Below are 56,477 nucleotides of genomic sequence, written 5' to 3'. Positions count from 1 at the left end.
TTCATCAACTCTACAGTACCTGGCGCGTTCTCAGCAGGCGACCACGGGGCGGTATCGTGCTCAGGCACGGGCTGATACGCCCCGTGTTTTACCTCAAAAATGACGCCGCCTTTATCCAGCGACAGCACGGCATGCCAGGTTCCGGCATCCATCTCCAGGACTTTACACTCTTCGCCTAACACCACGCGCCGGGTCACGTTTCCGCTGTCGTCAAAATTCAGCACCAGAAAGCGGCCGCTCAGCGCCGTCAGCAGTTCAAACGTGTGCGGATGGCGATGGGGGCGGACATAGGTACCGGGTTCCATTGCAATGGCCAGGCGCTGCACCGGGTCGCTCAGGTCAGGGTGTAAATTACGGTGTGCGCGTAAGCGAGGAGAATGTGCGGCCTGCTCGCTTTGCTGCTGCAGGTCACTAAAAGTAATTTGTTTCATATAAGCCTTTGAGAATGTGGCGATTAACGGCAAGCCGATTGCTGCACGACGTTATACCATCCTGAAAAGCCGATAAGCTAAGGCATTTGTGAAACAAAACGCTGCCGTGAGAGGATCTGCAATGTTGGAGCCCAGAGCGCCACATTGAGTAAAACTCACATTAATGCCAACTATTTATCGTTTTTCAAACATAACCGCACTGAAATACCATCCATTTACCCCTGGTATACCGCTGTCAAAAACAGATAGCGACGTAAAAACAATAAATAATAATGTGCGGATATGGAGCACCTATGACACTCGATGTTTTATTCCATTTATTGAAAACCCTCTCACCAGAAAAAAGTACCGCTGATGAAAAAATACCTGCGCTAATCACCTTACTTTCCTCAGAAAGTCATCGTTCAGAAGCGCTTTCGCCATTTATACATCGACTGCACCTGCTCTCATTTGCCCAGAACGCTCCTGGCAATGCCGAGGAGCTACTCTCAGCACATATTACAAAAGACGTCGGACTCTTCCCCCAGCCTGACTTCGCGGACTGGCCACGGGTGCGTTACGCCGAGTCCGGTGAAGTACAGACGCCGGAATCAGAAGAGTATTTTCGTAGAATGACCTCGGCTGCCAATGTGCTACGTTCTTCGCTGATCGACGAAGAGCGCGCAAAGGGGACGCCAGCGCTTTATATTCTGGATAAATTACTTAACCTGAATAGCGCACTGCCGGAAAGATATAAAAAGATGGCGAATATACCCTACGCGTAAACTTATTAAACAGGATAGTCCGTAAGGAATATCCTGTTTAATTTAAGACAGCCGCTTTTCATTATACTCAAGACAGACGATATCCAGCGAAGGAACGACCGGCGAATTAAGGTTAAGCCAGGCCAGCAACCGTTCAATACTCTGTCCTCTGAGCGAATTTTTCGGCCAGACAAGATAGTAACCGTCCCCTGTTGCTATCGCCTCCCTGAAGGGCAGCGCGAGCAGGCCGCTTTTCAGCGCGTCGAGCGTGAGCCGGAGATCGGCCATCGCCACGCCGTGTCCGTGCATGGCCGCAAGGCTTCCCTGCTCCAGGGTGTCGAACACGATCCCGCCGCTCATGTCGAGGCCGGGAAATAAGCCCGTCCTTTTCAGCCAGCGCTTCCAGTCCCGTCGGTCCGGTGACGGATGAATAAGATCGCACTCAGGAAGCTGATGCCGGGCAGGCTCCAGCAAAGACGGCGTACAAACCGGAATAAGCCATTCGCTGAACAGCAGCCTGCTCTCCGTTGATTCGCCGAAATAGCCGTTACCGAGGAGGATCGCACAATCGTAGGGCTCGCGGCTGAAGTCAACCGTGTCGAAGTCCATCCAGACGCTGGCGATTTCGATTTTCGGCTTCGCATGATTCTCCCGAAAGGATTTAAGCACATTGAGAAGCCATCGCATCGTCAGGGTGCTGGGGGCTTTGAGGCGCAGAAGATGGTTTTCACTTTTGAATGCGCGACAGGCCCACTCAATATTCGAGAAACTTTCGCTAAGCTGCCCGGCCAGAATACGCCCGGCGTCGCTGACCTCCACTCTCGGTCCCTGCCGTTTAAACAGCTCGCAGTCGAACCACATCTCAAGCGTGCGGACATGCCTGCTGACCGCCCCCGGCGTGATATTCAAGACTTCAGCCGCTTTGCTGAACGAGTTCAGCCGTGCGGCAACTTCGAACGCGCGCAGCGCATACAGTGGCGGTAAAGACATACATTCCCTTTTTGGAAGGTGTAATCATACAGTTTTTGTATTATCGGCACACGATGACGTCAGCCAACATTTTTTATCACCGGGGCTTCCAGCTGAGGTATGCCGATGATCCTGGCCTGGGTGGTGATGAAGATAGCTACTTTGCGATAATCTCTGTTCAGACTGACGGAAAAGAGGATGTTTAAAGTGCTGGCTTATATCACGATTGGGACAAATGACTTTCAGCGCGCCGTGAACTTTTATGACGCTATTTTTAACGTGCTGGGCTATACACGTCTGCCCGCCTGGACTGATAGCTGGGCAATGTGGGGAAACGAAAATCATCTGGATGACGAATTTAGCTTCTGCATTTGTCCTCCTTTTGACCAGCAACCCGCGACGGCGGGAAATGGGACAATGTTCGCTTTCAGAGCAGATAACGCGGACATTGTCAGACGCTTCCATGCAGCGGGCCTCCGTGCGGGTGGGAAAAATGAAGGCGTGCCCGGTACACGAACCGCCTACGGCCCCGACTTTTATGTTGCCTATCTGCGCGATCCTGACGGGCATAAACTGGCGTGCGTTTGCCAGCATTATTCTCCTGATGCAGATAAGCTATCAGGCGAAGAAGAGTCACTTCAATAATAAAATTTTGCTGTAAGGACCGGTAGACACCCAGTCCTGCGGAGATCACTTCAGCTCCAGCGTGCTTATTACATGGGAAATATCCGCGATGTCGCCAGCTGACAATGGTTGCAGAGGTCGAGGCAGGCAATCCATGTCGGTAAGACCAAGCACGCCAGCCGCAGCGGCAATAACGCGAATACTTCCGCCATGTTTACGGAACAGCGACCACAATGGCTCAAAGCGGGTTGTCAGGGCTGTAACGCGTTGACGATCGTTTGCCGCCGCGGCTTCAGTGATTTGTTTCGCCATCTCAGGGAACAGACCGCCACACACGGAATACCACACTTCACAACCGGCGTTTAATCCCAGTCCCGCATAAGCGTCGCCACTGATACCGATTGTTACGCCAGGATGCAGATGTTGACGTAACGCCTTCACCCGCTCAGTTGCTGCAGCGGGGCTATTCGGGACGCCAGGGATCTTGACCGAGCGAACACCCTCAAGTGATGAGAGACGACCGTGGAGTTCATCCGTAAAGGTAAAATGCGTCGTGCCCGGATTATCATAGATACACACCGGTACAGACACGTGCCGGGTAACGGTCTCAAAGAGTGAAAAGACTTCTTCGTCACGGAGTGGCTGGTAGCTGACCGCCGGGAGTAACAGCGCATTCGCACCAGCGGCCTGTGCATCATCTGCCAGATGCAGAATGGCATCGGTACTGACCGCTCCCACACACACCATCACGGGGATGTTCCCTGCATGCTGTTTGGCCAGCGTTGCTACGCGCTTGCGCTGCTCCCGGGTCAGATAGGTGTAGCTTCCGGTTGACCCCAGGATGCCCATAGAATCAACCCGAGCGTCTGTAAGACGGGAAAGGATATGGCTGAAACCCTTTTCATCTACGCCACTGACGGTGACTGGGGTTAATGGAAATGCCGACAAGCCGGTAAACATACATGTTTCTCCTGAAGGATATTACTGCTGTTGTTCTTCGATGAGAGCAACGTCAAACCACAGGCCGGGCATCATTTTTTCCAGGCCGTCGGTCAGCATTTTTCCGGCTTCGTGAAGCGTCTCCAGCGGCATCTGCGGGAGACTCTCCAGAATGAACCACATTTGCTGCGCTTCCACGCCTAAGCGGGTTCTGATCCCCTGTCGCCAGTTCCAGCGACGGCAGGTCACGCCGATATCATCACACCAGATAACCTCCCCTTGTGAAGGATACTCAACGGCGCTCTCTCCCTCTTTGACCGTATCAAAAGGCTCTGTTCCTTTGGCCACAGTCAGACGCGGCGCCCCCTGATAGGCAGAGAGATCCTCTCCACCAACCGGAACGGCATAGCGGAGACTGACGGCATTATAAAGATCAACGACAGGATCGAGCGCTGGCATCGTTCCGTCACGTAAGACGCGCTTGCGTAACGCATCCGCTGAGCAAGGGGTGCGTTTGGGTTTAGCCCCAAATTTTTGAAAAACGTCGGCCCATGCCGCCAGATGAGATTCCGCCCAGGCAGGCTCACCGGCCAGAACCGCCTCACAGGCTTCTCGCAGCGCCGTTTCTCCAGTGCCGGGATTAAGCACTGGCGCAGCTTTTACGCAGATACTGAGCGCCCGAAAACCGGGAGCAATACGATAAATTTCAGGAGAAATTGACGGAGATACTGTTAACACGTGATAATCCTGTAATGACCAATTTATTCCATGATAATGACCAATGACCAAAAAAGTCAATTTAATGACCGATGCAAATTCGATCGCCAGCTCCGTGAATGAAGCCGTATCGCAGCGAATTAAACTGTATCGTAAGCAAAAGAAAATCTCCCTTGATGAACTCTCGCGTCAGGCGGGTGTAAGTAAGGGAGCGTTGGTTGAGATAGAGGGATGCCGGGCGAATCCCAGCATTGCCCTGTTATGTCGCCTGGCTGCCGCGATGGGGGTTTCGGTGGCTGATTTTGTGGATGTCAGTGCCAAACCGACCGTGCATCTCATTGCTGAAGATGAGATCCCAGAATTGTGGCAAGGTGAAACAGGCGGGAGAGCAAGATTGCTCGCAGGTTCGGGTGGCCCTGATATGACCGAGCTCTGGATGTGGGAAATGCAGCCCGGGGAAAAGTTTGCGTCACCCGGCCACGCGGAAGGAACGCTTGAACTGTTTTATGTTCAGTCGGGCACGCTCACACTCGGCGTACAGGATCACGTGTATCAGATAAAAACTGGTTGTTCGGCAACTGCCAGAACGGACGTTCCTCATTTCTATGAAAACCGGGAGAAGAACCCATTGGTATTCATCATGACAGTGCATGAGAAAGCGTCCTGAGTTGTAGCCCGGTATGCCAGCAGGGCTTGTCTCATTAAAGCAATTTACAATTTATTCACATAACTGCCTTTGTCTAATTGATTGGCGCAAAGTAAGGGGGTAACATCCACTCTTTCGGATAAAGAAAATGTCTGTTACTGATTCTCTCCTTGCCTTCTCTCTCGCTGCACTACTGCTCACCCTCACTCCGGGCCTGGATACGGCACTCATTCTACGAACGGCATGTGCTGAAGGTGGAAAGAAGGCTTTTCAGGCAGCTCTTGGAATTGATACTGGCTGTTTTATCTGGGGCGCACTTGTTGCGCTGGGACTGGGAGCGCTGCTGGCGGTGTCAGAGCTCGCTTATACCATGCTGAAAATTTGTGGTGCGACTTACCTTTGCTGGCTGGGTTTACAACTGCTGAGGCGGCCACGTTCATCTTTCAATCACGGCGATGGCGTTAATCCTTCAGCGGGGAACTGGTTTATAAAAGGAATGCTGGGAAATGTACTCAATCCTAAAATGGGTATTTTCTATGTCTCTTTTTTACCTCAATTCATACCTGCCGGGCATTCCCCTTTTGTATGGACTTTTATACTTGTCAGCATTCATGTCGCAATAGGGACAATGTGGTCAGTCACGCTCATTTTATCCACGCACTTTGCATCAGCCATACTGAAGAAAAGCAGTGTTGTCAGGGGAATGGACAGAGCAACAGGAGGATTGTTTTTGTGCTTTGCGGCTAAACTTGCACTCAGCACAAGATAATCTGATTAACGCTAACACAGCTCAGAACGTCCGCTGTGGTCACATAACTGACGTTATGAACGGTGCCCTGTGAAGCTTTTGAAATCAAACCGATAATACGAAGGCGGCTGTCCCGTGACACGGCGGAACATCGTGGCGAAAGATGATGCATTGTCGTATCCGAGAGTGAGTGCCACTTCATTCACCGGTTTACCTGTTATCAGCAACGTCAGCGCACTGACGACACAGGCTCGCTGTCGCCATGCAGAAAATGACATGCCGGTTTGCCGTAAGAAAAGTCGACGAAAGGTACTGGCGCTCATAAACAGCGTACTGGCCCAGCGCTCAGCAGGATCATGGATTGAGGGGTTGAGTAAAAACGCCTGACAAAGAGCCAGCAGAGCCGGATGTTGTGGCAGCGGAATATCGAATTCGCGAACCGGCATTTCCGCCAGTTCCAGTAACAGCAGATTTACCAGCGCACGATCGCGTGCGCTGTCATACATCAGCGGCAAATCCACGGCATCAAGCAACAACTGACGTAACAATGGCGATACGCTGATCACCTTACAGTGTCGATACTTAATCGATCCCGTCACGCATGTTGGTTCAATATATAAGCTACGCGTGGTCACACCTACAAACCGGACAGCGTGAGGGGTTTCGGGTGGGATCCATACTGCATGTTGTGGGGGAACAACCCACTCTCCGTTACAGGTTGAGACGTACATGAGACCCGTTGCGCCATAAAGCAGCTGCGCGCGGCGATGTTGGTGTTGTGGCAGTATAAATCCCTGCGCATAGTCATTGCCTAACGCCACCACTTCACGATCGAGCTTATCGACATCTTCAATTTTTACGTTGCGCACACCGGTCTCCGTCTGAACGATTTACAAAGGTAATTGAGCGCTGCGCAAATGGGAAGCAGGATGCTACCGGTATAAGCTGCTCGCTCATTTTCAGGTCGGGGATAATCTCTTGAACGATATCGCAATTATTGCACTGGCAGGCTTTACTACCGGTATCACCACGGTGCTCTTTGGTTTTGGGGGCGGTTTTGTCGTGGTGCCATTTGTTTATCAACTGATGCTGCGGCAGTCTGAGCTGGCAGGAAACGCCATGCATATCGCGGTTGCTACCTCAACGGCGGTGATGATATTTAACGCGGGCTGGGTCAGCTATCGAAACTGGCGCGCCGGCAAACTTTCAGCGCAGACATTGTTCCCATTATTATGGTTTATCGCCATCGGGGCTGTCGTGGGTTCCTGTCTGGCGGGAGTCTTCAGCGAGAATATTGTTCGCGCACTGTTCATTCTTTATATGCTGGTAACCATTGGCGATTGTTTGTTGCGCAAAGGTTTTTTTAGCTGCAGTTCCCCGCGTCGCTTGTCACTTTCTGTGGTAACGGGCGGCGGAGTGATCATCGGCATGATAGCCGCATTGCTGGGCGTGGGTGGCAGCGTGATGACAGTGCCATTATTACGGCGACACGGCTATGCGATGGGTGAATGTATTAGCGCTTCTAACCCGCTTTCTCTGCCTGTCGCGCTGTGTGGTGCCGTGACGTATGCAGTCATTGGTTGGCAAAATATTCCGGTGAGCGGATTTCTCGGTTTCATCAGCCTGAAAATTTTAGGCCTGTTGGTACTGACGGGCTGGGCTGGAATAGTTTTTAGCCGTCGGGTTATACCTGCTTTACCTGACATATGGCACGCACGAATCTATGTAATACTGCTGTGCCTGGTGCTACTGGCGATGCTGCTCCAGTAAACCCATCCATCGCGGCGACTACTGGGCTACCTGTACCAACGTCCGCTCCTGGCACAGAGCGGACATTATGAATTTCGGCTATACCCGGCAAATGGATGGCTCTGGCGACAAAAACACTCATCTTCCCAGTGCCGCAACAATTGCCCCCTCCATTTTCTCTGGCGTCGTCATCGGTGCAAAACGCTTGAGCGGCTTACCGTCGCGTCCGATCAGAAACTTAGTAAAGTTCCACTTGATCCGCCCACCCAGCACGCCAGGCAATTCGTTTTTCAGATAACGAAAAATCGGATGTGCTGCGGCGCCATTGACCTCAACTTTCCCGAACATGGGAAAACTGACGCCGTAGTTAATGTAACAGGTCTTTGAGATTTCATCGGCGTCGCCGGGTTCCTGTTTACCGAACTGGTTGCAGGGGAAGCCCAGCACCACTAACCCTTGTCCGGCGTATTTCTTGTATAGCGCTTCGAGACCCGCATACTGGGGCGTAAAGCCGCACTGGCTGGCGGTATTGACGACCAAAACCACCTTCCCCGCATAGTCGGCCATTGAGATAAGACTGCCATCCAGGCGGGTGGCGGTAAGCTGATGGAAGCGTGTCATGCTGAAATCCTCAAAGCAGGCCGAAAAGCTGCTATGACCACCCACGCGGCGGCCTCCGTACAGAAAGTTTACATTCAAACAGGCTAAGTGTGATACATTCCCGCCGCGCCAATGACCACCACACTCGCTATCAGGTATGCAGAACATCACAAAAAAAATTCGCTGGCTTCTGCTTGCTATCCCATTCCTCAGCGGTTGTGGCACGCTCTCGCAAATGTCCTCCCCGGAAGGTACCCAGGAACTCCTCACCCATGAATCGCTGGATGGCGACGTTGACAGCGTGGTGCGTCACTACATGGCGCAAAAGTCCGTTCCAGGAATGACGGTCGCGGTAATCCATAATCACGGCTCGCCTCAGTTTTACACCTGGGGCGTTACCGATGCGGTCAACCGCTACCCGGTCAGGCCCGATACCCTGTTTGCGCTCGGCTCGCTCAGCAAAGGGATCACGGCGGAAGTGGTGGCCTGTCTGGTGAGTGAGGGGCAACTGAACTGGAACGACAGCCTGGCGACATTGCTACCGCCGGGAACGCCGCTAAGTAAGGATGCACAAAAAATCACCCTGCTGGAGCTGGTAACCCACACCTCCGGCCTTCCGCGCCAGAATATGGACGTTCCGATGCTCGGAAAATTCATCCGCTACTTAGGCACGGGTGATAATTTCTACGCTGAACTAGACAGCGATAATGTGCTGCGTTATCTGGCGAACTGGCGCGCGCCGAGAAATAAAACGCCGCAATACTCCAATACCGGCTACGCCCTGATTGGCTATATCCTGAAGCACAAAACCGGCGAAGATATACAAAGTTTAGCCTCGCGCTATATTTTCCGTCCGCTGCACATGGTTAACAGCAGCTTTACGCCCAAGAAGCTCAAAGGATACCCACAGCGGGCGCTCGGCCACGCGGGCGATCAGCCAAAATTCATCCCGCGCGGGCAGCTGACGCCAGACTGGCATTTTTCCAACAACATGGTGGCGGCGGCAAGCCTGTACAGTAACGCCGAAGATCTGGCGGCCTATGCCCGCTATCACGTCTCTACGACCCACAATCCCTTGCTGGACAGCGTCTTTGACGAAGTCAGAAATACCGATATTCAACGCCCCGACGGGGTGCAGGGCATTGCCTGGACCACCGACTTTATCGGTCTGGAAAAAATCACCTATCAGGTCGGCTATATCGGCGGCTACTCCAGCTTCATCGGCTATGACAAAGAGAAAGGCAAAGCGGTGGTGGTGCTGCAAAATATCTTTAACTGGAGCAACTATATTGGCATCGCGCTACTGATGGATATGGCGAAAAAAGACGGCCTTACCCCTACATCGCCGACTTCGGCCTTAAGTTCTCGTCAAACGCCAGCCGTTTCCGGTCAGGCTCAGCCTCGCGCAGCGGCTCAACCTGGTGCATAGTTAGCTTGCAGCGCTCCACCAGCACTTGATACTCCCGCGTGCCCTGCCGCTTCCACGCCATCTCCTGCTCGCTCAGCTCGCGAATCGCTTTGGCCGGGCTGCCGATAATCAAGTGGTTGGCAGGCATCTCCGCTTTCGCCTTCACGAACGCCGCCGCGCCGACGATGCTGTTTTCACCGATCACTGCCCCGTCCATCACCACCGCGTTCATACCCACCAGCGCGTTGCGGCGGATGATGCAGCCGTGCAGGATGGCGCTGTGGCCGATATGCCCCTCCTCCTCCACCACCGTGTCCTGCTCCGGGAAACCGTGCATCACGCAATTATCCTGAATGTTCGCGCCATCTTTCACCACGATACGGCCAAAATCACCGCGCAGGCTGGCATTAGGGCCAACATAAACGCCTTTACCCAGAATTACGTCGCCAATCAGCACCGCCGTTGGGTGAACATAGCTCTCGTCAGGTACCACCGGCGTCAGACCGTCAATTTGATAAACTGGCATCTTCACTCCTTATGCGCTTGTAAGACCACCAAAGCGTTGATAGTAGAGCGTGCCGGGCACGGGTAGTTCGCCCACGGAGGTTTCGCCCTTCTCGCTGACAAACGCCAGCGCCCCCGGCGCGACACGCTGATAGATATTAATGCAGAGCTGTCGGGCGCTTTGCCCCGCCCAGTGCGCGGGCAGTAGCTCCTCCGGCAACAGTGGATCTTTCAGCACCACGCGGCGATAAAAGTGAATCAGCAGCAGCTGGATCTGGAAGCAGCGCTCCGGCGTCAGCTCCTCCGGCGCGGCCTCCTTCAGCAGCGGCAGTAGCGGGCGGAACGAGTTGATAAACGACTCGTACATCGCGTTTTGCTCGGTTAACTGCCAGCACTCTTCCACCCGCGAACGCAGCGCGGCGCGGGAGAGCGCCAGCGGCGAGTGGGCTTCGAAGAAAATCACGTTTTCCGCCACGCCGGCATCGTGAAGCAGGGACTGCACGTCCGCCAGATGCTGGGACGGCGAGGCCATCAGGCTCGGTGCCAGCGTGCCAAATCCTTGCCAGATGAGCTGTTTTTTCACATCCGCGAGCGTAGTTTTATCCAGCCCTTCGGAGAGCAGAAGCAGCCATTTGCCGTCCCAGGCGGGCAGCTCTGCGCGATAAATCTTATTCTCCGCGCGACGCGTCAGCCGCAGCCCCTTATCGCTCAGGCGGTAAAAGCTGCGCCGCCCGATGCGGGAGACGTCCAGCCAGCCCTCTTTGTTGAGGCGAAACAGCGCGGTGCGCACGAAGCGCTCGCCAAATCCCATGCCTTCCAGTAAAGCGGCCAGGCTGCCGAGCCAAATCTCGCCGCCGCGGTGGGAAAGCGCGTCACCGTATAACGAGGAGATAAGCGACGTTCCGCTGACGGGAACCGAGCTGACCGCGTGCTGGATAAAGGCGTCGAGTTTATTCATGTGATTCATTCTTTTGTTATTTTTGTCCTGGATGAATCATAGCATAAGCCCCTCACCCTGGCCCTCTCCCTAAAGGGGAGAGGGCCAGGTGTTTTAACCGTTCGCCGCCGCTTTACGCAGATCAAACACCCGGCAGGCTTTCCCCTCCGAGCGCGGGATGCTGCCGCAGTTCACAATCATCACGTCGGTGGAAATCCCGACCATCGACTTTATGCGGTGGCGCAGCTGGTGGCACACCTGGCAACGCTGTTCGTGCGTCAGCGTTAAGCTGCTCTCTTTCAGCTCCACCTTCACGGAAAGTGAATCAAGATGCCCACGACGATTCACCTCCAGCTGATAGTGCGGAGAAAGGTGTTCGAACTTCACGATCTCCTCTTCCAGCTGCGACGGGAAAACGTTGACGCCGCGGATGATCAGCATATCGTCGCTGCGGCCGCTGATCCGGTCCATACGGCGCATGCTGCGAGCGGTTGCCGGCAGCAGACGCGTCAGGTCGCGGGTGCGGTAGCGGATCACCGGCAGCGCCTCTTTGGTCAGCGTGGTGAACAGCAGTTCGCCCTGCTGACCGTCATCCAGCGGCGTGCCGTCGTTCGGGTTGACGATCTCCGGGTAGAAATGATCTTCCCAGATGGTTGGGCCGTCGGCGGTTTCGATACACTCCATCGCCACGCCCGGCCCCATCACCTCGGAGAGGCCATAAATATCCAGCGCCGTAATGCCTAAGCGTTTTTCGATTTCGCGACGCATGGCCTGCGTCCACGGCTCCGCGCCGAAAACGCCCACGCGCAGTGAGCAGGTGCTGGCGTCGCCGCCCATCTGGCGCTCCAGCTCCTCGATCAGGTTGAGGCAGTAGGACGGCGTCACCATAATCATGTCCGGCTGGAAATCACGGATCAGCTGCGCCTGTTTCTCCGTCTGGCCGCCGGACATTGGGATCACCGTCGCCCCCAAACGCTCGGCGCCGTAGTGCGCGCCCAGGCCGCCGGTAAACAGGCCATAGCCATAGGCCACGTGAATTTTGTCCTTCGCGCTGCCGCCCGCCGCGCGCAGGGAGCGGGCCACCAGGTTGGCCCAGTTGTCGATGTCACCCTGCGTGTAGCCGACAACGGTCGGTTTGCCGGTGGTGCCGGATGATGCGTGAATGCGCACCACCTGCTCCATCGGCACGGCAAAGGTATCAAACGGGTAGTTATCCCGCAGGTCCTGCTTGGTGGTGCACGGGAATTTGCGAATATCCGCCAGCTCGTTGAAATCGTCAGGGTGAACGCCCGCAGCGTCAAACTTGCGTTTGTACATCGGCACGTTGTTATAGGCGTGGTGCAGCGTCCATTTCAGACGCGCGGTCTGCAGCGCCTGCAGTTCGTCAAGGGAGGCCGTTTCAATCGGATCAAGCTTTGTTGTATTTGTCATTGTAGGGTACTCACATTGTTTTTATGCTCAAACACGCTCAAGGATCATGGCAATGCCCTGACCCACACCGATGCACATCGTACACAGCGCGTAGCGCCCGCCGCGTCGGTGCAGTTCGTTACTCGCGGCCAGCGCCAGTCTGGCGCCGCTCATCCCCAGCGGGTGACCAATCGCTATCGCGCCACCGTTCGGGTTGACGTGCGCGGCATCATCCGGCAATCCCAGCTGACGCAGCACGCCCAGCGCCTGCGCGGCGAAAGCTTCGTTAAGCTCGATCACATCCATCTCGTTAATGCTGAGTCCGGCGCGCTCCAGCACCTTGCGCGTGGCCGGTACCGGGCCGAGTCCCATCAGACGTGGCTCCACGCCTGCCGTCGCCATCGCCACGATCCGCGTGCGCGGGACCAGCCCCTGCGCCAGCGCCATCTGCTCGCTGGCGACGATCAGCGCCGCTGCGCCGTCGTTGACGCCGGAGGCATTTCCCGCCGTGACCACCCCGTTCCTGCGGAACGGCGTTTTTAGCCCGGCAAGCTGCTCAAGCGTGGTGTCCGCGCGGGGATGTTCATCCTCGCTGAACTCGTTGACCGCCCCTTTTTTCCCCGGCACCTGCACCGACACAATCTCCTGCGCCAGAATGCCGTTCTGCTGCGCCTGAGCGGTACGCTGCTGGCTGCGCAGCGCGAACGCGTCCTGATCGGCACGGCTGATATTTAACAATTCCGCTACATTCTCTGCCGTTTCCGGCATGCTGTCAGTTCCGAATTGCTGATGCATGAGCGGATTCACAAATCGCCAGCCGATGGTGGTATCAAAGATCTCCGCCTGTCGCTGGAACGCGGCGGTGGCTTTGCCCATCACAAACGGCGCGCGGGACATGGACTCCACGCCGCCCGCAATCAGCAGGTCGCCGTCGCCCGCCTTAATGGCGCGTGCGGCAAAACCAATCGCGTCCAGCCCCGATCCGCACAGGCGGTTAATGGTGGTTCCGGACACCATCTGCGGCAGCCCGGCCAGCAGCGACGACATACGCGCCACGTTGCGGTTATCTTCACCCGCCTGGTTCGCGCAGCCGAAGATCACGTCGTCAATCCGCTCCAGATCGAGCTGCGGATAGCGTGCCAGCAGCGCGCGCAGCGGCACGGCGCCGAGATCGTCAGTCCGAACGGCGGAAAGCGCCCCGCCGTAGCGCCCCACCGGGGTTCGAACGCCATCACAAATAAATGCGTCACGCATCAGGCCTCTCCTGTCACATTGCCGCCGATGCGGTGAGATTTTCCGCGAAAAAGGGCGACGGTTTTCTGTTGCTGGTTCTGAATTTCAATGTCGTACACGCCGGTCAGCCTGCCCTGATGCTTCACCCGCGCGGTGGCGGTAAGCGTGTCCCCGGCAAAGCCCGGACGCAGAAAGTCAATCGAACAGCCGGAGGCCACCGCCGCCAGCCCCTGACTGTTGCAGGCGTAGGCAAAGGCGGTGTCTGCCAGCGAAAACAGCTGTCCGCCGTGGCAGGTTTGGTGGCCGTTGAGCATCTGCGGGGTGATGGTCATGGACACCACCGCGTAGCCGTCGTCCATATCGACAATGTCCATCCCCATCGCCTGCGCGCAGGCGTCCCGTTCATACATGGCGCGGGCGTTGTGCCAGGCGTTATGACTCATAGCTACTCTCCAGAAGCGCGCGCTGGCGCAGCAGGGAACAGGGGCGATAGCGTTCTTCGCCATAATGACGCTGCAGGTTCTCCAGCAGCGTCAGCAGGCGCTGCCAGCCCAGACGCTCGCCCCAGGCGATCGGCCCGCTCGGGTAGTTGACGCCCAGGCGCATGGCGGTATCGATGTCCTTCTCGCTGGCGACCCCTTTTTGCAGAGCATCCAGCGCTTCGTTGGCAATCATCGCCACCGTGCGCCAGACCAGCAGGCCGGGATAATCGGCAATCTGTACCACCCGAAGCCCCTGCTGCTGCAGGTAGCGGATGGCCTTTTGCGTCGCCGTATGCGGGTTGCTGGCGGCTGCGGCGATGACCGCGACATCGCGCTCGATGCGGTCCACCACCACCACCGGGCCGTTAAGCCGCAGCGCCAGGGCCTGCGCGGTTTCGCCCTGCGTTTCAATCAGGTACACATCATCAATTTCCGTGATGCCGTCACGTCTTTTTTCCACGCGCATCGGGCTGTAGCTGTCGTTCACGGTATCAGCCCAGCGCACCCCGGGCCTGTCGCCCTGCCAGTCATAAACGCCCTTCCCGCTTTTTTTGCCCAGCCTGCCTGCCAGCACCAGCTCCTGCTGCACCAGCGAGGGCAGAAAACGACGCTCCTGCCAGAAGGCGTTAAATACCGAGCAGGTCACCGCGAAGTTCACGTCCTGACCAATCATGTCGGTCAGCTCCAGCGGGCCCATCGGGAAGCCGCCGCCTTCGCGCAGGGCGGCGTCAATCACCTCCGGCGCGGCCACCTGCTCTTCCAGCGCGCGCCAGGCCTCGGAATAGAACGGACGCGCGACGCGGTTGACGATGAACCCCGGCGTTGACTGGCAGCGCACGGGCTGCTTGCCCCAGTTCAGCGCCAGTTCGCACAGCGCGTCGGCCACTTCCGGGGAGGTCGCCAGCCCGCTGACCACCTCCACCAGCTTCATGACCGGCGCCGGGTTGAAGAAGTGCAGCCCGGCGACGCGCTCCGGATGGTGGATATCCGCAGCAATCGCCGTGACGGAGATCGAAGAGGTATTGCTTGTCAGCACCGTCTGCGGCGGGCAGATTTCCGCCAGCTGCGAAAACAGCGCCTTTTTAACCTCCAGCCGTTCCGAGGCCGCTTCAATCACCAGTTCGGCCGCGGAGAGCGCGTCGATATCCGTGACGGGAAGCAGCCGGGCGAGGATCTGGCTCCCGGCATCGGCGGAAAGTTTTCCGCGCGTCACCCGGGAGGCCAGACGCTGGCGGATCCCCTCGATAGCGCGGGATATCTCATCGCTGGAGATGTCGTAGAGCAGCACCTGATGCCCGTGGCTGGCCGCCACTTCTGCAATCCCCGCGCCCATCGTGCCGCTGCCAATCACGGCGACAGTCCGTATGTTGAGCATCTTATTTCCCCGTAAAGTTAGGCGCGCGCTTCGCGAGGAAAGCGCTGACGCCCTCGCGGTAGTCGTCGCTGCGACCGGCCAGACGCTGATAGTCGCGCTCCAGGTCAAGCTGCGCGTCGAGGGTGTTGGTTTCCGCAGCATTGATCGCCTGCTTGATCAGGCCCAGGCCGAAGGTCGGCTGCGAGGCAAAGTGCAGCGCCATCTGCTGCGCCGTGGCGGAGAGCTGGTCGTCGTCCACCACCTGCCAGATCATCCCCCACGCCTGCGCCTGCTCGGCGCTGAGTTTGTCCCCGAGCAGCGCCAACCCCATGGCGCGGGCGCGTCCGGCCACGCGCGGCAGCAGCCACGTGCCGCCGCAGTCCGGCACCAGGCCGAGCTTGCTGAAGGCCATCACGAAGTTGGCCGACCGGGCGGCAATCACCATGTCACAGCCGAGCGCCAGCGTAGCTCCCGCGCCAGCCGCCACCCCGTTAACCGCGCAGATGACCGGCTTCGGCAGCTTTGCCAGGCGGCGCACCAGCGGGTTGTAGAAGGTTTCGACAGACATCCCCAGATCCGGCGCCGGGCCGTTGGGGTCGACGTTACGGTCATTCAGATCCTGACCGGCGCAGAACCCGCGTCCTGCCCCGGTGATCAGCAGGCAGCGGATGGCGTCATCGCGCTCGGCCTGCTTCAGGCACTCGGCAAGGTGCTGGTGCATCACGTCGTTAAAGCTGTTCAGACGCTCCGGACGGTTCAGCGTAATGGTCATTACGCCCTGTTCTACGTGACTGAGAATAAATTCCACAATTAGCGTCCTTTAAAGTCGGGGGTGCGTTTTTGTAAGAAGGCGTCGATACCTTCCCGGCGGTCTTCGGTGGCGGAAAGCAGCGTAAACAGCTGGCGCTCCTGGGCCAGACCGGCCTGTAGCGGCACCTCCTGCGACTGCCGCAGCGCCTGCTTCGCCGCCTGCAGCGCCAGCGGAGAGTGTCGCGCCATCAGCGCCGCCTGCTTCAGGGCGTACTCCAGTGTCAGAGACGCCGGGAAGAGATCGCTCACCAGCCCGGCGCCCAGCGCCTGCTCTGCGGTAATGCTCTCGCCGGTCAGCACCATTTTGCTGGCCAGGGATTTACCGACGCTGCGGATAAGACGCTGGGTGCCGCCCGCGCCGGGCATGATGCCCAGCGTGATTTCCGGCAGGCCGAAACGGGCGTTATCGCCAGCAATGATCACGTCGCACAGCAGCGCCAGCTCGCAGCCTGCGCCCAGCGCGAAGCCGTTCACGGCAGCAATCAGCGGTTTGTTAAACGCGTTAATGCGCGCCCATAGCTGCGGGCGGATATCGTTCAGGGTGGCGGGCAGGTCCTTCTCCGCCATTTCGTTGAGATCGGCCCCGGCGGCAAAGCAGCGCTCGCTGCCGTAAATCACGCAGACGGCGATGTCGGCATCCACGGCGGCAGCCTCAAGCTGTTCCGCAAGCTGCGCCAGCAGCGCATTGTTAAGGGCATTGCGCGCCTCCGGACGGTTCAGCGTCAGCTGCAGCACGCGGCCATGACGGGTAACAATCAGTTCGCTCATGCCATCCCCTTCGCGTCAAAGTCGACAATCACGTCGGCGGTTAACGGCAGCGACTGACAGCTCAGTACGTACCCGGCGGCCAGCTCGTCCGGCTCCAGGCTGTAGTTGGTTGCCATGTCCACCTTGCCGCGCAGCACTTTGCATTTGCAGGTGGCGCAGACGCCGCCCTTGCAGGCATACGGAAGATCCGCTCCCTGACGCAGGGCAGCATCAAGAATGCTTTCGTCGTCCGCCGTCAGGGTGATTTCACGGTCGCGCCCGTCCTGGCGCACGGTCACTTTTTGACCCTCCGCCTGCACGTGCACCGCGCGCTTAACGGGGATTCCGGAGGTGTTAAAGCGCTCAAGGTGAATGGATTTTTCCGGCATCCCCAGCGCTTTCAGCGTCGCTTCGGCGTCGTCCATCATCGCCGACGGACCGCAGATGAAGGCCTCGTCGTACTGGCAGAAGTTGATCAGGTTTTTCGCCAGCGCCTGCAGCTTTTCCCCGTCGATGCGGCCAAAGAGCAGGTCGCTGTCCAGCCGCTCCTGGCTGAAGATGGAGACCAGCTGCAGCCGCTGCGGGTATTTGTCCTTCAGGTCCGCCAGCGCCTGGCGGAACATCATGCTCTGGCTGCTGCGGTTGCCGTAGATCAGGGTGAAATGGCTGTTGGATTCGATCGAAAGCGTGGCGGAGATAATCGCCAGCATCGGGGTGATCCCGGAGCCTGCGGCAATTGCCAGGTAGTGGCCTTCACGTTCAGGCTGCGGCTGGTAGCCAAACTGCCCTTGAGGAACCATCACCTCCAGCGCCATGCCCGCTTTGATCTCATCCCGGGCATAGCGGGAAAAGCGCCCACCGTCGATGGCTTTGACCGCCACGCTGATCTCACCCGGCGCGGTGCTGCGGCAGATGGAGTAGCAGCGGCGCAGCTCGTCTTCGCCCAGCGTCGTTTTCAGGGTCAGGTGCTGGCCGGGGCGGAAGCGGTAAGCCTCCTGCAACGCCTGCGGCACCGCGAAGGTGATGGTTACCGCGTCGCGGGTTTCGGGTTCCACTTTTGCCACTGTTAATGAATGAAACGTTGTCATGGCAGCCTCAAATACATTTGAAATAGTCGAAGGGCTCGCGGCAGGTATTGCAGCGGTAAAGCGCTTTGCAGGCCGTCGAACCAAATTCACTGATAAGGGAGGTGTCGGTGCTGGCACAGCGCGGGCAGCTCACCTCTGCCGGGGCGTGCGCGTGGCAGCTATGCCCCACCGGTGGGCTGATGCCATACGCCCGCAGGCGCTCGCGCGCGTCGGCGGTCATCCAGTCGGTGGTCCAGGCAGGTTCAAGCTGGAGCACGATGTGCACGGGAGTGAAGCCGTGCGCGGTCATCGCCTCGCGGATCGCCCCCAGCAGGTGTTCCGTTGCCGGGCAGCCCGAGTAGGTTGGCGTGAAGCCAATCACCCAGCCTTCCCCCTGCGCCTTCACGCTGCGCACCATGCCTAAATCGGTGATGGTTAACACCGGCACTTCCGGATCGGGGATATGGCTTAACAGCGACCAGATCTGCGGAATTTGCGCAGGCGCGATGTCGACGAGGCGTTGCATAGCGTTCTCCTTTACCACTGCTGACCGGGATACGCGCGCTGGAGATACTGCATTTCCGCCAGCATCGGACCCAGATGTTCGGTATGAAGCCCCTTCTTGCCCCCGGTGCGGTACGCCACCTCTGCGGGAACCTGCAGACAGGCTTCTTTCAGACCAGCAAACACTTCGCTTTCCCACGGCTGGCGCAGGGTTCGCGGATCCACCGCCACGCCGGCGTCAATCAGCTCAAGCTCGACCTCATCGGCGTCAAACAGCTCCGCCGTAAACCGCCACAGGCTGTCGATGGCCTGCTGCATTTTTTGCGCGGAGGTTTCGGTCCCGTCACCCAGCCGCACCAGCCAACCGCGGCTGAAGCGCAGGTGGTAGCGCGCCTCTTTAATGGCTTTGGCGGCGATGGCAGCAAGCTGGCCGTCGCTGCTCTGAGACAGGCGTTCGTACAGCGCCACGTTCCAGGCGTCCATCAGGTACTGGCGGGCAATCGTGTCGGCGAAGCTGCCGTTCGGCTGCTCCACCAGCAGGACGTTGCGGAACTGGCGCTCGTCGCGGCCAAACGCCAGCGTGTCTTCATCGCCCTGGCCTTCTAATTCCGCGGCATAGGTCAGGAAATTGCGCGCCTGCCCCAGCAGGTCGAGGCCGATATTGGCGAGCGCGAGGTCGATTTCCAGCTCCGGCGCGTGGCCGCACCAGGCGCCGAGACGCTGGGAGAGCACCAGTCCGTTATCGCCCAGACGCAGGGCATAGGCAGTCACTGAGTTCATTCTTTGCCTCACATATGCTCGATGCCGTCGGGGATGGTGTAGAACGTCGGATGGCGGTAAACCTTGCTTTCCGCCGGGTCGAAGAACTCGCCGCTCTCTTCCGGCTGGGAGGCAACAATCTCGCTCGCCTTCACCACCCAGATAGAACACCCTTCGCTGCGGCGGGTGTAGGCATCACGGGCATTTTCCAGCGCCATGCGATCGTCGGCGGCATGCAGGCTGCCCACGTGACGGTGGGATAACCCTTGTTTGCTGCGTACGAATACTTCGTACAGCGGCCAGTAGACATTGCTCATGGTTATTTCCTCTTATGCGGCCTGACGGGTACGTTGTTTTTCGGCGTGCGCCAGCGCGGCTTCCCGCACCCACGCCCCGTCGTCCCAGGCTTTGCGTTTCGCGGCCAGACGTTCGTGGTTACAGATGCCGCGCCCGTTAATGACCTCGTCAAACTCCTGCCAGTCGATCTCGCCGAAGCGGTAGTGACCGCTCTCTTCATCAAAACGCAGGTCCGGATCCGGCACCGTCATGCCGAGCATCTCCACCTGAGGAACCGTGTTGTCGACAAAGCGCTGGCGCAGCTCGTCGTTGCCAAAGCGTTTGATTTTCCAGGCCAGGCTGCGGGCGCTGTTCGGCGAGTTGTCGTCGTTCGGCCCGAACATCATCAGCGCTGGCCACCAGAAGCGGTTGATGGCGTCCTGCAGCATCTGACGCTGAGCCTCACTGCCCTGCGCCAGCGCCATGCAGGCTTCAAAACCCTGACGCTGGTGGAAGCTCTCTTCTTTACAGATTTTCACCATCGCCCGTGCATACGGGCCGTAGGAGGTTCGGCACAGCGCCACCTGGTTGACGATGGCCGCGCCGTCCACCAGCCAGCCGATCACGCCGATATCGGCCCAGCTCAGGGTCGGATAGTTGAAGATGGAGGAATATTTCATCTTGCCGTCGAGCATCTTCTGGTAGATGTCTTCCCGCGCGCAGCCCAGCGTTTCCGCCGCGCTGTAGAGGTAAAGCCCGTGTCCGGCTTCGTCCTGCACTTTCGCCAGCAGGATCGCTTTTCGGCGCAGCGTCGGCGCGCGGGCTATCCAGTTCCCTTCCGGGAGCATGCCGACAATTTCGGAGTGCGCATGCTGACCAATCTGGCGGATCAGCGTTTTACGGTAGGCTTCCGGCATCCAGTCCTGAGGCTCAATCGCCGTCTCCTGCGCTATGCGCTGCTCAAACCGTTGTTCTTGCGTCACGTCATCACCTTTATGATTCGTTAGTTTGCAAATTAAAGCGTAATGTTGAATCACTTTGTTTTTTAAAAGTTACACAAAGGTTAAATATAACCCCAAGAATTGTTTCCCGGTTTTGTGATGCTGCTCGCAAGGCTTTTACGCTAGGCCTTTTGCAAAGCGCCCTTACGCGACGCGATTCGTCCAGCCAGATCACAACGTTAACAATTCATTAAAAACACAGCTTGATTTTTATGATTCACGATCAAACTATTAATAGTGAAATCACGAAACATTTAGAGATAAGCGATGCAGCAGTTAGCCAGCTTCTTGTCCGGTAACTGGCAGTCTGGCCGGAGCCGCGAACGCGCGATTCATCACGCCATCAGCGGCGAAGCACTCTGGGAAGTGACCAGCGAAGGGCTGGACATGGCGGCCGCCCGTCGCTATGCCATTGAGCATGGGGGCGAGGCATTGCGCGCCATGACCTTTATTGAACGTGCCGCCATGCTGAAAGCGGTGGCGAAACACCTGCTCGGCGAAAAAGAGGCGTTTTATGCCCTGTCCGCCCAGACGGGCGCGACGAGGGCGGACAGCTGGGTCGATATTGAAGGCGGCATCGGCACCCTCTTCACTTACGCCAGCCTGGGCAGCCGCGAGCTGCCGGACGACACGCTGTGGCCGGAAGATGAGCTAATCCCCCTGTCGAAAGAAGGCGGCTTTGCGGCGCGCCACGTTCTGACCTCGAAATCCGGCGTGGCGGTACACATCAACGCCTTCAACTTCCCCTGCTGGGGAATGCTGGAAAAACTCGCGCCGACCTGGCTTGCCGGGATGCCCGCCATCATCAAGCCCGCCACCGCTACCGCGCAGGTGACGCAGGCGATGGTCAAATCCATCGTGGACAGCGGGCTGGTGCCGGACGGCGCCATCAGCCTGATTTGCGGCGGCGCGGGCGATCTGCTCGACCAGCTCGACAGCCAGGACGTGGTGACCTTTACCGGCTCCGCCAGCACCGGGCAAAGCCTGCGCGTGCACCCGAATATTGTGGCGAATTCGATCCCGTTCACCATGGAAGCCGACTCCCTGAACTGCTGCGTGTTGGGTGAAGACGTCACGCCGGAGCAGCCGGAGTTTGCCCTGTTCATTCGGGAGGTGGTCCGCGAAATGACCGCCAAGGCCGGGCAGAAATGTACCGCCATTCGCCGGATTATCGTCCCGCAAAGCCAGGTTGATGCCGTCAGCCAGGCGCTGATTGCCCGTCTGGAAAAGGTGGTGATGGGCGACCCGGCGCAGGAAGGGGTGAAGATGGGGGCGCTGGTCAACGCTGAACAGCGCGCGGACGTGCAGGAGAAAGTGGATCGGCTGGTCGCCGCAGGCTGCCAGATCCGTCTGGGCGGCAAAGCGGATTTGCAGGCCGCGGGGGCGTTCTTCCCGCCGACCCTGCTGTTCTGCCCGCAGCCGGATGAAACCCCGGCGGTGCACGATACCGAAGCCTTCGGCCCGGTCGCCACGCTGATGCCGTATCGCAGTGCAGAGCACGCCATGCAGCTTGCCCGCGCGGGCGGCGGCAGCCTGGCGGGGACGCTTGTCACCGCTGACCTGAACATTGCCCGCCAGTTTATTGCCGGCGCGGCGCGCGCCCACGGGCGTATTCAGATCCTTAACGAAGAATCATCAAAAGAGTCTACCGGCCACGGCTCCCCGCTTCCTCAGCTAATGCACGGCGGCCCTGGCCGCGCGGGCGGCGGCGAAGAGCTGGGCGGCCTGCGCGCGGTGAAGCACTACCTGCAGCGCACCGCGATTCAGGGTAGCCCGACGATGCTGGCCGCCATCGGCAAACAGTGGGTGCGTGGCGCAGCGGTGCAGGAAGATCGCGTCCATCCGTTCCGTAAATACTTTGAGGAACTGCAGCCGGGCGACAGCCTGCTGACGCCGCGCCGCACGCTGACGGAGACGGACATCGTCAATTTTGCCTGCCTGAGCGGCGACCACTTTTATGCCCATATGGATAAGATCGGAGCGGCAGAGTCGATCTTTGGCGAGCGCGTGGTGCACGGCTACTTCCTGATCTCCGCCGCGGCGGGACTGTTCGTTGATGCAGGCGTCGGGCCGGTGATTGCCAACTACGGCATGGAAAACCTGCGCTTTATCGAGCCGGTCAAGCCGGGCGACACCATCCAGGTGCGTCTGACCTGCAAGCGCAAAACGCTGAAGAAACAGCGTACCGCCGAGGAAAAACCGACCGGCGTGGTGGAATGGGCGGTAGAGATTTTCAACCAGCACCAGCAGGCCGTGGCGCTCTACTCCATTCTGACGCTGGTGGCGCGCCAGCGGGGTGATTTCAGCTAACGTTCTCCCTCATCCTGACCCTCTCCCCAACGGGGAGAGGAGATTGCTCTGCACGACCTGTGATTTATCTCAGCGCCTTTTTTAACCTGGCAAGACCAACAAATAACCTGGCAGATGCAGGCAAACGCTTTTCTCAGGCGCCTGTCAGGATAAGGCTGTCACAACACAATAAACCCTAAAAACACAACAAGATGAGGTCTACGATGGGAAGCAATTCTTCTTTTTCTGCCCGTAGAACGGCACTGGCCATGGCCGTTGCGCTGTGTTGCTCCTGGCAATCCCCTGCTTTCGCCCACGGCAGCGAGGCGCATATGGTCCCGATGGACAAAACACTGCAGGATTTTGGCGCGGACGTTCAGTGGGATGATTACGCACAGATGTTCACCATTGCGAAAGACGGCGCCTTCGTGAAGGTCAAACCGGGCGCAAAGACGGCCATCGTCAACGGTCACCCCCTCAATCTTGAAGTGCCGGTAGTGATGAAGGACAAAAAAGCCTTTATCTCAGAGACCTTCATCAACGATGTTTTCCAGTCTGGTCTTGACCAGACCTTCCAGGTTGAAAAACGTCCTCACCCGCTAAACGCGCTCACGGCGGACGAAATTAAGCAGGCTGTCGGGATTGTGAAAGCCTCTGCGGATTTTAAACCCAATACCCGCTTTACCCAGATCGCCGTTGCGGAACCAGAGAAAGCCAAAGTGTGGGACTTTGTGCTCAACGGTACGGCAGTGGACGCCCCTCGCCAGGCGAAGATCGTCATGCTCGACGGCAAGCACGTTATCGAAAGCGTAGTGGACCTGAAGGATAAAAAAATCCTGCGCTGGGAGCCGGTGAAGGACGCGCACGGCATGGTGCTGCTGGATGATTTCACCGCGGTTCAGCAGATCATTAACGAGAGCTCGGAGTTTGCCGAGGTGCTTAAAAAACACGGCATCACCGACCCGAAAAAAGTGATCACCACGCCGCTTACCGTCGGCTACTTCGACGGTAAAGACGGCCTGAAGCAGGAAGACCGCCTGCTTAAGGTGGTGAGCTATCTGGACGTCGGCGACGGCAACTACTGGGCGCACCCGATCGAGAACCTCGTGGCCGTGGTCGATCTTGAGCAGAAAAAAATCCAGAAGATTGAAGAAGGTGCCGTTGTGCCGGTTCCGATGACTCCGCGCCCCTATGACGGCCGCGACCGTGTCGAGACGCCGAAAAAACCGCTCAACATCATTGAGCCGGAAGGCAAGAACTACACCATTACCGGCGACATGGTGCACTGGCAGAACTGGGATTTCCACCTGAGCCTGGACTCCCGCGTCGGCCCGATGATTTCGACCGTCACTTACAACGACAACGGGAAAAAGCGTCAGGTGATGTATCAGGGATCGCTCGGCGGCATGATTGTCCCTTACGGCGATCCGGACGTGGGCTGGTACTTCAAGGCCTATCTCGATTCCGGCGACTACGGCATGGGCACCCTGACCTCGCCGCTGGTGCGCGGTAAAGACGTGCCGTCCAACGCCGTGATGCTCAACGAAACCATCCCGGACTACACCGGCACGCCGATGGAGATCCCGCGCGCGATCGCCATTTTCGAACGCTACGCGGGGCCAGAATATAAACATCAGGAGATGGGCAAGCCGAACGTCAGCGCCGAACGCCGCGAGCTGGTGGTGCGCTGGGTGAGTACCGTGGGCAACTACGATTACATCTTCGACTGGGTGTTCCACGAAAACGGCACCATCGGCATTGACGCCGGTGCAACGGGTATCGAGGCGGTGAAAGGCGTGCAGGCAAAAACCATGCATGATGCCACCGCCAAAGACGACACAAAGTACGGCACGCTGATCGATCATAATATCGTGGGCACCACGCATCAGCACATCTATAACTTCCGTCTTGATATGGACGTGGACGGCATCAACAACAAGCTGGTGGCGATGGATCCGGAGGTGAAGCCGAATACCGCCGGCGGCCCGCGCACCAGCACCATGCAGGTGAACCAGTATGACATTGATACCGAACAGCAGGCGGCGCAGAAGTTTGACCCGGGCACCATCCGACTGCTGAGCAACACCAGCAAGGAGAACCGCATGGGCAACCCGGTCTCGTACCAGATTATCCCTTACGCGGGCGGTACCCATCCGGTGGCGACAGGCGCGAAATTTGCGCCGGACGAGTGGATCTACCATCGTCTGAGCTTTATGGATAAACAGCTGTGGGTGACGCGTTACCACCCGGACGAGCTGTATCCGGAAGGGAAATTCCCGAACCGCTCCATCCACGACACGGGCCTTGGGCAGTACAGCAAGGATAACGAGTCGCTCAACGATCAGGATGACGTGGTGTGGATGACCACCGGTACCACCCACGTGGCGCGCGCTGAGGAGTGGCCGATTATGCCGACGGAATGGGTGCATACCCTGCTTAAACCGTGGAACTTCTTCGACGAGACACCAACGCTCGGGAAGAAAAAAGACGAACAGAAATAAATAACGTACCGGGCACAATGCCCGGTTTTATCCATTTACTTGCTGAATACCTCTCCCCGATTATAGTTATTTCTACTTCATTTTTTTATTTCATTTCGAATCACTTTCAGCCAGGACGCGAATTTTCCACAAGCGACGTAATACATCATTGAGAGGTTTTAGGATGAAATTCAATTTGATCGTCAGGAGTCTTGCTCTTGCTGGACTTGTTATTTCCGTCAGTTCCGCTGCCGCAGAAGCCCCGAAGGACGCCACTGCAGCGACACAGCAAGTCAATAACGCCCTGTTTAATCAGCTTCCCTTCTCCGATAACACCGATTTTACGAATGCCCATAAAGGCTTTATTGCGCCTCTTCCTCAGGACATTATCAAAGGGGAGCAAGGAAATGTTATCTGGAATCCACAACAATATTCGTTTATTAAAGAGGGAGATAAAGCTCCTGAGACTGTTAACCCCAGTTTATGGCGTCAATCTCAGCTGATTAATATTAGCGGCCTGTTTGAAGTAACCGACGGCGTTTATCAGATTCGAAATCTCGACCTGTCGAATATGACCATCATCGAAGGGAAAGAAGGTGTTACCGTGGTTGACCCGCTGGTTTCGGCAGAAACGGCGAAAGTCGGGATGGAGCTCTATTTTAAAAATCGCGGCAAAAAACCTGTCGTCGCCATAATTTATACCCACAGCCACGTTGATCACTATGGCGGTGTGCGCGGCGTGGTGGAAGAAGCTGACGTGAAGTCCGGCAAGGTAAAAATCTACGCCCCGGCCGGTTTTATGGAAGCGGCCGTTGCCGAGAACATCATGGCGGGTAACGTGATGAGCCGCCGCGCCAGCTATATGTATGGCAACCTGCTTAAACCCGATGCTAAAGGCCAGGTGGGTGCCGGTCTCGGGACCACCACCTCCGCCGGGACAGTGACGCTGATTGCCCCGACAAACATCATTGAAAAAGACGGCCAGAAAGAGGTCATAGACGGCCTGACCTATGACTTTATGCTCGCACCGGGATCCGAAGCACCGTCAGAAATGCTCTGGTATATCGAAGAGAAAAAACTGATTGAATCCGCTGAGGATGTGACCCACACCCTGCATAACACCTACTCGCTGCGCGGGGCCAAAATCCGCGAGCCGCTACCGTGGTCGAAATACATCAACCAGGCGATTGTACGCTGGGGTGATAAAGCCGAAATCATCATGGCACAGCACCACTGGCCGACCTGGGGCAACGAAAACGTGGTCAACCTGCTGAAAAGTCAGCGTGACCTCTATCGTTACATTAACGACCAGACCCTGCGTATGGCGAATGAAGGGCTAACGCGGGACGAAATCGCTGCTAACTTCAAGCTCCCGGATTCGCTGGCGCATACCTGGGCTAACCGCGGCTATTACGGCTCGGTGAGCCACGACGTGAAAGCCACCTACGTGCTTTACCTGGGCTGGTTTGACGGCAACCCGGCGACGCTTGACGAACTGCCGCCGGAAGAAGCCGCGAAGAAATTCGTGGAGTATATGGGTGGCGCGGATGCCATACTGAGCAAAGCGAAAACCGACTTCGATCAAGGAAACTACCGCTGGGTAGCGCAGGTGGTGAGCAAAGTGGTCTTTGCCGATCCGAACAACCAGGCTGCACGCAACCTGGAAGCGGATGCGCTTGAGCAGCTTGGCTATCAGGCAGAATCCGGCCCGTGGCGTAACTTCTATCTGACCGGAGCGCAGGAGTTGCGTAATGGCGTGGTGAAAGGGCCAACCCCGAATACCGCCAGCCCGGATACCGTACGGGCAATGACCCCGGAGATGTTCTTCGATTATCTTGCCGTACACATCAACGGACAAAAAGCGGGCGATGCCAAATCGGTGTTTAATATTGATCTGGGTAATGATGGCGGGAAATATAAGCTGGAACTGGAAAATGGCGTGCTGAACCATACGGCGAACGCCGAGGCAAAAGATGCTGATGCTACCATCACTCTTAGCCGCGATACGCTGAACAAAATTATCCTCAAAGAGATGACCCTCAAACAGGCGCAAGACAACGGTGATGTGAAAATCGCTGGCGACGGTGCAAAACTCGACACCATGCTCGGTTATATGGATAAATTTGATTTCTGGTTTAACATTGTGACGCCGTAACGATGCATACGTAAGGGCGGCCTGTCCGCCCTTTTCTGCTTAACTTATTCCCTGGACGGGGTAAACAGCGTCAATGGAAAAAAGAAAAAAACCGACACTTGAGCGAGCAACCTGGTCGACGCGCCACGCCATGGTTATGCACGGGCTGGCGATGAACCTGCCCTGGCTGGCTTTCGTCAACATCAGCTTCGCCGTGATGATTCTGCTGCGCCATGTTCTGCTTAACGCCAGCGATCCCCTTTATCCCCACTTGCCGCATATGATGAAAATGGTCGACGCTTCGATGCTCGGCATTATTATCCTCTCGGCTGCACTGATCCTTATGGGCTGGCGGCGCATCGCCGGTATCAGCGTAGTGCTGTGTATCTGTAGCGCTATCTGGTCGATATCATGCTTCTGGTTTATCACCGATTTACTGCTCCCCCACGTCTGGCCGCTGTGCGTTATTTTATTACTCGCAGGGTTAACGGCCCTCTACTTTTACCCTGTGGGTTTGCTCGCCTTCGTGCTCCCGCTCTGGATAACCTTGCCGATTGCAAGCTGGGTACTGAATGATGGCCTTAATCTTCACTTCGTTATCATCTGGAGCGTCTTTTCGCTGATCCTGATCTGCGGGCGATTCATCCTCTTAAGCTGGTTTGACGAGGCCTGGCGACGTAACCAGCAAAACCAGCTGCTGATCTCACGACTGGATGCGCTGGCGCATCAGGATCCGTTAACCACAACCGCCAACCGCCGGAAGATGGAAGTGGTGCTGGAGAACGCGGTTGAGCAGAAGAAACCGTTCTCATTGATTATGCTGGATATTGACTATTTCAAACGCTACAACGACACCTACGGTCACCAGGCAGGTGACGACTGTCTGACGCGCGTGGCGCGGGTGTTGAAGCAGTCAGTGCGAACGCCCGACGATGTGGTGTCACGTTACGGCGGCGAGGAGTTTGTGGTGATCCTGTTTAACTGCCCGGAAAATATCGCGGAAAAAGTTGCGGTACGCATTCAGGACGGCCTGCGCGCGGAGTCGATACCGCACAGCGCGTCATCCGTCAGCGATCGTGTCACCGTGAGCATGGGGATTGCGGGTATGGTCGAGGGGCTTGCGGGTACCGAGATTATTGCCCGCGCCGATGCGGCGCTGTACCGGGCGAAAGAGGCCGGGCGGGATCGGTGGTCGCTTTGAATAACGCCGGGTGGCGGCTACGCCTTACCCGGCTTGTTTTTTAATACCGCACGCAAACCGACTTGGTTTCGCACCAGCCGTCCAGCCAGTCCGGGCCAAAATCACGTCCGGTGCCGGACTGCTTCATCCCACCGAACGGCAGGTTGGCGTCAATCAGCGTATGGCTGTTCACCCACACGGTGCCCGCCTGCAGCCGATCGGTGTACTCCAGCGCCTTGCTGATATTCTGCGTCCAGACGCTGGCCGTCAGGCCATATTCGGTGTCGTTTGCCAGCTGGAGCGCCTCTTCTCCGTCGGATACCCGCACCAGGTTGACCACCGGACCAAACACCTCTTCTCGGGTTAACCGCAGCGCGGCATCCGGGTTCACCACCAGCGTAGGCGACACGTAATAGCCTTTGCCCTCCGGGCCGCGATTACCGACGATCAGCTCCGCATTGCGCGACGTCGCCTCGTCGAGGAAGGTCTGCACCTTATCGCAGTGGGCGCGCGACACCAGCGGGTTGATAAACGCCTCCGGCGACATGCCCGGCCCGACGCTCAGGGATTTCACCGCCTGTTCGAACCCGCTCACCAGCGTGTCAAACAGCGGGGCTTCAATGTAGATGCGCGAGCTCGCCGCGCACACCTGCCCCTGGTTCAGGAAGCTGCCGGTCATTAATCCTTCTATCACCCATGCGGGCTCCGCATCCTTGAGTACAATTGCCGGGTTTTTCCCGCCCAGCTCCAGGGTCACCCCGGTTAGCGTGTCCGCCGCCGCACGGGCAATCTGCTTACCCGTTGCCGTTGAGCCGGTAAAGCTCACCTTTGCAATATGCGGGTGTGAGGTCAGCGCCGCGCCACACACTGCGCCGCTCCCGGTTACTACGTTGAACACCCCGTCCGGGATGCCCGCTTCACTGGCCAGCTCCGCCACGCGCAGCATGGTCAGCGGCGTGGTTTCAGACGGCTTAATGACGATAGAGCAGCCCGCAGCCAGCGCTGGCATCACTTTCCACATCCCGATCATCAGCGGGAAGTTCCAGGGCACAATCCCGGCCACCACACCAACCGGCTCCTTACGCGTCCACGCCTGGTAGCGCGCACCCTGCGGCAGCGGGATGGAAAGATCGAGTGTTTTGCCCGCAATTTTGGTGGTCAGCCCGGCGGTATAGCGCATCCAGTTGAGGGTGCAGCCCACTTCAAAAGCCCGGGAGATGTTAATTGATTTGCCCTGCTCTAGCGTTTCAAGCTGGGCCAGCTCCTCGCCGTGCTGTTCGACCAGATCGGCAAAATGGAGTAGGATCCGCTCGCGCTCCGCCGGTAATTTTCCGGCCCAGCTGCGGGCCACAAAGGCGCGCCAGCCGGACATAACGGCCCGGTCAACGTCATCGACGCTGGCATCGGCGGTCGAGGCAATCACCTCGCCCGTGGCCGGGTTGTAGACGTTCAGCCGCTTTTCACTGTCCGACGCGGCCTGACGCCCTTCAATCCACAGGCCGTGGTGTCGGTCTAAAAACTGCTGCACGGCAGGCAGAACAGCCACCTGTGATTCAGACATAGGATACTCCTTCGTTATTCTTCGCAGGGTGTTCATCCAGTCTATGTGGGGTTTTGCATTCTCGCTTTTGTCTCTGTGACATTCGCTTTGCCACCTGTGACAGGTGCCGCAAATCGCGATAATCGCCGCTTATATCGCTGTTACCGGTGAGTGTTCTTTCCTATAGTCAGCCTCATAGCTCTGACAAAATGCAACACAAATGCAACAATGCGAAAACGTTGACGGTGCAGCGAGAGAAACGATGGCGTGTGCAAGCGAGCAGGAACAGTATCAGCAGTGGCTGGCGCAGATTAACCAGGTTTGCGGGCGTTTCAACGCCCAGCCCACCGAAGGCAAATTCTTCGGCGAACTGGAGACCAGCTATGCGCGCAGCCTGAAGCTCAGTACCGTCACCGCCGGCGGCGTCAACCTGTTCCGCTCCCGACGGGAGATCGCACAGAGTAATGATGCCTGGTTCTACACCGTCTTCCAGCTTGAAGGCAGTGCGGAAATTGAGCAGGACGAGCGTCGCGCGGTACTCAAAACCGGGGATATCACGCTGATTGACGCCTCTCGTCCCTGCTCGATCAACTGGCAGGAAAAGTCCCGCCAGATTTCGCTGCTGGTTCCCCGTCAGATTATCGAGCAGCAGTGCCGCTTTCAGGAGATAAGCTGCGCGCTCGCCCTTTCCCGCACCTTACCCACGGTACAGCTGAGCTATCGCCTGCTGATGGAAAGTATGAACAACCGCGACCTGAGTGACCGGGAGAGTGAAGCGGCGCTTGAGGCGATGGTCTGCCTGCTGCGCCCCGCGTTCCAGCAGCGCGACGTGATTCAGCCGCGCAAGGAGCGCCAGTTCCAGCACGTTGTGGCGCTGATTGATGACCATATTCAGTCTGAATCGCTGCGTCCGGAATGGATTGCCGCCGAGAGCGGAATGTCCGTACGCAGCCTCTACCGCATGTTTGCCGAGAAGGGGCTGGTGGTGGCGCAGTACATTAAAAACCGTCGTCTGGATCTCTGCGCGCAGGAATTGCAGTCAACCGGCGACGATGAAAAGCTGGCGGGCATTGGCTACAGCTGGGGATTCACCGACCATAGCCACTTTTCAACGGCCTTTAAGCAGCGTTTTGGCGTCTCGCCGGGTGAATACCGCAAGCGCTACCGCTAGCTATTTTTTCAGCCACTTACCATTAATGCCCTTCACGTACTCGCCCGGCTGCGCGCGGGCCACCAGCTTTTGCCCCGCCATTTTCGCCACTTCATCAACCGGCAAATTATTGCTGTCGGCCAGCTTCTGATAGCTCTCCGTGCGCGCTGCGTTAATGCGATTCACCAGCTCCAGCGTTTCGGCATCCTGTTGGATCGGAGCAAGATAGCCGCTCAGGGTTTCCCCCACGCGCCCCTGCGCGCGGGCATCGTTTAAGGTCAGCGCAGCCGCCTGCACATTTATACTCAGGGCCAGTAAAATCAACGCTAATCGTTTCATGGCATCCTCAGAACAAATCGCTGCGCGATTTCAGCAGGGCTTCAACGTCTTTATCGACCTTGATGTGGATCTCGTGTTCGATTTTGACATTCATATTGATGGTAATTGGCTCCTTTGGCGCAGCGACTTCAATGCGCGGCGTACAGCCGGTCAGTAGCGCGGCAACGGTGAGCGCACCAGCCATCTTTTTCATTGTTGTTCCTCACTTTCCTTGCCAGTCGAACTGCGGAGACCGGGAATCGCCGCGTGTTGCTCAAACCAGGTTTGCAGGTTGTCGCCAAAACGCAGGCTGCGCCACAGGGTAAAGACATTCTCGTCATGGGTGTAGTTCAGATTGACGGAGCTGCTTTTGCCGTCCACGCGGCTGGTCCCCTTGATGGTCGCCTGCATGGTTAATTCACCCAGGTTATCTAAATTGATTCTCGTCCACGACTGCGAAATTTCCATGTAGCGGAGCCAGTTAATCGCTGCGCCCGCGACCATATTATCCTTCACGATGGCGTCTGCCGTATCTTTGTCGATGCGCAGCGTCATTGGCCCCGGGTTGGTCAGCCAGCCATCTTTAATGATCCATTTTTCATTGTCCAGCCAGAACGGCAGCGCCCCGCTCACCGGGCCCGACAGGGTAAACTGCTTCGGGTTGACGGCGCTGATCAGCTCGCTTGAGGAGATATTGTCCACGCGCAGCAGGGCCGGATCGTGCTGCGGCATCCGCAGTTGCTGCATGGTGATCTTCCCGCCGAGCGTTTCTACCTTAACGTTGGTGAGCAGCAGCGGGTTGTCCTCCGTCCAGGGGTAATTCCCCTGCAGGTCCGCGGTAATGTTGCGCGCGGTCACCAGGTTTTCCACTTCGCCAATGCGCAACGTGACCGGGCCGCGCGTGCCCAGGGACCAGGTGCCCTCGCTGAAGCGGAACGGCAGCACAAAATCGACGCCGTTGATCTGATTGTCCGGCATCCAGGCGCTGCCGGATTTCAGCACGCCGTGTCCGCCCGCCTCAAAGCCCTGATCGGGGGCCGCCGAGAAGGCAACCTGCGCATAGAGTTCTCCGTCACGCAGCGTCATTTTCCAGTCCGGCGGGACCAGCGGCTGGAAGACGGTGAGCGACTGTTTCGGCCACCAGGCCTGCCCGCGAAGGCGCACGCCATCCCAGCGTCCGTTCACCTGTACCGGGCCGATGTTGTCCGCATGGAGGTCGCCCTTAAACTGAAAAACAGTCGGGTCGGTACCGTCGACGCTGAAGGTCAGGACCGAGGGCGGCAATACGCTACCGCCGGAGAACCGGGTTTGCCCGGCATTCAGCGACAGCGCGCCGCTGAATGCGGGTTTTTCGGCATCGCGCAGCCAGCGTACAGGCCGATCCAGCACCAGACGCGGCTTGCTGACCTCCATGGTGCCGTACTGGAGCTTGTCAAAACCGGTGGAGAGCGCCGTTAGCTCAATAAGGTTGTCTCGCCACTCGCCTTTCCCGGCGACATCCCAGCGGGCATGCATCGGCGTAAAGCCGCCTTTTCCCCAGTAGCGCCACTGCCACAGGCCGTTATCAGGTAAAAAGTCGTTGGCCTGACCGTCCAGGTGGAGTTCAAAACCGCCCATCTCGTTTTCATGGGCACGCAGAATAGCCTGCAGACGACCGTCCACGCCCTTTTGCGTCAGCTTTACGCCCGCCAGCGGCCAGCGGATTTCATCAATATCCAGCGAGTCAATGATGCGCCCGCGCGAGCGGAGCAGCGCGCCCGGCTCAAAGGTGAGCTGCGGTTCATACAGACTGCCGGTCAGCGTGGCGGGCAATTTGGCGTAGAGAATGAGATCGTTTTGCTTCGCCTCGCCGCTCAGGTGTAGGGGCATGTCGCTGTTTTCCATGCTGAGCCTGCCGGGCCCAATGTTCAGTACCGCGTTACCTTTACCCGCATCGCCTTGCGTCAACACGTTCAGTCGTCCGGTCAGGGTGGCTTTCTCCAGCCCCTGCTGCCAGTTGTCGGCGCGAAGGGACACACGTCCGCTCAGCGGCATACCCGAAAGATCCCAGTTCCAGCGCCCGTCGCTGATGTTCAGCTGTTTCGCCGTGATCTGCCACGGCAGGTCGAGAAGCGGATCGGGGTTATCCCGCGCCATCACCACCAGCTGTCCCTGATTGTCTTCCCAGTCGAGATCGGCATCGACCAGAGACGTTAACTGTGGCACGTTAAAGGTCGCGACCGCATGGCCTTTCACCGGCACGCCATCCGGCACCAGCGGCAAAGTGAACTCGCCCACCAGCTTAATCGGCTGCGGCTGGTCAGGGAGCTGAACATCAAACTGGCTGACCGAGAGCGTCTGGCCGCGAAGCGTGCCTTTGATGCTGACCTGTTCGCCTCGGTAAGCGATCTCCTGGCTGGAGGGCGTCAGTGACGCATTGAGCTCGCCCTGCCACTGCTGCCAGGGCGAGAGCGTCAGACGGTGAATGGTGAGCCAGGTATTGGGCAACACAGCCTGCCACTGGGCCAGCGTTTTGGGGGCGACCGTTGAGGGTGCAGACTGGGGAATTTTGCTCAGGCAGACGGTGTTAAGATCCAGCGCGCCGATGTCCAGTTTCCAGCGGCTCGGATGTGACAGCGTCACGTTATCGATGCGGGCAATTTCGCAGTCTTCCACCAGATAGCGAAGATCGGGGATCACCAGCGCGTGGCGAGTCAGTTTTGGGCTTTCTTCGAAAGCAATGCGCGTCCCGACGGGGAGCCAGATCCCGGCGAGCGTCGGCACCCACTGGGCGAGCGTCATCAGCAGCGTCAGCGGCACCAAAATCAACAGCAGTAAAACCGCAATGGCGGCTTTGTATTTACCCTTCATGGGCAGTTAATGTCCTGATTTTTCGAAAGAATTAAGCCGGCAATGCCGAATATTGTCGCATATTTGGCGGTTGAGTTGAAGTTGACCCCAAGATAAAGGATAGATGCTGTAAAGAGTATGAGAAAACTTTTTGCTATGCGTAACCTACAGAACACATTTTAGATTCAGTGGGTTACGCATTATCTCAGACGTAAAAACGGGAAAACACTGCGTAACTAATACTTGTTCCTGGGCATTGCCAATAGGTAGAGCATGGCGAATATCAACGACCCCCAATACACTGAATCGTACCGCCATGGATCAAAATCGATATGTAAAAAACCGCGAACAAACTCATAGCCGTTGGCAAAAACATTAATCTGGATGGCTGCAATCGCTATCACAAACAGCGTATAGGCAATGAACAATGGATATTTACGGAGCCTATTGACCTTGAGTTTTCCAACGTACAACAAGAAAAAAATTAAAATAGAAACAATGAAATAGCATAAAGCAGGTAGAATGGGGGGAGTTAATGACAACTCAAACTGTTGCGACATAATTAATTCTCTTTAGCTATCTGGTACATCTGCCAACCTGTGACGCTCCCACTGGTCAAATCCAGAGCCATCGCTGTTTTAGACGCTTCCTGCCATCCTCTGATATAATCAGATTCAATGTTGCGAAACAAACTCCATGATTTTTCTCTGGGAGCCAGAACTCTCCTGCCAGCACCGTAGGCTGATAATGATATATCAACAACCCCATAAACAATATCAGCTTCGTTATTCCCATAGCCGAGCTTCGCTGCCGCGAAACGATAAGCATCTCTTAGCGTGCCTGACCGATCTTCCCGATAAAGAAGATAGTATCCATTCTCATACATATTGTTTAACCCATGAGTAATCATAGGTGCACCATATGCGGCGCAGGCCAGTCCCAGCGATCCGACGCATAAACTAGCGCCACCATACACTTGCGCCCCACCCGCAACGAAACCAATTTGTTTGAGGGCTAAGGTCGTCGTTGTGGTCCGATTTTTTTCAACAACGATGTAGAGCTTAGCCTTGTTGAAGGTAAGTAAATCATCCTGATCCTTGAGATGATGAATCTGTTCATCAAGTATTTGAATCCCACCTGACCACGTCAGGCAATGCGATTCGATCTCTCGTTTCAGATGATCAACAAGTTGTTGAGTTTCAAAAAACATGCCTGAAGTACCATAAAGCAAATGCTTTGTGGCAATACGTTGCGCGAGATTTTCAATCTCAACTACTTTCTCTTCGAAATGACTTTTATCCCGATTATGGTTGTACATTCGGTCTCCCTGTCATTTTTAAACGATAATGCTAATACTACCTTTGATGTTAATACATTCAAAGAGCTACGTCATATCAACAACTAAGCTTAGCCACGTTTTCAGGCTTTGGTAACCCTTGCGTTCCTGAAAATTGAAGCTAACAGGCATGTCTTTTGTATAACTCGCACTTAAGAAAGCGTTGGATATGAATATCATGGAGTTAGGGTGTATATATGCTCTAGAATAATTGATAGAACTTATTGAATTCAATAATATTTTATAAATTGTAAGATAATTTTAATCATGCTAACGTGAATGCAAAATCACTGGAGAAAGTCTTATGAAACTCGCGGTATATAGCACAAAGCAGTACGACAAAAAGTATCTGCAACATGTTAACGAAGCTTACGGGTTTGAGCTTGAATTTTTCGACTTTCTGCTGTCCGAAAAAACCGCCAAAACGGCGCACGGCTGTGAAGGCGTCTGCATTTTTGTTAACGATGACGGCAGTCGTCCGGTGCTGGAAGAGTTGAAAAAGCAGGGAGTGAAGTATATCGCCCTGCGCTGCGCCGGCTTTAACGACGTGGATCTCGACGCGGCAAAAGAGCTGGGTCTGAAGGTGGTTCGCGTCCCGGCGTACTCCCCGGAAGCGGTAGCAGAACATGCGATTGGCATGATGATGTCGCTCAACCGACGTATTCACCGCGCTTATCAGCGTACGCGTGACGCCAACTTCTCGCTGGAAGGGCTGACCGGCTTTACCATGTACGGCAAAACCGCGGGCGTGATCGGCACCGGTAAAATTGGCGTGGCTGCCCTGCGCATTCTGAAAGGCTTCGGCATGCGTCTGCTGGCATTCGATCCGTACCCCAGCGCCGCAGCGCTGGATCTGGGCGTGGAGTACGTCGACCTGCCGACGCTGTTCTCGCAGTCCGACGTGATCTCCCTGCACTGCCCGCTGACGCCGGAAAACTACCACCTGCTTAACCAGGCGGCGTTTGACCAGATGAAAGACGGCGTGATGATCATCAACACCAGTCGCGGCGGTCTGGTTGACTCTCAGGCTGCTATTGAAGCGCTGAAAACCCAGAAAATTGGCGCGCTGGGGATGGACGTGTATGAGAACGAGCGCGATCTGTTCTTTGAAGACAAGTCCAACGATGTGATCCAGGACGACGTGTTCCGCCGTCTGTCTGCCTGCCATAACGTCCTGTTTACCGGCCACCAGGCGTTTCTGACTGCCGAAGCGCTGATCAGCATTTCGGAAACCACGCTGGGGAATCTTCAGCAGTTAGAAAAGGGTGAACCGTGCCCTAACGAACTGGCTTAAATGCTACGCCGGGTGGGGCTAAGCTTCATCCGGCGCGTTTGTTTCCCAGCTTCGATGAGCAACGCGCCACCAGAGCACGACGGCGGCCAGCGCAATCGCGCTCAGGACACTGAATGCCGTCGCAAACGAGTAATGACCGGCGATCGTCCCGGTTAACGCCGGGCTCATGGCTGCCCCCACTCCCTGCATCAGCATCACCACACTCTGCCCGGCATTAACGTGCCCGCTTCCGCGCAGCAGCACCACAATAAACGACGGTACGACGACACCCAGGATCCCGGCGGCGAGACCGTCGAGAGTTTGTACCGGGATCATCATTAACGGCGCGTCGGTCGATGCCGCCAGCGCCGCACGCACCGGCATAACCAGCAGCGCCAGCATAATCAAGCGCCAGTAGCCGTAGCGTTCTATTCGGCCTGCAACCCAGATGGCAACGGGGATCATCACCGCCTGCGAGATGATGACGGTGCCTGCCGCATACAGGCCAGGGTTGATCGAGGCGGGTGCCGCGGCCACCCTCATGCTCAGCATCGGCAGCAGTGCGGCATTCGCCAGGTGGAACAGCAGTAGCGTCAGCCCGGTCACAAACAGCGCCCGGTTTTTAATCAGCACCGCGAAGCCGGGGACAGGAACGCTACCTGAGGATGAAAGCCCTCGCGCCGCATCGTTATCAATGTCTTCGTTGCGGATGGCAAGCAGCGCGCAGAGCGTCAGCAGCGTCGTGCAGGTCATCAGCAGGAAAATCCCCCCGACGCCCCAGTACCAGGCTATACCGCCTGCTATCACTGCGGTGACAAAATTACCGCCGTGATTGAACGCCTCATTTTTGCCCATCTGCGCGCTGAACCCGCGCTGGCCGGTCAGGCCCAGCGTAATCCCGGCGATGAGCGGCCCGACAAACGCCGCGCAGATGCCGGTGACCATTTGTGAGACGGCAACAACGCTGGTCTGCTGGCTAAACCAGAGCAGCAGCGTGCTCAGGGTGATCAAAGTGCAGAGCAGCGCCAGCACGGCGCGTTTGTTCCGCGAAGTGTCAGTAATTACCCCCGCCGGGAGCGTAGCCAGCAATCCCGCCAGCCCACCGGCAGTCATCAGGATGCCGATATCATCGGGGCTCCAGTGGCGTTCTGTCAGAAAGATACCGAGAAAAGGACCAAGGCCATCACGGACATCCGCAATGAAAAAACTTGTCAGGCATAACGCCCGCAGCGAACGAAGAGACATACTTCCTGCCTGTAAATTATCCGGCTCGCGTTTCGCGATGACCCGCGTCCAGACGATCGTACAATAAAATTAAAAATGTAGCGTAGCGCTGCTTATTGAAAATCAGATGACGGCCCAAAAGACCGGATTAACCGGGGAGGCTACGCGTCACACCAGCCTCCAACGAGCTGTAGCAAAATGTGAATAGCCGCCGGGAACGTCAACAGGAAGAGTAAAACTGTCACCACAGCAATCGCCATCAGAAACTCCTTTTAAATTTTTCGTTTTACGAAATCGTAGTCAGTATTTTTAAAATGTCACTGACGCTCGGCTATTTTCTTCATTATTCACGGGGACGCCCCTTTTTATTAGCGCCCCCCGTTGCTGGTTTGATTAAAATTCGCGTTTAAAACGACGGAGCTTTACCTTTTGATTATGCTTTTGCTGCTCAAATAGCAAAGTTTTCCGTCATCTGCTTCAGTGCCCTGGACTGCTCGGTCAGCGCCTGCGATGCCGCTGCGGACTGCTCAACGAGCGCCGCATTACCCTGCGTCACGCCATCCATCTGGGTGACAGCAGCGCTGATTTGCATGATGCCCTTCATTTGTTCAACCGAGGCCATTGAAAGACTGTCCATAGTTTCTGCCAGCGTAGCCACGTTGCTGGCAGCCCGCAAAATCGTCTCTGCCGTTCTGGATGCCACCGACACACCGTTATCGACATCCTCAACGGCATGCTCAATCAGCGCCCCAATTTCTTTGGACGCCGTTGCGCTGCGCTGAGCGAGATTTCTGACTTCCGTCGCCACCACGGCGAAGCCACGACCATGCTCACCGGCACGTGCAGCCTCGACCGCCGCATTCAGCGCAAGAATATTAGTCTGGAAAGCAATCCCTTCTATAACGCTAGTGATTTCCTTTATCTTCAGGGCGTTAGCCGAGATATTCTGCATCGTTTCGCTCATTTCGCCCACGGCAGACTCACCTTCACGTGCCAGTGCTTCCGTCTTTCTTGCTGACGTTGCCGTATGCTCCGCGACCTCGGTATTGTTCCGAACGGTCATCGTCAGCTGTTCCATGCTGGCGGCAGTCTGCTGCAACGCCGCCGCCTGCTCCTCGGTACGAGACGATAACTCCATATTGCCCTGCTCGATCTCACCGGCAGCCAGATCCACCGACGTCGCGGCCTCTTTGATTTCAGTGACAAGGGTTTTCAACTGGGTCTGCATGTTGTCCAGAGCCGCAAGCAGCGTGCCGGTTTCATCCATCCGGGTAATACGTATGGTGGAGGTGAGATCGCCTGCGGCAATGGTGTTCGCCGTATTCACGGCCTGCTTTAGGGGTCGGAGAATACTGCGCGACAGCAAAATACCCGTCAGCAGCGCGGTGACAATCGCCGCAATCATTCCCAGGATTATCATCATGCGCGTACGGAAGCGTTCTTCAGCCAGTCGGGTTTGACGTTCAGCCATAATGCGGTACTCTTCGTTCAGCGCTTGCTGAATAACATCCCGCATGGCGTCCATTTGCTCTTTTCCGGTATTACGCTCCAGGCTACTGATGAACGCATCCATATGTTCGCCCCCGCGGGATACGCTCTCTCTTCGCTGGATTAACGGCAGCGCAAATGATCTTTTCCATTCTTCTTCAAGCCTGGAGAGGGTGGTTAATTTTTGCTGCTGCGACGGGTTATCACGCGTAAGCCCTGCAATTTCGTCAACTTTGCTTTTAAACCTCTCATCCCCCTGCGTGAAGGGTTGAAGAACGTCCTGATTGCCGGTGAGCGCAAAACCGCGAATGCCGGTTTCCATGTTGATCAGGTTTTCGGTTACGGAGCGAAGGTTATCGACCACTTTATAGCTATGGACGTTGAGCTTGCTGACGGCCGTCACTCTGTCAAAGCTCAAATAGAGCAGCCCGCAGACGACTGACATTAAAACCACAATTGCGCCAAATGCTATGGTAAGCCGGGTGCCGATGTTGAGATTTTTAAACATGACTCTTCCTTAATAATTAGCATAGGTTCATCTTCTGGAGATGAATTTTAATAACGGCTTATTTTTTGTGGTTAATGGAAATGGGTTTCCACCACGACCACACCCATGCTAATCGGCAGAGCAAATTAATACTTTAGGCTGAGATAAAAATATAATAATCATCTTTTTGCGATGATTCTTATATGCAATAAATGGCCATGTACCAGCCAGCATAAATAATTAAATAAACTTGCGGGCATTATTAAATTGAGATTGGTAAAAGCGCCTAAATTTAAGCACATTTAATATAAATATATTTCAAACCATTATTAAATGTAAATTTTAGTTCTTTTTTTGACCGCTTTAGGGCTTTCAGACCTATAAAAAAACCGGGCGCGGGGCCCGGTTATCTTCTTAGCTAAAAGTGACTTTATGCACTCAACCCGCGATTCTCCAGCATCGGTTCAATCTTCGGATCGTGTCCGCGCCAGTTGCGATAAAGTTCGGCTAAATCAGCGCTGTTGCCGCGAGACAAAATCGCCTCACGGAATTTCTGTCCGTTTTCACGCGTCAATCCACCCTGCTCCACGAACCACTGATAGCCATCGTCCGCCAGCATCTGCGTCCACAGGTAGGCGTAGTACCCGGCCGCGTAGCCGCCGCCAAAAATATGGGCAAAGTAGCTGCTGCGATAGCGCGGCGGTACAGCGGGCAGATCCAGCCCCTCTTTTTTCAACGCGGCGGCTTCGAATTCTTCAACGCTCGACACGGCCTCGCTGATGCCGTGCCAGTTCATGTCCAGCAGCGCCGCACTCAGCAGCTCCGTCATGTCATAGCCCTTGTTGAAATGGGTCGCGTTGAGCATGCTTTCCCGCAGCGCGTCCGGCATGGGGTCACCGGTTTCGTAATGACGGGCATAGTGGCTAAACACCTGAGGATGGCTGGCCCAGTGCTCATTGATTTGCGACGGGAATTCAACGAAATCACGCGGCGTATTGGTACCGGACAGCGTGGCGAAGCGCTGGCTGGCAAACAGACCGTGCAGGGTATGGCCAAACTCGTGGAACAGGGTTATCACGTCATCCCAGGAGAGAAGCGCGACGCCGCCGTTACCCGGCTTTTGGTAGTTGCAGACGTTGTAGATCACCGGGCGGGCAGCAAGCTCAAAGGATTGCTCGATGAAATTGCCCATCCAGGCCCCGCCCTGCTTGGAATCGCGGGCGAAGAAGTCGCCGTAAAACAGCGCCATGCCCTCACCGGTATGGTCAAAAATTTCCCATACGCGGACGTCAGGGTGATAAACCGGAATGTCGAAACGCTCCACAAAACGAATGCCAAACAGCTGGCTGGCCGCCCAGAATACGCCATCCTGCAATACGGTATTGAGCGCAAAATAGGGTCGAATCTGCGATTCATCGAGGGCGTATTTCGCCTGGCGCACGCGCTCGGCATAAAAGGCCCAGTCCCAGGCCTGCACGCTGAAGCCACCCTGCTCGTCGTCGATGACCTCCTGAATATCGGCCTGCTCGCGTTCCGCGCGGGCGCGGGCGGCAGGCACAATGCCGCGCATAAATTCCAGCGCGGCGTCGGGGGTTTTCGCCATCTGGTCGGCAATGCTCCAGCTGGCGTAATCCTCAAAGCCGAGCAGACGGGCCTGGCGCGCCCGCAGCGCCGTAAGGCGCAGGATCAGCGTGCGGGTGTCGTTTTCATCCCCTTTCTGGGTGCGCGTCCAGCCGGCGTTGAACAGGTTTTCGCGCGTCTGCCGATTGCGCAGCGCGGCTAGCGCAGGCTGCTGTGTCGTATTCAGGAGCGGGATCAGCCAGCGGTCGTTAAGCCCTTTTTCCGCGGCGGCCTGCGCCGCAGCAGCTATCTCTTCGGCGCTCAGGCCTTCAAGCTGGTGCGCGTAATCCACCACCAGCCCGCCCGCGTTGTTAGCGGCCAGCAGACGCTGGTTAAACTGGCTGGTCAGGGACGCGGCCTCGGTATTCAACGCCTTCAGCTCGGCTTTTTCCGCTTCATTCAGGCGCGCGCCGGCCAGAATAAAGCGCTGGTACGTCTCCTCGACCAGCCGACGGGATTCGGCATCCAGCGCGGCGCGGTCCTGCCAGACGCTCTCGACGCGGGCGAAAAGGGTGTCGTTCAGCCAGATGTCGTTCGCCAGCGAGGCAAGTTCGGTGGAGAGCTGCTCCTCCAGTTCCTGCAGGTACGCATTGGTGTGCGCGGAGGTCATGGCGAAGAAAACGCTGCTGACGCGCGCGAGCATGACGCCGCTTTTCTCCAGCGCCAGCACGGTGTTAGTGAAGTCTGGCGCAGCGGTGTGAGAGACTATCGCCTCTATGTCCGCCCGCTTCTGGCGAAGCGCTTCATCGAAGGCCGGACGATAATGCTCGTCTTTGATGGTATCAAAATGGGGGGCCTGGTAAGGCAGCAGGCTAATGTCAAAAAAGGGGTTGGTCGCCGTCATCTTTCACTCCTCCGAACGAATATCTTCCCAGAGTAGGCCAGGCCGCCATCGCCTGCAACGCCGTCATACAAATGTTGCCTTAACGCACCCTCTGCGGGCGTGCTATGTTAGTACCACACAAAAAGCGTTGAGGAACAGTGAGATGATTATTTTAGTTACCGGGGCAACGGCAGGTTTTGGTGAAAGCATCACGCGTCGCTTCGTCGCCAACGGGCATAAGGTGATTGCAACGGGTCGTCGTCAGGAGCGCCTGCAGGAGCTGAAGGACGATTTAGGTGACAGCATCCTGACCGCGCAGCTGGACGTGCGTAACCGTGCGGCCATTGAAGAGATGATTGCCACCCTGCCGGCAGAGTGGCGTGCCATCGACGTGCTGGTCAACAACGCCGGTCTGGCGCTGGGCATGGAGCCTGCCCACAAAGCCAGCGTTGAAGACTGGGAAAACATGATCGACACCAACAACAAAGGGCTGGTGTACATGACCCGCGCGGTGCTGCCGGGCATGGTCGAGCGCAACCGCGGCCACATTATCAACATCGGTTCTACCGCCGGGAGCTGGCCTTACGCGGGCGGTAATGTCTACGGCGCGACCAAAGCGTTTGTGCGCCAGTTCAGCTTGAACCTGCGCACCGACCTGCACGGCACCGCCATTCGCGTCACCGATATCGAGCCGGGGCTGGTAGGCGGCACCGAATTCTCCAACGTGCGCTTCAAAGGTGATGACGCGAAAGCGGATAAAACCTACGAAAACGCCAACGCCCTGACGCCGGAAGACGTCACCGAAACGGTCTGGTGGGTCGCAACGCTGCCAAAACACGTCAACATCAATACCGTGGAAATGATGCCGGTCAGCCAGAGTTTTGCCGGACTTAGCGTCCATCGTGGCTAAATAAGCCCTTCCCGGCCCGCGGGCCGGGTCTGTTTCGGGTCATAAAAGAATGGTAGTATGTTCGGGCTAACTCTCTGAGAAATGACAACTCATGGCCGCTGAATCGCAACTCAATCCCACCCAGCCCGTAAACCAGCAAATCTATCGCATTTTGCGACGTGATATTGTCCATTGCCTGATCCCACCGGGAACGCCGCTTTCTGAAAAAGAGGTCTCCGTGCGATTTGACGTGTCCCGTCAGCCGGTGCGTGAAGCGTTTATTAAGCTTGCGGAGAACGGCCTGATTCAGATCCGCCCGCAGCGCGGCAGCTACGTGAACAAAATTTCACTCTCACAGGTGCGCAACGGCTGTTTCGTACGCCAGGCAATTGAATGCGCGGTGGTGCGCCGTGCCGCGACGCTCATTAATGACAACCAGTGTTACCTGCTGGAGCAAAACCTGCATCAGCAGCGCATTGCGATTGACCGTAAACAGCTCAACGACTTCTTCCAGCTTGATGATGAGTTTCACCAGAAGCTGGCGCAAATTGCAGACTGCCAGCTGGCCTGGGATACCATCGAGAACATCAAGGCCACCATTGACCGGGTGCGCTACATGAGCCTCGATCACGTCTCCCCGCCGGAAATGCTGCTCCGCCAGCATCACGATATTTTCAGCGCGCTGGAAAAACGCGACCCGGACGGCGTGGAAAAAGCGATGACCCTGCATCTGCAGGAGATAGGCGAATCCGTGCAGCTTATTCGTCAGGAAAATAGCGAGTGGTTTAGCGAAGAGTGATATTTGCCGCCCTTTTGGCGGGCGGCGCCGTAATTAGCGAACGACTAACACCGGAATTGTGGCGTAGCGCAGAATAGATTCCGCATTTGACCCCAGCAGATGGGTGGTGATGCCCGGATTTCTTGACCCGATGACAATCACGTCATATTCCCCTTCTTTGCTCAGCTTGATAATTTCATCGCGGACGCTGCCAAAACGAACCAGAGTGTGAATATTCTCCGGGGAGATATCGAACAGTCGTTTTAACTCGTTCATTTTCTTCCCGGATTCTGCGCTCATATACTCTTCAAACTTTTTAATATCGGCGTTGAATCCGCGCAGCAGAGACCGACTGCTGGCAGGCAGAATATTGACCAAGGTAATCGACGCGCCCTCGGCCTTCGCGAGGTTAGCCGCGTGGCGAACCGCTTTGTCGCTTAAATCCATTTCAAACACGTCAACAGGCATCAAAATCTTCTTATACATAAGCCTGACTCCTTATTCCGATGAAGGGTTATTTCCTGCAACCAGAATGGCATCGGGAATATAAACCAATCCTCAACGCTTCCCCGTAGAAACTATCAATAAGTGAAAATAACGGTCTGCTTTGTAAATTGCCGTCGTGAAGCGTCAACGCCCCATGTAATAAAGAAAAAAGTGTGAGTTTGATCAAAAACAAAAACATGACTGGCAGACAGGCGTATTTATAGTGCCCCGTGAACGGCAAAACCTGAAATAGCGCCGTAACGGATAGTTTAGAGAGGAGAAAATACCATGATGACATACGACCGTAACCGCAATGCAATCACCACCGGCAGCCGCGTCATGATTAGCGGCACCGGCAAAACCGGCGTGATTAAGGCGATCCACAGCGAGGGGCTGGATGCCGCGCAGGTGCGCCGTGGCAAAACTGTGGAAGTGGAAGGATGCGAAGGTAAGTTCGAACCAATTGAACTGATTCGTCTGGGTATGCACTAAATTGTGCGCCGACATGCCGCCGCGAACGGCGGCATGTGTTGAATTACAGGTGCGACACGTACTCCGCCACCGTGGTCTTAGCCCCCTTCTGCAGCAGCGTCTGATACGCGCTCATCACGGCATCTGTGAAGGCTTTTTCTCGCGGCAACTCTTTCCCAAAAATGGCCTCAATGCCGAGCAGCGCGTTAACCCGGTTTTCCCCTTCGGCACTTCCCTTCACCGCCGCCTGAATCACCGCCAGCTGCGGATCGCTCACGTCAATAGCGTTACCCTGCTCGTCCACGCCCCCGACATAGCGCATCCACCCAGCCACGCCCAGCGCCAGCAGTGGGAAAGGCGTCTGGTGCACCAGGTGCCAGCGCGCGGGATCCAGCATCCGCTGCGGAAGCTTCTGGCTGCCGTCCATCGCAATTTGCCAGGTACGGTGGCGCAGGGCCGGGTTACTATAACGGGCGATCAGCAGTTCAGCGTAGCGTTCTAAATCGACACCCTTCACTTTCAGGGTCGGCGCCTGCTCGTTGAGCATCAGCGCGTGCGCGGCGACGCGATAGTGTTCGTCTTCCATACACTCATTGATGTGCTGATAACCGGCCAGATAGCCCAGGTAGGCCAGGAAAGAGTGGCTGCCGTTGAGCATGCGTAGCTTCATCTCTTCAAACGGGATCACGTGTGAAACCAGTTCGGCTCCGGCTTTTTCCCATTCCGGACGCCCGGCCACAAAGTTATCCTCGATAACCCACTGGCGGAACGGCTCGCAGGCCACCGCCGCCGGATCGCGTACGCCGGTCAGCTGCGCGATTTTATCCAGCGTATCGGGTGTGACCGCCGGTACGATGCGGTCCACCATGGTTGACGGGAAGGTGACGTTAGCCTCGATCCAGTCCGCCAGCTCGCCGTCTACCGCCCGGGCGTACGCGCAGGTGACGTTGCGCATCACGTGACCGTTCTCCGGCATGTTGTCGCAGGACATCACGCTAAACGCGGGCAGCCCTGCCGCTTTACGGCGCGCCAGCGCTTCCACCACCACGCCCGGCGCGGATTTCGGCTGATGCGGGTTTTGCAGGTCGGCAACGATGAAAGGATGATCGAGCATCAGTTGCCCGGTTGCCGGAGAGTGGCAGTAGCCTTTTTCGGTGATGGTCAGCGAGACAATCGCCACCTGCGGTTCACACATTGCCGCCAGCACGCTTTCCAGCCCGTCGACCTGCGCGTGCAGGGCCTTTTTGACTACGCCAACCACGCGGGACGTCCAGGCATCGGCAGACATTTCCGCTACGGTGTAAAGGTTATCCTGCGCCTTCAGGTCGGCAATCTGCTGCTCGCCGCCAATCAGGTTAACCTCACAGTACCCCCAGTCGCTGCCGTGTTCAGCCGCGAGGATGTCCGCATACACCGCCTGATGCGCGCGGTGAAATGCGCCGAAGCCTAAATGTACAATGCGTGCTTTAAGGCTGTAGCGATCGTACTGAGGCAGCGTCGCGTTGGCCTGTAATAAGGTGTTTTCCATGATTAAGACTCGCTAATTAGAAAGCTGTGGATCGCTGCCGCCCCCAGTCCAGAGCGGCAGCGCCTGCTGACTACACCAACTAGAATGGCAGTTGGGGTAAAACAATACTGCCATCAACCATACTGATACTGCCGTTTGAGTTTTTGATTTATATTAACTTTTGCTCAGGTGGTGTGACATAAACAAAAAGTTGTGTGATAAGTCACGAAAGATATAAACCACTAGCGTCGCGTGGAGACCGCGCCGTAACCCACGCGCTCTTTCGGCGCGGCCTCGGCGGCATCTTCAGCCGCGCTGAGGTCGCGGTCGCGGACTTCCGGCATCAGGAACGCCGAAACCAGCCCAATCACGGAATAGGCCACCAGCATGGCTACAATCGGCCACCAGGAACCCGTCATATTGCAGAAAATCCCCGCCAGTACCGGGCCAAAGCCCACCGCCACCAGACCGCCCGCCTCCTTGGAGATAGCCATTCGGGTAAAGCGATTTCGCGAGCCAAACATCTCCGCCATGGTGATATTTTCCAGCGCAAACAGCCCCAGCACGGCGAAGTTATGGATAACGATGATCGAGAGCATGATTGTCCCCGGCGCATAGCTCTTATCGACGATAATCGACAGCATCGGGTACGCCAGAATAATGGCGGAGATATTGAGGATAATGTACGGCAGCCTGCGCCCCACTTTGTCGGAAAGCCAGCCCAGCAGCGGGATGGAGATAAACCCGAGAATAGAACTTATCATCAGCGCGTCGGTGGGAATCGCTTTATCGAACAGCAGCGTCTGGACCAGATAGCCCGCGAGGAAGGTCTGGATCAGCCCCGAGTTGCCCGCCTGACCGAAACGCAGGCCGGTCGCCAGCCAGAAGGATTTACTTTTTACCATTGAACCCAGCGAGGTGTCCGGCTGCACGGTTTCTGCATCGTTTACTTTCTCAAAGACCGGGCTCTCCTTGAGGTTCATTCGCAGCCAGATGGCAAAGATCATCACCACGACGCTGGCAAGGAACGGCACGCGCCAGCCCCAGGCGAGCAGCTGTTCACGATCGAGGGCGAAGAACATAATGGCCCAGATCGCCGTGGCGCTCAGCGTCCCGCAGTTAGTCCCCATCGCCACCAGCGAGGAGATGATGCCGCGCTTCCCTTTCGGGGCGTACTCCGCCAGCATGGTCCCGGCCCCGGAGATCTCCGCCCCGGCGCCCAGCCCCTGAATGATACGCAGCGTCACCAGCAGTACGGGCGCAAAAATGCCGATCTGCGCGTAGGTCGGCAGCACGCCAATCAGCGTGGTGCAGATCCCCATCATGGTGATGGTGATAAACAGCACCTTTTTACGGCCAATGCTGTCGCCCATTCTGCCGAAGATAAAGGCCCCGACGATACGCGCGATGTAGCCCGCGCCGTAGGTTCCCATCGCCAGAATCAGCGCCATCGCGGCCGACTGTTCCGGGAAGAAGATTTCATGAAATACCAGCGCCGCCCCCAGCGAGTAGAGCTGGAAATCCATAAACTCCAGCGCGGTGCCCAGCCAGCCGGAGACGGCGGCTTTCACCAGATCTGAGGTAGTTCTTTGAGGTTGTGCTTGCGTCATAATGGCTATCTCTAAAGGTAAGATGCGTACCACTGAGAGCCCGTCTTCGCGGGCTCTTAACCGCGTGTAGGGTTATTGCCCGAACGTCAGTAAAACCTTGCAGCACTGCCGCTGGTCTTTTTCAAACAGTTCGATGGCGTCTGTTACATGGTGATAGTCAAAGGTATGGGTGATCAGTTTTTCCGGGTCGATCAGCCCTTTATCAAGCCAGTCGATGACGACCGGGAATTTGTTGGCATTGAGGCGCGAGGAGAAGATCGCCAGCTCTTTACCGGTAATCCCCTGCTGGACTATCTGGCTTGGCTCGCTGGAGAAGCCCATCAGCACGATGCGCGCCGCCGGGGAAGCCAGGGTGACCGCCTCCTGCAAAATCGACGGATGACAGGCGGCATCAATAATCAGCGTCGGCTTGATGCCTTTTTCGTCCAGCGCGACCTGCAGCGACTTTTCGCCGTTATTAAAGACCCAGTCCGCGCCGCTGCGCTGGGCCATGGCCAGACGCTCATTGATTCTGTCGACGACGATAACCTGCTTCACGTTGTAGACGCCCTTCAGCGCCTGTACGGTGACCAGTCCCATCGGCCCTGCGCCGTAGATCAGCGCAACGTCCTGTTCGGTAGGGCTAGCCTGCCCCGTCACGTTGGCGGCAATGGTGAAAGGTTCAACCATCACGGCGTGTTTATCCGGGATCGCATCCGGGATGCGCCAGGCATTTTTAGCGGGCACGGCGGCATATTCGCTGAATCCGCCGTCGCGGTGGACGCCCAGCACCACCAGCGAGGTGCAGACGTTAGGCTTACCGACGGAGCACGGGTAGCAGTGCCCGCAGCTGATCACCGGATCCACCGAAACGCGCTCCCCTAACCGGGACGGTTCTACGCCCTCGCCCACGGCGTCGATCGTGCCAAAAAACTCGTGGCCAATCACGCGCGGATATTTTGCAAACGGATTATGCCCGCGGTAGATGTGGCTGTCTGACCCGCAGATCCCGGCCAGCTTGATTTTGACGCGGACTTCCCCTGCGCCTGGCTCCGGGCGCGGACGCTCTTCAATCACCAGCTGGTTCGGCTGTTGAATCACTACGCTTTTCATCGTTCGCTCCTCGGTTACCAGTTCCACAGCGTGCCGTCTTCGAGACGGGCCACCGGCAGATAGGCCGGATCGTACGGGTATTTCGCCGCCAGCTTTTCATCAAACTCAATGCCCAGCCCCGGCTTCTCGCCCGGGTGCATATAGCCGTTATCAAAGCGCCAGCTGTGCGGGAAGACTTCCAGCATCTGTTCGGAGTATCCCATATATTCCTGCACGCCGAAGTTCGGCACCCACAGGTCGAAATGCAGCGCGGCCGCGTGGCAGATCGGCGACAGATCGGACGGGCCGTGCGAGCCGGTACGCACCTGATAGAGCGACGCGAAGTCCGCGATGCGGCGCATCCCGGTGATCCCCCCCGCATGGGTGATAGTGGTGCGGATATAGTCGATAAGCTGCTCTTCGATAAGCTGCTTGCAGTCCCAGATGCTGTTGAACACCTCGCCCACCGCAATTGGCGTGACGGTATGCTGGCGGATCAGGCGGAAGCACTCCTGGTTTTCCGCAGGCGTTGGGTCTTCCATCCAGAACATGCGGAACGCTTCGATACTCTTGCCGAAGCGCGCCGCTTCGATAGGCGTCAGGCGGTGGTGCATGTCGTGCAGGAGATGCTCATTGAAGCCAAATTTACTGCGCACCGCGTCAAACAGTTTTGGCGTGAAATCGAGGTATTTCTCGGTGGACCAGAGCTGCTCTTCCGGCCAGTCGCCTTTGGTGGCGGGCTCGTAGGCCAACCCCTTCCCTTTAGCCATGCCGTAGGTGGTTTTCATGCCCGGCACGCCGCACTGGACGCGGATCGCCTTAAAGCCCATCTCCTTATGGCGGGCGTAATCTTCCAGCACGTCGTCAATGGTGTGCCCGGTGGTGTGGCAGTAGACCATTACGCCCTCACGGGATGCGCCGCCCAGCAGCTGGTAGAGCGGCATATTGGCCGCTTTGGCTTTGATGTCCCAGAGCGCCATATCCACGGCGGAAATTGCCGACATAGTGACCGGCCCGCGGCGCCAGTAGGCGCCCTTATAGAAGAATTGCCAGATATCTTCGATACGGTGCGCGTCGCGGCCAATCAGCTGCGGGCAGAGGTGATCTTTCAGGTAGGAAGCAACGGAGAGCTCACGCCCGTTCAGCGTGGCGTCACCGAGGCCAACGATCCCTTCATCGGTAGTGATTTTAAGGGTGACAAAGTTCCGCCCCGGGCAGGTAACAAACACGTCAGCCGCGACAATCTTCATAATTCCTTTCCTTACATCGTTCGTTGTGATACTTGAAATTTACCCATCAACCCTACTACCATACAAGTATAATGATCATAAAATCAGCTAACGATCACAAAACCCGGGGGGCTCAAGCACGGCCCCATCCCGCCACAATAATCAGCATACCGCAGAGGGCAATCAGCGCCCCGGACCAGTCATATGCGCTGAGTTTGACGCCGTCCACCACGCGCAGCCACAGCAGCGCCGTGCAGACATAGACGCCGCCGTAAGCCGCGTAAACGCGCCCACTGGCCGCCGGATGCAGCGTTAACAGCCAGACAAACAGAGCCAGCGCGACGCCCGCCGGGATCAGCAGCAGTGCGCTTCCCCCCTTCTTCAGCCAGAGCCAGGGCAGGAAGCAACCGATGATTTCGCATAGCGCGGTGGCAAAAAAAAGCAGCGTCGTTTTGAGCATATTTCACGTCAGGTGAGGGTTTATTTAACCATCATACCTGATGATGCCCTTTACTTTTCCATACTTGCTCCGCGGGTATGCCGTTATTGCTCTTTGGTGTAGAATCTGAACGGGGAAACTTGCTCATCTGCACCCATTTAAAAGGAAACGCTATGACTACATTAAGCAAACGCCTTTGTCTGACAGCCCTGCTGGCGCTGTCATCGTTCGCCTTTGCCGCCTCTGCGACAGCGGAAACCAGCAAGCTCATTATTGAGTCTGGTGACAGCGCGCAAAGCCGCCAGAACGCCGCGATGGACAAAGAACAATGGAATGACACCCGCAGCCTTCGTCAGAAGGTCAACAAACGTGCTGAAAAAGAGTGGGACAAAGAAGATGTCGCCTTTGACGCACGCGATAAGTGTCAGCAAAGTGCGAACGTCAATGCCTACTGGGAGCCGAACACCCTGCGCTGCCTGGATCGCCGCACTGGTCGTACGGTAGCCCCATAATGTCGGCGCCCTGTGACGTAAAACTCCGGCCGCTGGAGCGTGAAGACCTGCGCTTTGTCCACCAGCTCGACAATAACGCCAGCGTGATGCGCTACTGGTTCGAAGAGCCGTACGAGGCCTTTGTCGAGCTGTCGGATCTTTACGACAAGCACATTCACGATCAGAGCGAACGTCGTTTTGTGGTGGAGTGTGAAGGCGACAAAGCCGGGCTGGTGGAGCTGGTTGAGATCAACCACGTTCACCGCCGGGCGGAGTTCCAGATCATTATTTCGCCGGAGCACCAGGGGAAAGGCCTGGCCTCCCGGGCGGCGAAGCTGGCGATGGATTACGGATTCAACGTACTGAATCTCTACAAGCTTTATCTGATCGTGGATAAAGAGAACGAAAAAGCGATCCATATCTACCGCAAGCTGGGCTTTATGGTAGAAGGCGAGCTGATTCATGAGTTCTTTATCAATGGTGAATACCGGAATACCATCCGCATGTGCATTTTCCAGCATCAGCATCTGGCCGGTCACAAGCCGTCAGGTGCCAGCCTGCTGAAACCAACCGCGCAGTAGCCTGCGCGGTTTCATTCTCAGTAATACTCAATCGTGTTTTTGATGGTGTACTTGCGCTCAACGGCGGGTTTGACGCTGTCGTCCGTGATCGTCAGATCGCAGCTCACCGGGTTATTGTGGCGATCGTAGTCGCAGCTTTGCGTCACGTTGCCCAGCGGCTTATCGTTTAACAGGCTCACGGCCGAGTAATCCATTCTTTTGCGCAGATCCTTAGATGGCGTCGACTGTACCGATAAATGCTGATCCCCGGAGACGGTGGTTTTCCCCAGCGGGTAGCCATCCGCATCGTAGCGATACTTCACCTCCATCTCTTTACCATGTGCGGCCACCACGAAGCCGTTGTCGTCGGTATCCCACGTCACCCCGGCTGACGGCAGTTCGGCCAGTTGGCATTTGCCCTGCAGCTTCACCTTACGCTGCTGGGTTTCTGCATCGATGTAGTAGTTTGCATCCAGCACCAGCGCTACGCCCGTGTTAGCCTCCAGATCGTGCAGCTCCAGCGTATCGAAACACCCTTCCGCCGACACAGTGCCGGTGACCCGTTTGGACACTTCACCCTTCTCGTTGAACAGCGTCTGGGTAAAATCCTTGACCGGGCCGCGAAGAGGGTCGAAATCGAATTCGTTCGAAAAACTCGCCATCTCGGGCGTAAACGACAGCGGCGCGGAGTTGTTATCACACCCTGCGAGAGTAGCTGCCAGGAGCGTTATCGCTGCATATTTCTTCACATTCTTTACCAATACAGAGAGATTATTCCCAATCATATTAGCAAATACAGTTGTTTACACGAAGCCTGCTAAAATTAATCTCTACACAGAGAAAAGGAGCTACAGATGAAACGGTTACCCTGGATTACCGCCCTGCTGTTAATGAGTGCCTCAACGGCCGCGCTGGCGGCACCGGACTCCTGCGAGCGCGTGAAAAGCGACATTCAGCAGAAGATCATCAACAACGGCGTGCCGGAGTCAGGTTTTACGCTGAATATTGTGCCGAACGATCAGGCTGACCAGCCGGACGCTCAGGTGGTGGGCCACTGTGCCAACGACACCTTTAAAATTTTGTACACCCGTACGGGCAGCGGGGCGGCGTCCGGCAATCAGGATAATGCGCCGGCTGAACCTCAGTAAATCACCGTCAATCCCCTTTGATTTGACAAGGATTAATATTTAATACCTCCAAATAAGTAACACTCACCCCATCATTAGCCCGGTTATCATTTCGGGAAAAATAATACGTAATCACAATGGTGGGGTGAGCCATGTCCGATATCGAACATCACGGCGGGATTAGCCGTCGAACACTCGTGAAATCTACGGCGATAGGTTCTCTGGCGCTTGCCGCTGGCGGAATTTCGTTGCCTTTTGGACTGAAAAGCGCCGCAGCCGCGGTACAAAATGCAATGAAACCGGCAGAAGATAAAGTGGTCTGGGGCGCCTGTTCGGTCAACTGCGGCAGCCGCTGTGCGCTGCGTCTGCACGTCCGCGATGACGAAGTGTACTGGGTCGAAACGGATAACACCGGTGAGGATATCTACGGCAATCACCAGGTCCGGGCCTGCCTGCGCGGGCGCTCCATTCGCCGCCGCATCAACCACCCTGACCGTCTGAACTACCCGATGAAACGCGTGGGTAAGCGGGGTGAAGGCAAGTTCGAGCGCATCAGCTGGGACGAAGCGCTGAACGTCATCACCGCCAGCCTGAAAGACGTGGTCAGCAAGTACGGCAACGAAGCGGTGTATATTAATTACTCCTCCGGGATTGTCGGCGGCAATATCACCCGCTCCTCCCCTTACGCTTCGCTGGTGGCGCGCCTGATGAACTGCTACGGCGGTTTCCTGAGCCACTACGGCACCTACAGCACGGCGCAAATCGCCTGCGCGATGCCTTATACCTACGGCAGCAACGACGGCAACAGCACCTCGGATATCGAAAATACCAAACTGGTGGTGATGTTCGGCAATAACCCGGCGGAAACGCGCATGAGCGGCGGCGGGATTACTTACTATCTGGAGCAGGCCCGCGAGCGTTCTAACGCACGCATGATTGTCATCGACCCGCGCTACACCGATACGGCAGCCGGACGCGAAGACGAGTGGATCCCAATCCGTCCGGGTACCGATGCCGCCCTGGTGGCGGGGATCGCCTGGGTATTGATCGACGAAAACCTGGTTGACCAGCCATTCCTGGACAAATACTGCGTTGGCTACGATGAAAAAACGCTGCCGGAAGGTGCCCCCGCGAATGGTCACTATAAAGCGTATATTCTCGGCCAGGGTGAGGACAACACGGCGAAAACGCCGGAGTGGGCCTCGCGCATCACCGGCATTCCTGCAGACCGCATCATTAAACTGGCCCGCGAGATTGGATCCGCGAAGCCGGCCTATATCTGCCAGGGCTGGGGACCACAGCGTCAGGCGAACGGTGAACTGACCTCCCGCGCCATCGCGATGCTGCCGATTCTGACCGGCAACGTGGGGATCAACGGCGGCAACAGCGGCGCCCGTGAGTCGACCTACACCATCACTATCGAACGTATGCCGCTGCCGGAAAACCCGGTCAAAACGCAAATTTCCTGTTTCAGCTGGACGGACGCCATCGCCCGTGGCCCGGAAATGACCGCTCTGCGCGACGGGGTGCGCGGTAAAGATAAGCTGGACGTACCGATAAGTTCATCTGGAACTACGCGGGCAACACCATTATTAACCAGCACTCCGATATCAATAAAACCCACGATATTCTGCAGGACGAAAGCAAGTGCGAAACCATCGTGGTGATCGACAACTTTATGACCTCATCGGCGAAATACGCCGATATCCTGCTGCCAGATTTAATGACCGTCGAGCAGGAAGACATTATCCCTAACGATTACGCCGGGAACATGGGTTACCTGATTTTTCTCCAGCCCGTGACCGCGCCGAAGTTTGAGCGCAAGCCTATCTACTGGATCATGAGCGAAGTGGCGAAACGCCTCGGACCGGATATCCATCAGAAATTTACCGAAGGGCGAACGCAGGAAGAGTGGCTGCAGTATCTGTATGCCAAAATGCTCGCAAAAGATCCCACGCTGCCGTCCTATGACGAGCTGAAAAAAATGGGTATCTATAAGCGCAAAGATCCGAACGGACACTTTGTGGCCTATAAAAAATTCCGCGAGAACCCGGAAGCCAACCCGTTGAAAACGCCCTCAGGCAAGATTGAAATTTATTCCAGCAAGCTGGCGGATATTGCGGCGACCTGGGAGCTGGCAAAAGATGAGACCATCAGCCCGCTGCCCGTCTACGCATCCACCTTTGACGGCTGGGATGCGCCCGAGCGCGCGCAGTTCCCGCTGCAGCTGTTTGGCTTCCATTTTAAAGCCCGCACCCACTCGAGCTACGGTAACGTCGACGTGCTGCAAGCGGCCTGCCGCCAGGAGGTCTGGCTGAATCCCGTTGATGCCGCGAAACGTGGCATTAAAAACGGCGATACGGTGCGCGTCTTTAACGATCGCGGTGAGGTGAGAATAGAAGCCAAAGTCACGCCGCGCATCATGCCAGGCGTAAGCGCCATGGGCCAGGGAGCCTGGCACGATGCCAATATGAATGGCGATCGTATCGACCACGGCTCGTGTATCAACACCCTGACCACGCACCGCCCGTCACCGCTGGCAAAAGGCAACCCGCAGCACACCAATCTGGTGCAGATTGAGAAGGTGTAAAAGGTGAATTCTATGACCCTGGTTTATGCTTTGGTCTGTATTAATGGTTAATCACGTCGCGCGGACATAACCGCGCGAGCAAGGAAGGTTTAATGAAAGACGTCTCACACCGTGACTCGTTCGCGTTCAGCGCCCGCGTACTGGGCGCGCTATTTTACTTCGCCCCAGACAGCGAGCAGACAGCCCCGCTGGTGCAGGCACTTACCGCTGGCGAATGGATAGAGGACTGGCCCCTGCCGCCGGAAACGCTGCTGCCCGTTGCCGAAACCTTTGCTTCATCTTCCGATGAGCCGCTGACGGATGCCTGGCAACGGCTGTTTATTGGTCCTTATGCCCTGCCCGCACCGCCGTGGGGTTCCGTCTGGCTGGACCGTGAATCCGTGCTGTTTGGCGATTCGAC

Annotated in this window: 54 protein-coding genes and 1 pseudogene (2 of these 55 only partly in view); 20 read left to right on the top strand and 35 right to left on the bottom strand. The window is 56.8% G+C overall.

The genetic code is table 11. From position 1 onward, the window contains the following. On the bottom strand, window positions 1-431 hold the 5' portion of the coding sequence (locus tag ACMWL8_RS08155; protein WP_028013049.1) for a WbuC family cupin fold metalloprotein. The gene continues 46 nt to the left of window position 1, outside the view; only the first 431 of its 477 coding nucleotides appear in the window; its start codon is at window positions 429-431; its stop codon lies beyond the left edge, outside the window. A gap of 293 nt (window positions 432-724) precedes the next feature. Between ACMWL8_RS08155 and ACMWL8_RS08150 the strand changes: the two genes are divergently transcribed. Then, on the top strand, window positions 725-1,195 hold the full coding sequence (locus ACMWL8_RS08150; protein ID WP_045261410.1) for a hypothetical protein: 471 nt from the start codon (window positions 725-727) through the stop codon (window positions 1,193-1,195). A 42-nt stretch (window positions 1,196-1,237) separates the two neighbouring features. On the opposite strand, the gene ACMWL8_RS08145 is transcribed toward ACMWL8_RS08150, so the two are convergent. Then, window positions 1,238-2,164: a LysR substrate-binding domain-containing protein gene (locus ACMWL8_RS08145; RefSeq protein ID WP_045261411.1), complete on the bottom strand. Its 927-nt coding sequence runs from the start codon at window positions 2,162-2,164 to the stop codon at window positions 1,238-1,240. Window positions 2,165-2,350: 186 nt separating this feature from the next. On the opposite strand from ACMWL8_RS08145, the gene ACMWL8_RS08140 reads away from it, so the two are divergent. Then, the gene (locus ACMWL8_RS08140; RefSeq protein ID WP_052683055.1) at window positions 2,351-2,788 is read left to right on the top strand and encodes a VOC family protein; all 438 of its coding nucleotides are present in this window, start codon (window positions 2,351-2,353) and stop codon (window positions 2,786-2,788) included. Window positions 2,789-2,833: 45 nt separating this feature from the next. Here the strand turns inward: ACMWL8_RS08140 and ACMWL8_RS08135 are convergent, their stop codons facing one another. Next, a complete protein-coding gene (locus ACMWL8_RS08135; protein ID WP_045261413.1) occupies window positions 2,834-3,727 on the bottom strand; it encodes a dihydrodipicolinate synthase family protein in 894 nt (297 codons plus the stop codon). Window positions 3,728-3,748: 21 nt separating this feature from the next. Continuing rightward, complete coding sequence (locus tag ACMWL8_RS08130; protein WP_045261414.1) at window positions 3,749-4,444, bottom strand: B3/4 domain-containing protein; 696 nt, start codon at window positions 4,442-4,444, stop codon at window positions 3,749-3,751. Between the two features lie 43 nt (window positions 4,445-4,487). Between ACMWL8_RS08130 and ACMWL8_RS08125 the strand changes: the two genes are divergently transcribed. Further along, complete coding sequence (locus ACMWL8_RS08125) at window positions 4,488-5,090, top strand: helix-turn-helix domain-containing protein (RefSeq protein WP_045261415.1); 603 nt, start codon at window positions 4,488-4,490, stop codon at window positions 5,088-5,090. Between the two features lie 127 nt (window positions 5,091-5,217). Further along, complete coding sequence (locus tag ACMWL8_RS08120; protein ID WP_045261416.1) at window positions 5,218-5,838, top strand: LysE family translocator; 621 nt, start codon at window positions 5,218-5,220, stop codon at window positions 5,836-5,838. A gap of 53 nt (window positions 5,839-5,891) precedes the next feature. Here ACMWL8_RS08120 and ACMWL8_RS08115 read toward each other — a convergent pair whose 3' ends face one another. Beyond that, window positions 5,892-6,686 (bottom strand): AraC family transcriptional regulator, encoded by a 795-nt coding sequence (locus ACMWL8_RS08115; protein ID WP_032674706.1) that lies wholly within the window; start codon window positions 6,684-6,686, stop codon window positions 5,892-5,894. Window positions 6,687-6,795: 109 nt separating this feature from the next. Between ACMWL8_RS08115 and ACMWL8_RS08110 the strand changes: the two genes are divergently transcribed. Then, window positions 6,796-7,587 carry a sulfite exporter TauE/SafE family protein gene (locus ACMWL8_RS08110; protein ID WP_032674705.1) on the top strand — a complete coding sequence of 264 codons (792 nt, stop codon included), beginning with the start codon at window positions 6,796-6,798 and terminating at the stop codon, window positions 7,585-7,587. 117 nt (window positions 7,588-7,704) lie between these two features. On the opposite strand, the gene ACMWL8_RS08105 is transcribed toward ACMWL8_RS08110, so the two are convergent. Next, a complete protein-coding gene (locus ACMWL8_RS08105; protein WP_045261417.1) occupies window positions 7,705-8,187 on the bottom strand; it encodes a glutathione peroxidase in 483 nt (160 codons plus the stop codon). Window positions 8,188-8,323: 136 nt separating this feature from the next. On the opposite strand from ACMWL8_RS08105, the gene ACMWL8_RS08100 reads away from it, so the two are divergent. Then, a complete protein-coding gene (locus ACMWL8_RS08100; protein ID WP_414751576.1) occupies window positions 8,324-9,595 on the top strand; it encodes a serine hydrolase domain-containing protein in 1,272 nt (423 codons plus the stop codon). Here the strand turns inward: ACMWL8_RS08100 and paaY are convergent. From paaY to paaA, 13 genes are all read right to left on the bottom strand, one after another. Then, the gene (gene paaY / locus ACMWL8_RS08095) at window positions 9,504-10,100 is read right to left on the bottom strand and encodes a phenylacetic acid degradation protein PaaY (RefSeq protein ID WP_028013037.1); all 597 of its coding nucleotides are present in this window, start codon (window positions 10,098-10,100) and stop codon (window positions 9,504-9,506) included. The genes ACMWL8_RS08100 and paaY overlap by 92 nt on opposite strands. A 9-nt stretch (window positions 10,101-10,109) precedes the next feature. After that, complete coding sequence (gene paaX, locus ACMWL8_RS08090; protein ID WP_021241337.1) at window positions 10,110-11,045, bottom strand: phenylacetic acid degradation operon negative regulatory protein PaaX; 936 nt, start codon at window positions 11,043-11,045, stop codon at window positions 10,110-10,112. Window positions 11,046-11,129: 84 nt separating this feature from the next. Continuing rightward, window positions 11,130-12,446: a phenylacetate--CoA ligase PaaK gene (gene paaK, locus ACMWL8_RS08085; RefSeq protein ID WP_045261420.1), complete on the bottom strand. Its 1,317-nt coding sequence runs from the start codon at window positions 12,444-12,446 to the stop codon at window positions 11,130-11,132. Between the two features lie 27 nt (window positions 12,447-12,473). Then, complete coding sequence (gene pcaF / locus ACMWL8_RS08080; RefSeq protein WP_045261421.1) at window positions 12,474-13,679, bottom strand: 3-oxoadipyl-CoA thiolase; 1,206 nt, start codon at window positions 13,677-13,679, stop codon at window positions 12,474-12,476. Then, window positions 13,679-14,101, bottom strand: coding sequence for a hydroxyphenylacetyl-CoA thioesterase PaaI (gene paaI / locus ACMWL8_RS08075; RefSeq protein WP_028013034.1), 423 nt, complete (start codon window positions 14,099-14,101; stop codon window positions 13,679-13,681). Before paaI ends, pcaF begins: the two co-directional genes overlap by 1 nt. Then, window positions 14,091-15,515: a 3-hydroxyacyl-CoA dehydrogenase PaaH gene (paaH, locus tag ACMWL8_RS08070; protein ID WP_045261422.1), complete on the bottom strand. Its 1,425-nt coding sequence runs from the start codon at window positions 15,513-15,515 to the stop codon at window positions 14,091-14,093. The genes paaI and paaH overlap by 11 nt, the downstream gene beginning before the upstream one ends. Before the next feature lies 1 nt (window position 15,516). Further along, window positions 15,517-16,305: a 2-(1,2-epoxy-1,2-dihydrophenyl)acetyl-CoA isomerase PaaG gene (gene paaG / locus ACMWL8_RS08065; RefSeq protein WP_120266884.1), complete on the bottom strand. Its 789-nt coding sequence runs from the start codon at window positions 16,303-16,305 to the stop codon at window positions 15,517-15,519. Continuing rightward, window positions 16,305-17,072 (bottom strand): 2,3-dehydroadipyl-CoA hydratase PaaF, encoded by a 768-nt coding sequence (gene paaF / locus ACMWL8_RS08060; protein ID WP_045261423.1) that lies wholly within the window; start codon window positions 17,070-17,072, stop codon window positions 16,305-16,307. Before paaF ends, paaG begins: the two co-directional genes overlap by 1 nt. Beyond that, a complete protein-coding gene (paaE, locus tag ACMWL8_RS08055; RefSeq protein WP_045261424.1) occupies window positions 17,069-18,139 on the bottom strand; it encodes a 1,2-phenylacetyl-CoA epoxidase subunit PaaE in 1,071 nt (356 codons plus the stop codon). The genes paaF and paaE overlap by 4 nt, the downstream gene beginning before the upstream one ends. Before the next feature lie 7 nt (window positions 18,140-18,146). Then, window positions 18,147-18,644, bottom strand: a complete 498-nt coding sequence (gene paaD / locus ACMWL8_RS08050; protein ID WP_045261425.1) for a 1,2-phenylacetyl-CoA epoxidase subunit PaaD — start codon at window positions 18,642-18,644, stop codon at window positions 18,147-18,149. 11 nt (window positions 18,645-18,655) lie between these two features. Then, a complete protein-coding gene (gene paaC, locus ACMWL8_RS08045) occupies window positions 18,656-19,402 on the bottom strand; it encodes a 1,2-phenylacetyl-CoA epoxidase subunit PaaC (RefSeq protein WP_045261426.1) in 747 nt (248 codons plus the stop codon). Window positions 19,403-19,410: 8 nt separating this feature from the next. Then, on the bottom strand, window positions 19,411-19,698 hold the full coding sequence (paaB, locus tag ACMWL8_RS08040) for a 1,2-phenylacetyl-CoA epoxidase subunit PaaB (RefSeq protein ID WP_003857353.1): 288 nt from the start codon (window positions 19,696-19,698) through the stop codon (window positions 19,411-19,413). A 12-nt stretch (window positions 19,699-19,710) separates the two neighbouring features. Then, a complete protein-coding gene (paaA, locus tag ACMWL8_RS08035) occupies window positions 19,711-20,640 on the bottom strand; it encodes a 1,2-phenylacetyl-CoA epoxidase subunit PaaA (RefSeq protein WP_028013027.1) in 930 nt (309 codons plus the stop codon). Window positions 20,641-20,925: 285 nt separating this feature from the next. Between paaA and paaZ the strand changes: the two genes are divergently transcribed. The 4 genes from paaZ (at window position 20,926) to ACMWL8_RS08015 (ending at window position 28,762) form a co-directional block, all read left to right on the top strand. Then, window positions 20,926-22,968, top strand: a complete 2,043-nt coding sequence (gene paaZ / locus ACMWL8_RS08030; RefSeq protein ID WP_045261427.1) for a phenylacetic acid degradation bifunctional protein PaaZ — start codon at window positions 20,926-20,928, stop codon at window positions 22,966-22,968. 203 nt (window positions 22,969-23,171) lie between these two features. Beyond that, window positions 23,172-25,448, top strand: a complete 2,277-nt coding sequence (gene tynA, locus ACMWL8_RS08025) for a primary-amine oxidase (RefSeq protein WP_045261428.1) — start codon at window positions 23,172-23,174, stop codon at window positions 25,446-25,448. A gap of 163 nt (window positions 25,449-25,611) precedes the next feature. Further along, complete coding sequence (locus tag ACMWL8_RS08020; RefSeq protein WP_028013024.1) at window positions 25,612-27,582, top strand: alkyl/aryl-sulfatase; 1,971 nt, start codon at window positions 25,612-25,614, stop codon at window positions 27,580-27,582. Between the two features lie 73 nt (window positions 27,583-27,655). After that, window positions 27,656-28,762, top strand: coding sequence for a GGDEF domain-containing protein (locus ACMWL8_RS08015; protein ID WP_045261429.1), 1,107 nt, complete (start codon window positions 27,656-27,658; stop codon window positions 28,760-28,762). A gap of 40 nt (window positions 28,763-28,802) precedes the next feature. On the opposite strand, the gene ACMWL8_RS08010 is transcribed toward ACMWL8_RS08015, so the two are convergent. After that, window positions 28,803-30,302, bottom strand: a complete 1,500-nt coding sequence (locus ACMWL8_RS08010) for an aldehyde dehydrogenase family protein (RefSeq protein ID WP_045261430.1) — start codon at window positions 30,300-30,302, stop codon at window positions 28,803-28,805. Window positions 30,303-30,543: 241 nt separating this feature from the next. On the opposite strand from ACMWL8_RS08010, the gene feaR reads away from it, so the two are divergent. Continuing rightward, window positions 30,544-31,452, top strand: coding sequence for a transcriptional regulator FeaR (gene feaR / locus ACMWL8_RS08005; RefSeq protein ID WP_045261431.1), 909 nt, complete (start codon window positions 30,544-30,546; stop codon window positions 31,450-31,452). Here the strand turns inward: feaR and ACMWL8_RS08000 are convergent, their stop codons facing one another. The 5 genes from ACMWL8_RS08000 to ACMWL8_RS07980 all read right to left on the bottom strand — a co-directional run bounded on the left by ACMWL8_RS08000 (window position 31,453) and on the right by ACMWL8_RS07980 (window position 35,896). Then, window positions 31,453-31,770: a YdbL family protein gene (locus ACMWL8_RS08000; RefSeq protein ID WP_028013020.1), complete on the bottom strand. Its 318-nt coding sequence runs from the start codon at window positions 31,768-31,770 to the stop codon at window positions 31,453-31,455. A gap of 7 nt (window positions 31,771-31,777) precedes the next feature. After that, window positions 31,778-31,963 carry a YnbE family lipoprotein gene (locus tag ACMWL8_RS07995; protein WP_028013019.1) on the bottom strand — a complete coding sequence of 62 codons (186 nt, stop codon included), beginning with the start codon at window positions 31,961-31,963 and terminating at the stop codon, window positions 31,778-31,780. Next, entirely contained in the window at window positions 31,960-34,599 is a 2,640-nt protein-coding gene (locus ACMWL8_RS07990) for a YdbH family protein (protein ID WP_045261432.1), read from the bottom strand. Before ACMWL8_RS07990 ends, ACMWL8_RS07995 begins: the two co-directional genes overlap by 4 nt. A 215-nt stretch (window positions 34,600-34,814) precedes the next feature. Continuing rightward, a complete protein-coding gene (locus ACMWL8_RS07985; protein ID WP_045261433.1) occupies window positions 34,815-35,138 on the bottom strand; it encodes a hypothetical protein in 324 nt (107 codons plus the stop codon). A 2-nt stretch (window positions 35,139-35,140) separates the two neighbouring features. Continuing rightward, window positions 35,141-35,896, bottom strand: coding sequence for a DUF4225 domain-containing protein (locus ACMWL8_RS07980; RefSeq protein ID WP_028013016.1), 756 nt, complete (start codon window positions 35,894-35,896; stop codon window positions 35,141-35,143). Between the two features lie 322 nt (window positions 35,897-36,218). On the opposite strand from ACMWL8_RS07980, the gene ACMWL8_RS07975 reads away from it, so the two are divergent. Further along, the gene (locus ACMWL8_RS07975; RefSeq protein WP_045261434.1) at window positions 36,219-37,208 is read left to right on the top strand and encodes a 2-hydroxyacid dehydrogenase; all 990 of its coding nucleotides are present in this window, start codon (window positions 36,219-36,221) and stop codon (window positions 37,206-37,208) included. An 18-nt stretch (window positions 37,209-37,226) separates the two neighbouring features. Here the strand turns inward: ACMWL8_RS07975 and ACMWL8_RS07970 are convergent, their stop codons facing one another. From ACMWL8_RS07970 to dcp, 3 genes are all read right to left on the bottom strand, one after another. Further along, complete coding sequence (locus ACMWL8_RS07970; RefSeq protein WP_045261435.1) at window positions 37,227-38,432, bottom strand: MFS transporter; 1,206 nt, start codon at window positions 38,430-38,432, stop codon at window positions 37,227-37,229. 427 nt (window positions 38,433-38,859) lie between these two features. Beyond that, entirely contained in the window at window positions 38,860-40,407 is a 1,548-nt protein-coding gene (locus ACMWL8_RS07965; protein ID WP_414751575.1) for a methyl-accepting chemotaxis protein, read from the bottom strand. Window positions 40,408-40,816: 409 nt separating this feature from the next. Beyond that, window positions 40,817-42,850 (bottom strand): peptidyl-dipeptidase Dcp, encoded by a 2,034-nt coding sequence (dcp, locus tag ACMWL8_RS07960; protein WP_045261437.1) that lies wholly within the window; start codon window positions 42,848-42,850, stop codon window positions 40,817-40,819. Window positions 42,851-42,992: 142 nt separating this feature from the next. Here dcp and ydfG point away from each other — a divergent pair, with 142 nt between their 5' ends. After that, window positions 42,993-43,739, top strand: a complete 747-nt coding sequence (gene ydfG / locus ACMWL8_RS07955) for a bifunctional NADP-dependent 3-hydroxy acid dehydrogenase/3-hydroxypropionate dehydrogenase YdfG (protein ID WP_045261438.1) — start codon at window positions 42,993-42,995, stop codon at window positions 43,737-43,739. Between the two features lie 91 nt (window positions 43,740-43,830). After that, complete coding sequence (locus ACMWL8_RS07950) at window positions 43,831-44,517, top strand: GntR family transcriptional regulator (protein ID WP_028013010.1); 687 nt, start codon at window positions 43,831-43,833, stop codon at window positions 44,515-44,517. A 33-nt stretch (window positions 44,518-44,550) separates the two neighbouring features. Here the strand turns inward: ACMWL8_RS07950 and ACMWL8_RS07945 are convergent, their stop codons facing one another. Beyond that, entirely contained in the window at window positions 44,551-44,982 is a 432-nt protein-coding gene (locus ACMWL8_RS07945) for a universal stress protein (RefSeq protein WP_028013009.1), read from the bottom strand. Window positions 44,983-45,270: 288 nt separating this feature from the next. On the opposite strand from ACMWL8_RS07945, the gene ydfZ reads away from it, so the two are divergent. Beyond that, entirely contained in the window at window positions 45,271-45,474 is a 204-nt protein-coding gene (gene ydfZ, locus ACMWL8_RS07940) for a putative selenium delivery protein YdfZ (RefSeq protein ID WP_045261439.1), read from the top strand. Window positions 45,475-45,517: 43 nt separating this feature from the next. Here the strand turns inward: ydfZ and ACMWL8_RS07935 are convergent, their stop codons facing one another. From ACMWL8_RS07935 to ACMWL8_RS07915, 5 genes are all read right to left on the bottom strand, one after another. Further along, the gene (locus ACMWL8_RS07935) at window positions 45,518-46,981 is read right to left on the bottom strand and encodes a mannitol dehydrogenase family protein (RefSeq protein ID WP_045261440.1); all 1,464 of its coding nucleotides are present in this window, start codon (window positions 46,979-46,981) and stop codon (window positions 45,518-45,520) included. 221 nt (window positions 46,982-47,202) lie between these two features. Next, window positions 47,203-48,570, bottom strand: coding sequence for an MFS transporter (locus ACMWL8_RS07930; protein ID WP_028013006.1), 1,368 nt, complete (start codon window positions 48,568-48,570; stop codon window positions 47,203-47,205). Between the two features lie 72 nt (window positions 48,571-48,642). Continuing rightward, window positions 48,643-49,662, bottom strand: coding sequence for a Zn-dependent oxidoreductase (locus ACMWL8_RS07925; protein ID WP_045261441.1), 1,020 nt, complete (start codon window positions 49,660-49,662; stop codon window positions 48,643-48,645). Between the two features lie 14 nt (window positions 49,663-49,676). Beyond that, complete coding sequence (gene manD / locus ACMWL8_RS07920; protein WP_028013004.1) at window positions 49,677-50,891, bottom strand: D-mannonate dehydratase ManD; 1,215 nt, start codon at window positions 50,889-50,891, stop codon at window positions 49,677-49,679. A 112-nt stretch (window positions 50,892-51,003) separates the two neighbouring features. After that, the gene (locus tag ACMWL8_RS07915) at window positions 51,004-51,330 is read right to left on the bottom strand and encodes a YnfA family protein (protein ID WP_045261442.1); all 327 of its coding nucleotides are present in this window, start codon (window positions 51,328-51,330) and stop codon (window positions 51,004-51,006) included. A 152-nt stretch (window positions 51,331-51,482) separates the two neighbouring features. Here ACMWL8_RS07915 and ACMWL8_RS07910 point away from each other — a divergent pair, with 152 nt between their 5' ends. After that, on the top strand, window positions 51,483-51,821 hold the full coding sequence (locus tag ACMWL8_RS07910) for a DUF1283 family protein (RefSeq protein WP_008502414.1): 339 nt from the start codon (window positions 51,483-51,485) through the stop codon (window positions 51,819-51,821). Continuing rightward, window positions 51,821-52,381: a spermidine N1-acetyltransferase gene (speG, locus tag ACMWL8_RS07905; RefSeq protein ID WP_041910220.1), complete on the top strand. Its 561-nt coding sequence runs from the start codon at window positions 51,821-51,823 to the stop codon at window positions 52,379-52,381. Before ACMWL8_RS07910 ends, speG begins: the two co-directional genes overlap by 1 nt. Before the next feature lie 17 nt (window positions 52,382-52,398). On the opposite strand, the gene ACMWL8_RS07900 is transcribed toward speG, so the two are convergent. Beyond that, window positions 52,399-53,145: a YnfC family lipoprotein gene (locus ACMWL8_RS07900; protein ID WP_032644870.1), complete on the bottom strand. Its 747-nt coding sequence runs from the start codon at window positions 53,143-53,145 to the stop codon at window positions 52,399-52,401. A 69-nt stretch (window positions 53,146-53,214) separates the two neighbouring features. Between ACMWL8_RS07900 and ACMWL8_RS07895 the strand changes: the two genes are divergently transcribed. The 3 genes and pseudogenes from ACMWL8_RS07895 to dmsD all read left to right on the top strand — a co-directional run. Next, on the top strand, window positions 53,215-53,508 hold the full coding sequence (locus ACMWL8_RS07895) for a DUF1161 domain-containing protein (protein WP_028013000.1): 294 nt from the start codon (window positions 53,215-53,217) through the stop codon (window positions 53,506-53,508). Between the two features lie 131 nt (window positions 53,509-53,639). Further along, window positions 53,640-56,077, top strand: a pseudogene (gene ynfE, locus ACMWL8_RS07890) (selenate/tellurate reductase subunit YnfE). A 92-nt stretch (window positions 56,078-56,169) separates the two neighbouring features. Continuing rightward, a protein-coding gene (dmsD, locus tag ACMWL8_RS07885; protein ID WP_045261443.1) for a Tat proofreading chaperone DmsD crosses the window boundary here: on the top strand, window positions 56,170-56,477 show its 5' portion. Its footprint extends 307 nt past the window's final position; 308 of the gene's 615 nt are visible here — the first part of the coding sequence; its start codon is at window positions 56,170-56,172; the stop codon falls past the right edge of the window.

The organism is Enterobacter sp. 04-C-12-SI-ECC (assembly GCF_047530715.1).
Taxonomy (GTDB): Bacteria; Pseudomonadota; Gammaproteobacteria; order Enterobacterales; family Enterobacteriaceae; genus Enterobacter; species Enterobacter bugandensis.
The sequence above is the reverse complement of the archived record's forward strand: the minus strand, read 5'-3'. Positions and strand labels throughout refer to the sequence as shown.

What these genes read in the sequence shown, in the direction of transcription:
- ACMWL8_RS07900 (WP_032644870.1), bottom strand. Translation starts at nt 53,145, where the DNA reads ATGATTGGGAATAATCTCTCTGTATTGGTAAAGAATGTGAAGAAATAT.
- ACMWL8_RS07985 (WP_045261433.1), bottom strand. Translation starts at nt 35,138, where the DNA reads ATGTCGCAACAGTTTGAGTTGTCATTAACTCCCCCCATTCTACCTGCT.
- ACMWL8_RS08125 (WP_045261415.1), top strand. Translation starts at nt 4,488, where the DNA reads ATGACCAAAAAAGTCAATTTAATGACCGATGCAAATTCGATCGCCAGC.
- ACMWL8_RS07965 (WP_414751575.1), bottom strand. Translation starts at nt 40,407, where the DNA reads ATGTTTAAAAATCTCAACATCGGCACCCGGCTTACCATAGCATTTGGC.
- ACMWL8_RS07910 (WP_008502414.1), top strand. Translation starts at nt 51,483, where the DNA reads ATGACTACATTAAGCAAACGCCTTTGTCTGACAGCCCTGCTGGCGCTG.
- paaD (WP_045261425.1), bottom strand. Translation starts at nt 18,644, where the DNA reads ATGCAACGCCTCGTCGACATCGCGCCTGCGCAAATTCCGCAGATCTGG.
- ACMWL8_RS07950 (WP_028013010.1), top strand. Translation starts at nt 43,831, where the DNA reads ATGGCCGCTGAATCGCAACTCAATCCCACCCAGCCCGTAAACCAGCAA.
- paaY (WP_028013037.1), bottom strand. Translation starts at nt 10,100, where the DNA reads ATGCCAGTTTATCAAATTGACGGTCTGACGCCGGTGGTACCTGACGAG.
- paaC (WP_045261426.1), bottom strand. Translation starts at nt 19,402, where the DNA reads ATGAACTCAGTGACTGCCTATGCCCTGCGTCTGGGCGATAACGGACTG.
- ACMWL8_RS07915 (WP_045261442.1), bottom strand. Translation starts at nt 51,330, where the DNA reads ATGCTCAAAACGACGCTGCTTTTTTTTGCCACCGCGCTATGCGAAATC.
- ACMWL8_RS07995 (WP_028013019.1), bottom strand. Translation starts at nt 31,963, where the DNA reads ATGAAAAAGATGGCTGGTGCGCTCACCGTTGCCGCGCTACTGACCGGC.
- ACMWL8_RS07980 (WP_028013016.1), bottom strand. Translation starts at nt 35,896, where the DNA reads ATGTACAACCATAATCGGGATAAAAGTCATTTCGAAGAGAAAGTAGTT.
- ACMWL8_RS07990 (WP_045261432.1), bottom strand. Translation starts at nt 34,599, where the DNA reads ATGAAGGGTAAATACAAAGCCGCCATTGCGGTTTTACTGCTGTTGATT.
- tynA (WP_045261428.1), top strand. Translation starts at nt 23,172, where the DNA reads ATGGGAAGCAATTCTTCTTTTTCTGCCCGTAGAACGGCACTGGCCATG.
- paaB (WP_003857353.1), bottom strand. Translation starts at nt 19,698, where the DNA reads ATGAGCAATGTCTACTGGCCGCTGTACGAAGTATTCGTACGCAGCAAA.
- paaF (WP_045261423.1), bottom strand. Translation starts at nt 17,072, where the DNA reads ATGAGCGAACTGATTGTTACCCGTCATGGCCGCGTGCTGCAGCTGACG.
- ACMWL8_RS08120 (WP_045261416.1), top strand. Translation starts at nt 5,218, where the DNA reads ATGTCTGTTACTGATTCTCTCCTTGCCTTCTCTCTCGCTGCACTACTG.
- ACMWL8_RS08135 (WP_045261413.1), bottom strand. Translation starts at nt 3,727, where the DNA reads ATGTTTACCGGCTTGTCGGCATTTCCATTAACCCCAGTCACCGTCAGT.
- ACMWL8_RS07935 (WP_045261440.1), bottom strand. Translation starts at nt 46,981, where the DNA reads ATGGAAAACACCTTATTACAGGCCAACGCGACGCTGCCTCAGTACGAT.
- ACMWL8_RS08015 (WP_045261429.1), top strand. Translation starts at nt 27,656, where the DNA reads ATGGAAAAAAGAAAAAAACCGACACTTGAGCGAGCAACCTGGTCGACG.
- paaH (WP_045261422.1), bottom strand. Translation starts at nt 15,515, where the DNA reads ATGCTCAACATACGGACTGTCGCCGTGATTGGCAGCGGCACGATGGGC.
- ACMWL8_RS07970 (WP_045261435.1), bottom strand. Translation starts at nt 38,432, where the DNA reads ATGTCTCTTCGTTCGCTGCGGGCGTTATGCCTGACAAGTTTTTTCATT.
- paaK (WP_045261420.1), bottom strand. Translation starts at nt 12,446, where the DNA reads ATGACAAATACAACAAAGCTTGATCCGATTGAAACGGCCTCCCTTGAC.
- ACMWL8_RS07895 (WP_028013000.1), top strand. Translation starts at nt 53,215, where the DNA reads ATGAAACGGTTACCCTGGATTACCGCCCTGCTGTTAATGAGTGCCTCA.
- paaI (WP_028013034.1), bottom strand. Translation starts at nt 14,101, where the DNA reads ATGAGTCATAACGCCTGGCACAACGCCCGCGCCATGTATGAACGGGAC.
- ACMWL8_RS07975 (WP_045261434.1), top strand. Translation starts at nt 36,219, where the DNA reads ATGAAACTCGCGGTATATAGCACAAAGCAGTACGACAAAAAGTATCTG.
- ACMWL8_RS08020 (WP_028013024.1), top strand. Translation starts at nt 25,612, where the DNA reads ATGAAATTCAATTTGATCGTCAGGAGTCTTGCTCTTGCTGGACTTGTT.
- ACMWL8_RS08000 (WP_028013020.1), bottom strand. Translation starts at nt 31,770, where the DNA reads ATGAAACGATTAGCGTTGATTTTACTGGCCCTGAGTATAAATGTGCAG.
- ACMWL8_RS08010 (WP_045261430.1), bottom strand. Translation starts at nt 30,302, where the DNA reads ATGTCTGAATCACAGGTGGCTGTTCTGCCTGCCGTGCAGCAGTTTTTA.
- manD (WP_028013004.1), bottom strand. Translation starts at nt 50,891, where the DNA reads ATGAAGATTGTCGCGGCTGACGTGTTTGTTACCTGCCCGGGGCGGAAC.
- ACMWL8_RS08100 (WP_414751576.1), top strand. Translation starts at nt 8,324, where the DNA reads ATGCAGAACATCACAAAAAAAATTCGCTGGCTTCTGCTTGCTATCCCA.
- speG (WP_041910220.1), top strand. Translation starts at nt 51,821, where the DNA reads ATGTCGGCGCCCTGTGACGTAAAACTCCGGCCGCTGGAGCGTGAAGAC.
- ACMWL8_RS08145 (WP_045261411.1), bottom strand. Translation starts at nt 2,164, where the DNA reads ATGTCTTTACCGCCACTGTATGCGCTGCGCGCGTTCGAAGTTGCCGCA.
- ACMWL8_RS08105 (WP_045261417.1), bottom strand. Translation starts at nt 8,187, where the DNA reads ATGACACGCTTCCATCAGCTTACCGCCACCCGCCTGGATGGCAGTCTT.
- ydfZ (WP_045261439.1), top strand. Translation starts at nt 45,271, where the DNA reads ATGATGACATACGACCGTAACCGCAATGCAATCACCACCGGCAGCCGC.
- ACMWL8_RS07925 (WP_045261441.1), bottom strand. Translation starts at nt 49,662, where the DNA reads ATGAAAAGCGTAGTGATTCAACAGCCGAACCAGCTGGTGATTGAAGAG.
- ACMWL8_RS07930 (WP_028013006.1), bottom strand. Translation starts at nt 48,570, where the DNA reads ATGACGCAAGCACAACCTCAAAGAACTACCTCAGATCTGGTGAAAGCC.
- pcaF (WP_045261421.1), bottom strand. Translation starts at nt 13,679, where the DNA reads ATGCGTGACGCATTTATTTGTGATGGCGTTCGAACCCCGGTGGGGCGC.
- paaZ (WP_045261427.1), top strand. Translation starts at nt 20,926, where the DNA reads ATGCAGCAGTTAGCCAGCTTCTTGTCCGGTAACTGGCAGTCTGGCCGG.
- ACMWL8_RS07945 (WP_028013009.1), bottom strand. Translation starts at nt 44,982, where the DNA reads ATGTATAAGAAGATTTTGATGCCTGTTGACGTGTTTGAAATGGATTTA.
- dcp (WP_045261437.1), bottom strand. Translation starts at nt 42,850, where the DNA reads ATGACGGCGACCAACCCCTTTTTTGACATTAGCCTGCTGCCTTACCAG.
- ACMWL8_RS08150 (WP_045261410.1), top strand. Translation starts at nt 725, where the DNA reads ATGACACTCGATGTTTTATTCCATTTATTGAAAACCCTCTCACCAGAA.
- feaR (WP_045261431.1), top strand. Translation starts at nt 30,544, where the DNA reads ATGGCGTGTGCAAGCGAGCAGGAACAGTATCAGCAGTGGCTGGCGCAG.
- ydfG (WP_045261438.1), top strand. Translation starts at nt 42,993, where the DNA reads ATGATTATTTTAGTTACCGGGGCAACGGCAGGTTTTGGTGAAAGCATC.
- paaE (WP_045261424.1), bottom strand. Translation starts at nt 18,139, where the DNA reads ATGACAACGTTTCATTCATTAACAGTGGCAAAAGTGGAACCCGAAACC.
- paaX (WP_021241337.1), bottom strand. Translation starts at nt 11,045, where the DNA reads ATGAATCACATGAATAAACTCGACGCCTTTATCCAGCACGCGGTCAGC.